At 51.9% G+C, this 57,074-nt stretch carries 56 protein-coding genes; 36 read left to right on the forward strand and 20 right to left on the reverse strand.

Annotation, left to right across the window (positions count from 1 at the left end; genetic code table 11):
• Window positions 1-96 precede the first annotated feature (96 nt).
• The 3 genes from BZK40_RS00005 to BZK40_RS00015 all read left to right on the forward strand — a co-directional run bounded on the left by BZK40_RS00005 (window position 97) and on the right by BZK40_RS00015 (window position 1,733).
• Window positions 97-339, forward strand: a complete 243-nt coding sequence (locus BZK40_RS00005) for a hypothetical protein (protein ID WP_071444724.1) — start codon at window positions 97-99, stop codon at window positions 337-339.
• A 10-nt stretch (window positions 340-349) separates the two neighbouring features.
• Window positions 350-700 carry a hypothetical protein gene (locus BZK40_RS00010; protein ID WP_079933904.1) on the forward strand — a complete coding sequence of 117 codons (351 nt, stop codon included), beginning with the start codon at window positions 350-352 and terminating at the stop codon, window positions 698-700.
• A 178-nt stretch (window positions 701-878) separates the two neighbouring features.
• Window positions 879-1,733, forward strand: coding sequence for an aldo/keto reductase (locus BZK40_RS00015; protein ID WP_079933905.1), 855 nt, complete (start codon window positions 879-881; stop codon window positions 1,731-1,733).
• Window positions 1,734-2,387: 654 nt separating this feature from the next.
• Here the strand turns inward: BZK40_RS00015 and BZK40_RS00020 are convergent.
• Both BZK40_RS00020 and gapA read right to left on the reverse strand, forming a co-directional pair.
• Complete coding sequence (locus BZK40_RS00020; protein ID WP_079933906.1) at window positions 2,388-3,272, reverse strand: D-hexose-6-phosphate mutarotase; 885 nt, start codon at window positions 3,270-3,272, stop codon at window positions 2,388-2,390.
• Window positions 3,273-3,344: 72 nt separating this feature from the next.
• Window positions 3,345-4,340: a glyceraldehyde-3-phosphate dehydrogenase gene (gene gapA, locus BZK40_RS00025; RefSeq protein ID WP_003030697.1), complete on the reverse strand. Its 996-nt coding sequence runs from the start codon at window positions 4,338-4,340 to the stop codon at window positions 3,345-3,347.
• Window positions 4,341-4,681: 341 nt separating this feature from the next.
• Between gapA and msrB the strand changes: the two genes are divergently transcribed.
• Together msrB and BZK40_RS00035 are read left to right on the forward strand one after the other, a co-directional pair.
• Window positions 4,682-5,095: a peptide-methionine (R)-S-oxide reductase MsrB gene (msrB, locus tag BZK40_RS00030; RefSeq protein WP_003832475.1), complete on the forward strand. Its 414-nt coding sequence runs from the start codon at window positions 4,682-4,684 to the stop codon at window positions 5,093-5,095.
• 42 nt (window positions 5,096-5,137) lie between these two features.
• Window positions 5,138-5,413 carry a YeaC family protein gene (locus BZK40_RS00035; protein ID WP_003030693.1) on the forward strand — a complete coding sequence of 92 codons (276 nt, stop codon included), beginning with the start codon at window positions 5,138-5,140 and terminating at the stop codon, window positions 5,411-5,413.
• Between the two features lie 45 nt (window positions 5,414-5,458).
• Here the strand turns inward: BZK40_RS00035 and yajD are convergent, their stop codons facing one another.
• Window positions 5,459-5,803, reverse strand: a complete 345-nt coding sequence (gene yajD, locus BZK40_RS00040; RefSeq protein ID WP_003832478.1) for an HNH nuclease YajD — start codon at window positions 5,801-5,803, stop codon at window positions 5,459-5,461.
• Between the two features lie 94 nt (window positions 5,804-5,897).
• The gene (gene chiD, locus BZK40_RS00045; RefSeq protein WP_079933907.1) at window positions 5,898-7,151 is read right to left on the reverse strand and encodes a chitinase ChiD; all 1,254 of its coding nucleotides are present in this window, start codon (window positions 7,149-7,151) and stop codon (window positions 5,898-5,900) included.
• 296 nt (window positions 7,152-7,447) lie between these two features.
• Between chiD and BZK40_RS00050 the strand changes: the two genes are divergently transcribed.
• From BZK40_RS00050 to BZK40_RS00085, 8 genes are all read left to right on the forward strand, one after another.
• On the forward strand, window positions 7,448-8,524 hold the full coding sequence (locus tag BZK40_RS00050) for a zinc-binding dehydrogenase (RefSeq protein WP_048214366.1): 1,077 nt from the start codon (window positions 7,448-7,450) through the stop codon (window positions 8,522-8,524).
• A 27-nt stretch (window positions 8,525-8,551) separates the two neighbouring features.
• On the forward strand, window positions 8,552-9,931 hold the full coding sequence (locus BZK40_RS00055; RefSeq protein ID WP_048226802.1) for an MFS transporter: 1,380 nt from the start codon (window positions 8,552-8,554) through the stop codon (window positions 9,929-9,931).
• Between the two features lie 18 nt (window positions 9,932-9,949).
• The gene (locus BZK40_RS00060) at window positions 9,950-10,993 is read left to right on the forward strand and encodes an NAD(P)-dependent alcohol dehydrogenase (RefSeq protein ID WP_079933908.1); all 1,044 of its coding nucleotides are present in this window, start codon (window positions 9,950-9,952) and stop codon (window positions 10,991-10,993) included.
• Window positions 10,994-11,017: 24 nt separating this feature from the next.
• On the forward strand, window positions 11,018-11,854 hold the full coding sequence (locus tag BZK40_RS00065; RefSeq protein ID WP_079933909.1) for a ketose-bisphosphate aldolase: 837 nt from the start codon (window positions 11,018-11,020) through the stop codon (window positions 11,852-11,854).
• Between the two features lie 4 nt (window positions 11,855-11,858).
• Entirely contained in the window at window positions 11,859-12,806 is a 948-nt protein-coding gene (locus BZK40_RS00070; RefSeq protein WP_079933910.1) for a carbohydrate kinase family protein, read from the forward strand.
• Window positions 12,807-12,815: 9 nt separating this feature from the next.
• The gene (gene ydjG, locus BZK40_RS00075; RefSeq protein WP_079933911.1) at window positions 12,816-13,799 is read left to right on the forward strand and encodes an NADH-dependent methylglyoxal reductase; all 984 of its coding nucleotides are present in this window, start codon (window positions 12,816-12,818) and stop codon (window positions 13,797-13,799) included.
• A 136-nt stretch (window positions 13,800-13,935) separates the two neighbouring features.
• Window positions 13,936-14,694 carry a DeoR/GlpR family DNA-binding transcription regulator gene (locus tag BZK40_RS00080; protein ID WP_032943120.1) on the forward strand — a complete coding sequence of 253 codons (759 nt, stop codon included), beginning with the start codon at window positions 13,936-13,938 and terminating at the stop codon, window positions 14,692-14,694.
• A 140-nt stretch (window positions 14,695-14,834) separates the two neighbouring features.
• A complete protein-coding gene (locus BZK40_RS00085; RefSeq protein WP_079933912.1) occupies window positions 14,835-16,193 on the forward strand; it encodes an MFS transporter in 1,359 nt (452 codons plus the stop codon).
• 37 nt (window positions 16,194-16,230) lie between these two features.
• On the opposite strand, the gene pncA is transcribed toward BZK40_RS00085, so the two are convergent.
• A complete protein-coding gene (pncA, locus tag BZK40_RS00090; protein ID WP_079933913.1) occupies window positions 16,231-16,869 on the reverse strand; it encodes a bifunctional nicotinamidase/pyrazinamidase in 639 nt (212 codons plus the stop codon).
• Window positions 16,870-16,883: 14 nt separating this feature from the next.
• On the reverse strand, window positions 16,884-17,900 hold the full coding sequence (gene ansA, locus BZK40_RS00095) for an asparaginase (protein ID WP_003832492.1): 1,017 nt from the start codon (window positions 17,898-17,900) through the stop codon (window positions 16,884-16,886).
• Between the two features lie 201 nt (window positions 17,901-18,101).
• On the opposite strand from ansA, the gene BZK40_RS00100 reads away from it, so the two are divergent.
• Window positions 18,102-19,022: a DMT family transporter gene (locus BZK40_RS00100; protein ID WP_079933914.1), complete on the forward strand. Its 921-nt coding sequence runs from the start codon at window positions 18,102-18,104 to the stop codon at window positions 19,020-19,022.
• A 12-nt stretch (window positions 19,023-19,034) separates the two neighbouring features.
• Window positions 19,035-20,102 (forward strand): GlxA family transcriptional regulator, encoded by a 1,068-nt coding sequence (locus BZK40_RS00105; protein WP_079933915.1) that lies wholly within the window; start codon window positions 19,035-19,037, stop codon window positions 20,100-20,102.
• A gap of 34 nt (window positions 20,103-20,136) precedes the next feature.
• Here the strand turns inward: BZK40_RS00105 and sppA are convergent, their stop codons facing one another.
• The gene (sppA, locus tag BZK40_RS00110; RefSeq protein WP_008784539.1) at window positions 20,137-21,993 is read right to left on the reverse strand and encodes a signal peptide peptidase SppA; all 1,857 of its coding nucleotides are present in this window, start codon (window positions 21,991-21,993) and stop codon (window positions 20,137-20,139) included.
• Between the two features lie 175 nt (window positions 21,994-22,168).
• Between sppA and BZK40_RS00120 the strand changes: the two genes are divergently transcribed.
• From BZK40_RS00120 to BZK40_RS00135, 3 genes are all read left to right on the forward strand, one after another.
• Window positions 22,169-22,720 (forward strand): NAD(P)H nitroreductase, encoded by a 552-nt coding sequence (locus BZK40_RS00120; protein ID WP_008784540.1) that lies wholly within the window; start codon window positions 22,169-22,171, stop codon window positions 22,718-22,720.
• A 116-nt stretch (window positions 22,721-22,836) separates the two neighbouring features.
• Window positions 22,837-23,880: a selenide, water dikinase SelD gene (gene selD / locus BZK40_RS00130; protein WP_003832497.1), complete on the forward strand. Its 1,044-nt coding sequence runs from the start codon at window positions 22,837-22,839 to the stop codon at window positions 23,878-23,880.
• Between the two features lie 4 nt (window positions 23,881-23,884).
• Entirely contained in the window at window positions 23,885-25,831 is a 1,947-nt protein-coding gene (locus tag BZK40_RS00135) for a DNA topoisomerase III (RefSeq protein WP_079933916.1), read from the forward strand.
• A gap of 88 nt (window positions 25,832-25,919) precedes the next feature.
• Here BZK40_RS00135 and gdhA read toward each other — a convergent pair whose 3' ends face one another.
• Window positions 25,920-27,263, reverse strand: coding sequence for an NADP-specific glutamate dehydrogenase (gene gdhA / locus BZK40_RS00140; protein ID WP_003832501.1), 1,344 nt, complete (start codon window positions 27,261-27,263; stop codon window positions 25,920-25,922).
• 252 nt (window positions 27,264-27,515) lie between these two features.
• Between gdhA and BZK40_RS00145 the strand changes: the two genes are divergently transcribed.
• Complete coding sequence (locus BZK40_RS00145) at window positions 27,516-27,776, forward strand: YnjH family protein (RefSeq protein ID WP_170974251.1); 261 nt, start codon at window positions 27,516-27,518, stop codon at window positions 27,774-27,776.
• On the opposite strand, the gene BZK40_RS00150 is transcribed toward BZK40_RS00145, so the two are convergent.
• Window positions 27,736-28,149 (reverse strand): pyrimidine (deoxy)nucleoside triphosphate diphosphatase, encoded by a 414-nt coding sequence (locus BZK40_RS00150; RefSeq protein WP_032944405.1) that lies wholly within the window; start codon window positions 28,147-28,149, stop codon window positions 27,736-27,738. The genes BZK40_RS00145 and BZK40_RS00150 overlap by 41 nt on opposite strands.
• Window positions 28,150-28,228: 79 nt before the next feature.
• Between BZK40_RS00150 and BZK40_RS00155 the strand changes: the two genes are divergently transcribed.
• Complete coding sequence (locus BZK40_RS00155; RefSeq protein WP_020996450.1) at window positions 28,229-28,798, forward strand: carboxymuconolactone decarboxylase family protein; 570 nt, start codon at window positions 28,229-28,231, stop codon at window positions 28,796-28,798.
• Entirely contained in the window at window positions 28,791-29,414 is a 624-nt protein-coding gene (locus BZK40_RS00160) for a CDP-alcohol phosphatidyltransferase family protein (RefSeq protein WP_060682316.1), read from the forward strand. Before BZK40_RS00155 ends, BZK40_RS00160 begins: the two co-directional genes overlap by 8 nt.
• A 100-nt stretch (window positions 29,415-29,514) precedes the next feature.
• Here BZK40_RS00160 and BZK40_RS00165 read toward each other — a convergent pair whose 3' ends face one another.
• The 7 genes from BZK40_RS00165 to xthA all read right to left on the reverse strand — a co-directional run bounded on the left by BZK40_RS00165 (window position 29,515) and on the right by xthA (window position 36,646).
• Window positions 29,515-30,822, reverse strand: a complete 1,308-nt coding sequence (locus tag BZK40_RS00165) for a sulfurtransferase (RefSeq protein WP_079933917.1) — start codon at window positions 30,820-30,822, stop codon at window positions 29,515-29,517.
• A gap of 88 nt (window positions 30,823-30,910) precedes the next feature.
• Window positions 30,911-31,543: an ATP-binding cassette domain-containing protein gene (locus BZK40_RS00170; RefSeq protein WP_048235520.1), complete on the reverse strand. Its 633-nt coding sequence runs from the start codon at window positions 31,541-31,543 to the stop codon at window positions 30,911-30,913.
• On the reverse strand, window positions 31,543-33,078 hold the full coding sequence (locus tag BZK40_RS00175) for an ABC transporter permease family protein (protein WP_060682313.1): 1,536 nt from the start codon (window positions 33,076-33,078) through the stop codon (window positions 31,543-31,545). The genes BZK40_RS00170 and BZK40_RS00175 overlap by 1 nt, the downstream gene beginning before the upstream one ends.
• Window positions 33,051-34,220, reverse strand: a complete 1,170-nt coding sequence (locus BZK40_RS00180; RefSeq protein ID WP_079933918.1) for an ABC transporter substrate-binding protein — start codon at window positions 34,218-34,220, stop codon at window positions 33,051-33,053. The genes BZK40_RS00175 and BZK40_RS00180 overlap by 28 nt, the downstream gene beginning before the upstream one ends.
• A 32-nt stretch (window positions 34,221-34,252) precedes the next feature.
• The gene (locus BZK40_RS00185; RefSeq protein WP_079933919.1) at window positions 34,253-34,963 is read right to left on the reverse strand and encodes a TVP38/TMEM64 family protein; all 711 of its coding nucleotides are present in this window, start codon (window positions 34,961-34,963) and stop codon (window positions 34,253-34,255) included.
• Window positions 34,960-35,616 carry a TVP38/TMEM64 family protein gene (locus tag BZK40_RS00190; protein WP_170974252.1) on the reverse strand — a complete coding sequence of 219 codons (657 nt, stop codon included), beginning with the start codon at window positions 35,614-35,616 and terminating at the stop codon, window positions 34,960-34,962. The genes BZK40_RS00185 and BZK40_RS00190 overlap by 4 nt, the downstream gene beginning before the upstream one ends.
• A 223-nt stretch (window positions 35,617-35,839) precedes the next feature.
• Window positions 35,840-36,646 (reverse strand): exodeoxyribonuclease III, encoded by an 807-nt coding sequence (xthA, locus tag BZK40_RS00200; protein WP_003030642.1) that lies wholly within the window; start codon window positions 36,644-36,646, stop codon window positions 35,840-35,842.
• Window positions 36,647-37,090: 444 nt separating this feature from the next.
• On the opposite strand from xthA, the gene astC reads away from it, so the two are divergent.
• The 7 genes from astC (at window position 37,091) to ves (ending at window position 44,879) form a co-directional block, all read left to right on the forward strand.
• Window positions 37,091-38,311 (forward strand): succinylornithine/acetylornithine transaminase, encoded by a 1,221-nt coding sequence (gene astC / locus BZK40_RS00215; RefSeq protein ID WP_048214345.1) that lies wholly within the window; start codon window positions 37,091-37,093, stop codon window positions 38,309-38,311.
• Entirely contained in the window at window positions 38,308-39,342 is a 1,035-nt protein-coding gene (gene astA, locus BZK40_RS00220) for an arginine N-succinyltransferase (protein ID WP_060682309.1), read from the forward strand. The genes astC and astA overlap by 4 nt, the downstream gene beginning before the upstream one ends.
• On the forward strand, window positions 39,339-40,817 hold the full coding sequence (gene astD / locus BZK40_RS00225) for a succinylglutamate-semialdehyde dehydrogenase (RefSeq protein WP_079933920.1): 1,479 nt from the start codon (window positions 39,339-39,341) through the stop codon (window positions 40,815-40,817). The genes astA and astD overlap by 4 nt, the downstream gene beginning before the upstream one ends.
• Window positions 40,814-42,157, forward strand: a complete 1,344-nt coding sequence (astB, locus tag BZK40_RS00230) for an N-succinylarginine dihydrolase (RefSeq protein WP_079933921.1) — start codon at window positions 40,814-40,816, stop codon at window positions 42,155-42,157. The genes astD and astB overlap by 4 nt, the downstream gene beginning before the upstream one ends.
• Window positions 42,150-43,115 carry a succinylglutamate desuccinylase gene (gene astE / locus BZK40_RS00235; protein ID WP_079933922.1) on the forward strand — a complete coding sequence of 322 codons (966 nt, stop codon included), beginning with the start codon at window positions 42,150-42,152 and terminating at the stop codon, window positions 43,113-43,115. The genes astB and astE overlap by 8 nt, the downstream gene beginning before the upstream one ends.
• Before the next feature lie 349 nt (window positions 43,116-43,464).
• Window positions 43,465-43,950 (forward strand): ATP-independent periplasmic protein-refolding chaperone Spy, encoded by a 486-nt coding sequence (gene spy, locus BZK40_RS00240; RefSeq protein ID WP_079933923.1) that lies wholly within the window; start codon window positions 43,465-43,467, stop codon window positions 43,948-43,950.
• A gap of 353 nt (window positions 43,951-44,303) precedes the next feature.
• On the forward strand, window positions 44,304-44,879 hold the full coding sequence (ves, locus tag BZK40_RS00245) for an environmental stress-induced protein Ves (RefSeq protein ID WP_079933924.1): 576 nt from the start codon (window positions 44,304-44,306) through the stop codon (window positions 44,877-44,879).
• On the opposite strand, the gene cho is transcribed toward ves, so the two are convergent.
• Both cho and nadE read right to left on the reverse strand, forming a co-directional pair.
• The gene (gene cho, locus BZK40_RS00250) at window positions 44,839-45,726 is read right to left on the reverse strand and encodes an excinuclease Cho (protein WP_079933925.1); all 888 of its coding nucleotides are present in this window, start codon (window positions 45,724-45,726) and stop codon (window positions 44,839-44,841) included. The genes ves and cho overlap by 41 nt on opposite strands.
• 131 nt (window positions 45,727-45,857) lie before the next feature.
• The gene (nadE, locus tag BZK40_RS00255; RefSeq protein WP_032943150.1) at window positions 45,858-46,688 is read right to left on the reverse strand and encodes an NAD(+) synthase; all 831 of its coding nucleotides are present in this window, start codon (window positions 46,686-46,688) and stop codon (window positions 45,858-45,860) included.
• A 210-nt stretch (window positions 46,689-46,898) separates the two neighbouring features.
• Between nadE and osmE the strand changes: the two genes are divergently transcribed.
• From osmE to chbG, 7 genes are all read left to right on the forward strand, one after another.
• A complete protein-coding gene (gene osmE, locus BZK40_RS00260; protein WP_003030621.1) occupies window positions 46,899-47,240 on the forward strand; it encodes an osmotically-inducible lipoprotein OsmE in 342 nt (113 codons plus the stop codon).
• 298 nt (window positions 47,241-47,538) lie between these two features.
• Complete coding sequence (chbB, locus tag BZK40_RS00270; protein WP_003832547.1) at window positions 47,539-47,859, forward strand: PTS N,N'-diacetylchitobiose transporter subunit IIB; 321 nt, start codon at window positions 47,539-47,541, stop codon at window positions 47,857-47,859.
• An 87-nt stretch (window positions 47,860-47,946) separates the two neighbouring features.
• Window positions 47,947-49,305 carry a PTS N,N'-diacetylchitobiose transporter subunit IIC gene (gene chbC, locus BZK40_RS00275; protein WP_006684840.1) on the forward strand — a complete coding sequence of 453 codons (1,359 nt, stop codon included), beginning with the start codon at window positions 47,947-47,949 and terminating at the stop codon, window positions 49,303-49,305.
• A gap of 54 nt (window positions 49,306-49,359) precedes the next feature.
• Complete coding sequence (gene chbA / locus BZK40_RS00280) at window positions 49,360-49,707, forward strand: PTS N,N'-diacetylchitobiose transporter subunit IIA (RefSeq protein ID WP_003832549.1); 348 nt, start codon at window positions 49,360-49,362, stop codon at window positions 49,705-49,707.
• A 10-nt stretch (window positions 49,708-49,717) separates the two neighbouring features.
• Window positions 49,718-50,560 (forward strand): transcriptional regulator ChbR, encoded by an 843-nt coding sequence (chbR, locus tag BZK40_RS00285; RefSeq protein ID WP_085951046.1) that lies wholly within the window; start codon window positions 49,718-49,720, stop codon window positions 50,558-50,560.
• A gap of 124 nt (window positions 50,561-50,684) precedes the next feature.
• Entirely contained in the window at window positions 50,685-52,040 is a 1,356-nt protein-coding gene (locus BZK40_RS00290; RefSeq protein WP_032943151.1) for a 6-phospho-beta-glucosidase, read from the forward strand.
• 12 nt (window positions 52,041-52,052) lie between these two features.
• Window positions 52,053-52,811 (forward strand): chitin disaccharide deacetylase, encoded by a 759-nt coding sequence (gene chbG / locus BZK40_RS00295; RefSeq protein WP_057066961.1) that lies wholly within the window; start codon window positions 52,053-52,055, stop codon window positions 52,809-52,811.
• Window positions 52,812-52,847: 36 nt separating this feature from the next.
• Here the strand turns inward: chbG and katE are convergent, their stop codons facing one another.
• Window positions 52,848-55,106, reverse strand: a complete 2,259-nt coding sequence (katE, locus tag BZK40_RS00300) for a catalase HPII (RefSeq protein WP_079933926.1) — start codon at window positions 55,104-55,106, stop codon at window positions 52,848-52,850.
• A 192-nt stretch (window positions 55,107-55,298) separates the two neighbouring features.
• Here katE and cedA point away from each other — a divergent pair, with 192 nt between their 5' ends.
• Window positions 55,299-55,562: a cell division activator CedA gene (cedA, locus tag BZK40_RS00305; RefSeq protein WP_071992542.1), complete on the forward strand. Its 264-nt coding sequence runs from the start codon at window positions 55,299-55,301 to the stop codon at window positions 55,560-55,562.
• 63 nt (window positions 55,563-55,625) lie between these two features.
• On the opposite strand, the gene tcyP is transcribed toward cedA, so the two are convergent.
• Window positions 55,626-57,017 carry a cystine/sulfocysteine:cation symporter gene (tcyP, locus tag BZK40_RS00310; protein WP_006684833.1) on the reverse strand — a complete coding sequence of 464 codons (1,392 nt, stop codon included), beginning with the start codon at window positions 57,015-57,017 and terminating at the stop codon, window positions 55,626-55,628.
• Between the last annotated feature and the right edge of the window lie 57 nt (window positions 57,018-57,074).

The following is a 57,074-nucleotide window of genomic DNA, read 5'->3' on the forward strand; positions in this document are numbered from 1 at the left end:
GATATTAATTAAACTTTAAAGTATCGACAGCAACTCTTCATGGCATTAAATATAATTCGTCATGTGGGTTTTTTGAGAATAAACCTGGTATATATAATGAAAAAGTTAATCATGATAGCTGTGATGGGCGGGATTCTGGCTGGTTGTTCCACCGAGGCTTCACGCATGAATGCTTGCGAAAGCAAGGGTGTGAGCCGTGATGCCTGTTATGTTGCGGAGCAAAACCGTCAGGCGACAATCAATGCTGCCGCTGAAAAACAGGCTATGGAAAACGCGCAAAACTTGTATGGCACAAATGATACAAATTCCAGTCACCACCACAAACACGATAAATATTAAGGTTTAACTAATGAAGAAATTAATTATTATCGCTGCGTTGGTGGCTTTCTCTGCTGCGCCTGCGTATGCCATCAGTGAGGCTTATCGTCAACAGTTACAGCATGAACATAAAACCATGGTCAGTGACACGAATGCCCCGGTACACGCCAGTAAAATCACGCCCGTGCATGCGAATAAACTTGGAGTGGACTTTAAACGTGGTGCTGATGGCATTGCTTATATTAATGGCAAACCTGCGGCAAATGATGAGAATAGTGCAGAAGCTCAGTCTTATAGCGCAGGTTTGATTTCCGTTATCGTCTATAAAAACGGAAAAATCAACGCTATGAAAGAGGGGAAATATTTAGGTCGGTTGAAATAACCACTTCGTAGATAAGATTTTTTATTTTTCGGCCCGGGAACATCTGCTGTTCCCGGGCTTTTTATTTCGCTCGCCTTAACGATCGGTTTCCAATCCATGATGGTGCAATTTGTGCACCCTAACAGGACACATGCACGTTGTTTTGCTTTACTGTGGTGCATTAACACAGGAGGGTGCGATGACAGCGAAACAGGTGACGTTTACAAACCAGGTATCGCTTCCTGCTATTGGGCAGGGAACATGGTACATGGGCGAGGATCCAAGCCGACGCCGGGATGAAGTGTCTGCGCTGCAGGCCGGACTGGATCTCGGCCTGCGATTGATTGATACCGCAGAAATGTACGCTGATGGTGCAGCGGAAGAGGTGGTGGGTGAAGCATTAACGGGACGGCGTGATAGCGCTTTTTTAGTCTCGAAAGTTTACCCATGGAATGCCGGTGGACAGAAAGCCATTGCCGCCTGCGAAGCTAGTCTGCGTCGACTGAAAACTGATTATCTGGATCTCTATTTGCTGCACTGGATGGGCGATTTTTCATTTGCAGAGACCATCGATGCCATGGAAACACTGATTGCGCAGGGGAAAATCCGCCGTTGGGGCGTCTCAAATCTCGATTATGATGATATGCAGGCGTTATGGCAGGTACCCGGTGGACGAGAGTGTGCGACTAACCAGGTGCTTTATCATTTAGCCTCGCGCGGGATTGAATATGATTTACTGCCGCGGTGCCAGCAGCAGCAGATGCCGGTCATGGCTTACAGTCCGTTGGCCCAGGCGGGACGACTGCGTGGCGATTTGCTTTCTAACTCTGTGGTGAGTGACATCGCGCGCGCGCACAATGTTAGCGCTGCGCAGATTTTGCTGGCGTGGGTGATTCGTCAGTCGGGTGTAATAGCCATCCCGAAAGCCGCAAGCGTAGCGCATGTCGAACAAAATGCCGCCGCGCTGGAGATAACGCTCTCTGTAGATGAGTTGAAGCAGTTAGATAAGGCGTATCCGGCGCCCAAAGGTAAAACCGCGCTGGATATGGCCTGATTTGCCAAATGCCGATGTTCCCGCAGCTTATCAGGCCTACGGCTGTATGTAGTTTGTAGGCCGGATGAGGCATTAGCCGCATCCGGCACGGTGCGCGGAACTGCCTGATGCGCTGTGCTTATCAGGCCTACGGCGGCGTGTAGTTTGTAGGCCGGATAAGGCGTTGGCAGCATCCAGGCACGGTGCGCGGAACTGCCTGATGGCGCTGTGCTTATCAGGCCTGCGGCTGCGTGTAGTTTGTAGGCCGGATAAGGCGTCAGCCGCATCCGGCACGGTGCGCGGAACTGCCTGATGCGCTGAGCTTATCAGGCCTGCGGCTGCGTGTAGTTTGTAGGCCGGATAAGGCGTCAGCCGCATCCGGCATGGTGCGCGGAACTGCCTGATGCGCTGAGCTTATCAGGCCTACGGCTGTATGTAGTTTGTCGGCCGGATAAGGCGTTAGCCGCATCCGGCATGGTGCGTGGAACTGCCTGAGGGCGCTGTGCTTATCAGACCTACGGCTGCGTGTAGTTTGTCGGCCGGATAAGGCGTCAGCCGCATCCGGCACGGTGCGCAGAACTGCCTGACGCGCTGTGCTTATCAGATCTGCGGCTGCGTGTAGTTTGTAGGCCGGATAAGGCGTTAGCCGCATCCGGCATGGTGCGCAGAGCTGTGTTAGCGTTTAGCTACACGAATAGTTTGCGCGAGGCGAGATGGTTTTTCTTCTGTGGTTTTCTGCGGAGCGGTCGCGTAAGCCGTTTCTACACAAACAAACGTTTTGTAGCCATCATCCGGCATGTCGCCCATGCTGACGGACAGCGCCGGGCCAGGATTCCAGCCCACGACATTCAGATGGTGGTGGTGGACAACATCTATATTGCGATTCAACGCATCATCATGAATCACGCTGCACGCTTCCGGATTCAGATAAACGCGATCGGTGCGGTCCGGGAAGGTCTGGATACCATCAGCCAGCACATCTTCTTTAGCATCATTCACTTTATCGATCAGGCGATCGCCAAGACCACTGACTTTCACTGCCGCAATATCACCAACGTTGAAATAGGTATGCAGTGCCGAGGTGGTTTCAAACTCACCATGAGCTTCCAGCTCCATTTCACAGGTGGCTCCCACTTTGAAGCGGGCAAGCAGGCAAAACTCGTGTGGCCAAAGCTGACGCGTTTCAGTGTTGCTCTGCAGTTCAAACGTCAGCACCACGCCATTGTCGTCTTCGTTGTGCGCTTTCAGCGTCCATGGCAGGTTGCGGGCAAAACCATGCGAAGGCAGGCCCTGCTTAGCAGCCGGACCAAACCACGGCCAGCAAATTGGTACGCCGCCACGCAGCGCTACGCCGGTTTTAAACGGGGTATTATTACTTAACCACAGGACTTCCTCTTCACCATTTGGTTTCCAGGAAAGAAGATGTGCGCCCTGCAGCGCGAAAGAAGCTTTAACCTGTGGGTGATCGACAACAAGAACCTCAAGCTCATCAAGCTGACGGCGGGAGAGGACAGGGGTAATTTGTTCGATTACCGGAAGTGCAAAAATTTTATTAATCATTACGCAATCCTTTCTTCAGGCAAAAAAAAGAGCGACCTGAGTCGCTCTTACAGATTACTGTTTCATCTCAACTTATTTGGAGATGTGAGCAATCAGGTCCAGAACTTTGTTGGAGTAGCCGGTTTCGTTGTCGTACCAGGATACCAGTTTCACGAAGTTGTCGTTCAGTGCGATACCAGCTTTAGCATCGAACACGGAAGTGCAAACTTCACCGTTGAAATCGGTAGATACTACGTCGTCTTCGGTGTAACCCAGAACGCCTTTCATCGGGCCTTCGGAAGCAGCTTTGATTGCTTTCTTAATTTCTTCGTAAGAAGCAGCTTTTTCCAGACGAACGGTCAGGTCAACAACGGATACGTTCGGGGTAGGAACGCGGAACGCCATACCAGTCAGTTTGCCGTTCAGTTCTGGCAGTACTTTACCTACAGCTTTAGCTGCACCGGTAGAGGACGGGATGATGTTCTGGGATGCGCCGCGGCCGCCGCGCCAGTCTTTGTGAGACGGGCCATCAACGGTTTTCTGAGTAGCGGTGGTCGCGTGAACAGTAGTCATCAGACCTTCGATGATGCCGAAGTTGTCGTTGATAACTTTAGCCAGCGGAGCCAGGCAGTTAGTGGTGCAGGAAGCGTTAGAAACGATGTCCTGACCTTCGTATTTGTCAAAGTTAGCGCCTTTAACAAACATCGGAGTGTTATCTTTGGACGGACCAGTCAGAACCACTTTTTTCGCGCCAGCAGTGATGTGCTTACGAGCGGTTTCATCTGTCAGGAACAGGCCAGTAGCTTCAGCTACTACGTCAACACCAACTTCGTCCCATTTCAGGTTAGCCGGATCACGTTCAGCGGTAACACGGATTTTTTTACCGTTTACGATCAGATGACCGTCTTTCACTTCAACGGTACCGTTGAAACGGCCGTGAGTGGAGTCATATTTCAGCATGTAAGCCATGTAGTCAGCGTCTAACAGGTCGTTGATTGCAACGATCTCGATGTCAGAGCGTTCTTGAGCAGCACGGAAAACAATGCGACCGATACGGCCAAAACCGTTGATACCTACTTTGATAGTCATATATTCCACCAGCTATTTGTTAGTGAATAAAAGGTTGCCTGTAAAATTACAAAAACCTTACGCAGCGTCAAGCGGAATCGTGTCAATCATTGCGACAAATCAATCTGCTGCCTAAGCTTTGCGCAACTGACTCGCCTCACTCTTCCTTTGGGCTTGAAACCACATGGGGTCGGCGGCCCGAATTTTAAAGGGCAATCAAGATAAAAACGTGATTCTGATCACGAATTGCAGGCTGCCATTTCGCAAGGATCAAGTTTAGAACAAAAGTTCGCACTCCGGTGTTAATGTTTTGTTAGAATCTGTCTCGCGATGTGAGTTTAGATAAAGCGAGATGTGAGCAAATGGCTAATCAACCTTCTCCAGAAGAACTGAAAAAAAATTTAACCGAAATGCAGTTCTACGTAACGCAGAATCACGGGACAGAACCGCCATTTACCGGACGTTTGCTGCATAACAAACGTGACGGCATCTACCACTGTTTGATCTGCGACAATCCGCTATTTCGTTCCGAGACAAAATATGACTCAGGCTGCGGCTGGCCCAGCTTTTACGAGCCTGTCAGCGATGAGGCTATCCGTTACATAAAAGATACGTCACACGGCATGCAGCGCATTGAAATCCGCTGCGGAAACTGTGATGCACACCTGGGACACGTCTTCCCGGATGGTCCGAAACCTACCGGTGAACGGTACTGCGTTAACTCAGCGTCTTTGAACTTCACCGATGGTGAAAACGGTGAGCAAACTAAGGGTTGAAGAAACGATTCAGCAAATTATTCTACGGAGAGTGGTTTTAACATGAATCTTGATGAGATGATCAACAGCATGACGCCGGAAGTTTATCAGCGCTTATCGACTGCCGTTGAACTCGGAAAATGGCCGGATGGCGTAGCGCTAACGGCAGAACAAAAAGAGAATAGCTTACAGCTGGTGATGTTATGGCAGGCGCGAAACAATATTGACGCGCAGCATATGACGATTGATACCAACGGTGAGATGGTGATGAAGAGCAAGCAGCAGTTGAAGGTTGAGTTTGGTATTACTCCAGAACCGATTGCGACGTTTAAATCCTGATTACCCAGGCCCGGCAGACATCGATGTCGGGCCCGTCAGTTGATATTATTTCTTGTTCATCATCGCCTTCAGATCGGCGAACGGGTTGTATTTCGCTTCGCCCACGGCCTTTTGCGCATCTTCTCCTGCAACCACCGTTGAACCATACTGGTCCGCTTCCGTATATTTGGAATGCTCGTGATCGTGGCAGTACAGGCACAACATTTCCCAGTTGCTACCATCTTCCGGGTTATTCGAGTGATCGTGATCGATATGGTGTACCGTCAACTCGCGCAAATTTGAATACACGAACTCACGGGAACAGCGTCCGCAGACCCAGGGAAAGAGTTTAAGCGCCTTTTCCCGGTAACCGACTTCCAGACGGGCGTAATTTTTAGGGATAAAAGCCATAAAAGCGCATGCCTCCAGTAGAAAATGAAGAGCTGCGCCAAAAGCTGGCGCAGCAGAATGCGCTAATCATAACCTATTGTGTCAGGCGTTGGGATCAGTGTTTGATGCCTAACGAATCGGCTAACTGCTTCGCCAACTGATTATTGTCATCTGCGCCGTACTCCCAGAACATGGCGCCTGCCAACCCTTTGCTTTTGATGTAGTCGGCTTTGATCGCCACCGAACGCGGGTTTTCATAGGAGAGGGCAAAGAGTTTTTTTCCATCCGCAGACTGTACCGACAGCCACGGCACTTTCGCTTCATCATCCCAATGTTGACTAAAGCGTTTTTGCGGATCGTTGATCAACTTCGCCACGATATCGTTGTACTTCACGTAGGTGTCTTTGCTCAGGTCGACGCCCAGTGATTTGAACAACTCAATTTGAGCTGACTCGAAATAGGGCTGGGTAGCCGGGTTTTTCTGCGCGTCAGGTTTGCTCCAGTCAATACCTGGCTCAACGGCGCGTTTTGGTACACGTCCATAAAAGCCAATGCCCAGATTCATTTGACTCGGTTTCAGACCGGCTGCGAGATAGTTATTGACCACAAAATCGGCGCTGTACTTATCCGCCGCGGCGACCGTTGGCCATTGCGTCGAATCGTACAGGTTCGAGTTGAAATATTGGGTGCCGTAAGCCATGTCATAGGTCATCAGGTTGATGTAGTCGAGCGATGGTGCAATGGCTTTTACATCCACCCAGCTTTTCGGACTTTCCGCATTCGCGCCCACGGCGATGGTCAGCAGTTTTTTATGCCCCAATGCGGCACGCAGCCCTGTTAACAGCGCGGTGAAGTTAGCGCGGTCAGCCGGTTGGCTTTCAACCAGTCCCCAGGCGCCGTTAACCGGATATTCCCAGTCGAGATCGATGCCATCCAGACCATATTTCGCAATTATCTCCTGCGCAGACTGAATAAACACTGCGCGTGTTTCCTTCGTTGCTGCCGCGCCAGAGAATCCACGCGCTCCCCAGCCGCCGACGGAAAGCAAAACTTTCAGGTTTGGATTTTGTTTACGCAGCTGTGGAATTTTCAGCAAATCATCCTGCACTTTCTGTGAAAGCCAAATCTGATGCAGTTTGCTGGCGTCTTTTAAGGCGTCATTGGTCTCGTCTTTTTCGTTGTTGTAGACAAGGCCAAACGAATAGTTGAGATGGGTTATCTGGCGAACATCCAGTTTATTGATGTCGCCACCGGGACCGGCAGTGACGTCGCCGCCACCATTAAAGTAGCCAACTGACATCAGTGAACTGGCGGAAACAACGCTGGCGCAGAGCAGGGGTAATGCTGCCAACAAAGGCAATAGTTTCATCGGTGTTCCTCTTTGACATTTAAACAAGCAAACACGCCACGGAAATGGCGTGGCGAAAAAAACAGCACCCGCAGGTTAACAGTTTCATAACAGGAAAAATGCGAAGGGGTTCACGCCATTTTAGCGAAGCGGCAGCCACGTTCACTTGGGTTTCACTTCATCTTTGCATTTATTTGTGATCTTGGTTGTGAAATACAGATCAAAATCTGTGTTTTAAAGATTTGGTGTTGACCTCAAAAATTATATGGATAAGTATGATGGTCACTGATGCAAAACTAAACACAAAGGAAAATTCCATGAAAGCACTGGCGAGATTTGGCAAGGCCTTTGGCGGCTACAAGATGATTGATGTTCCGGAACCGGTATGTGGTCCGGATGACGTTGTGATTGAAATTAAGGCTGCTGCTATCTGCGGTGCTGACATGAAACACTACAATGTCGACAGTGGATCTGAGCAGTTTAATTCGATTCGTGGTCATGAATTTGCGGGTCAAATTGTGCAGGTTGGCGACAAGGTTAAGGACTGGAAGGTGGGACAGCGAGTTGTGTCTGACAACAGCGGGCACGTTTGCGGCGTTTGTCCGGCCTGTGAACAGGGCGATTTTCTTTGTTGTACAGAAAAGGTGAATTTAGGTCTGGACAACAATACTTGGGGCGGTGGGTTTTCTAAATATTGTCTGGTCCCTGGGGAAATCCTCAAAATTCACCGCCATGCTCTGTGGGAAATCCCGGCAGGGGTAGATTATGAAGAGGCGGCTGTACTGGATCCTATCTGCAATGCCTACAAATCTATCGCTCAGCAATCCAAATTTCTTCCTGGCCAGGATGTGGTGGTCTTTGGTACCGGTCCGTTAGGACTCTTTTCTGTTCAAATGGCGCGCATTATGGGGGCCGTTAATATTGTGATGGTCGGGCTGGAAGAGGATGTTGCCGTACGCTTCCCGATCGCCAAAGAGCTGGGCGCGACAGCTGTCGTTAACGGTTCGACCGAAGATGTGGTTGCACGCTGCCAGGAAATCTGCGGTAAAGACAATCTGGGGCTGGTCATCGAATGCTCTGGTGCCAATATCGCCCTTAAACAATCAATCGAAATGCTGCGCCCGAATGGTGAAGTCGTTCGCGTCGGTATGGGCTTTAAACCTCTCGATTTCTCCATCAACGACATCACCGCGTGGAATAAAAGCATCATTGGCCATATGGCCTACGATTCCACATCCTGGCGCAACGCTATACGCCTGCTGGCCAGCGGCGCGATCAAAGTTAAACCGATGATTACTCACCGTATCGGCTTGTCGCAATGGCGCGAAGGGTTTGACGCCATGGTCGATAAAACCGCGATTAAGGTCATTATGACCTATGACTTTGATGAATAATCCCATTTATTAAAGGAAGGTTCCCGGATGGAACAGATAGCAAAACCGCACTGCGGCGCCAGGCTGGACAGGCTGCCTGACTGTCGCTGGCACTCATCGATGTTTGCCATGGTCGCCTTTGGATTACTGGTCTGCTGGAGTAATGCCGTCGGCGGATTAATTCTCGCGCAGTTAAAAGAACTTGGCTGGACCGATAATTCCACCACCGCCACGTTTTCCGCCATTACGACGGCGGGAATGTTTCTCGGCGCGCTCGGCGGCGGAATCATAGGCGATAAAATCGGGCGTAAAAATGCGTTTATCCTGTATGAAGCGATTCATATTATTGCCATGGTCATTGGGGCATTCTCACCGAATATGACCTTCCTGATCGCCTGCCGTTTTGTCATGGGGGTTGGATTAGGCGCGCTGCTGGTGACTCTGTTTGCCGGGTTCACCGAATATATGCCCGGCAGGAATCGCGGCACCTGGTCAAGCCGGGTCTCGTTTATCGGTAACTGGTCTTATCCGCTCTGTTCGCTGATCGCGATGGGATTGACGCCGTTAATCAGCGCCGAATGGAACTGGCGCGTGCAGTTGCTGATCCCGGCCGTACTGTCGCTGGTGGCGACCGTCATTGCCTGGCGTAGTTTCCCGGAGTCGCCCCGCTGGCTGGAATCCCGCGGACGCTACGCCGAAGCTGAAAAGGTGATGCGGGCCATTGAAGAAGGGGTTGTTCAGCAGACCGGCAAGCCGCTGCCGCCTGTGGTAATTGAAGATGACGGCAAAGCCCCGCGCACGGTTCCTTATTCGGCCTTATTAACGGGTGTGTTACTGAAGCGCGTTATTTTAGGTTCCTTTGTCCTGATTGCCATGAACGTTGTGCAGTACACCTTAATTAACTGGCTGCCGACCATATTTATGACTCAGGGGATTAACCTGAAAGACTCGATTGTCTTAAATACCATGAGCATGTTCGGTGCGCCGTTTGGGATTTTTATCGCCATGCTGGTGATGGATAAAATTCACAGAAAGACCATGGGGGTGGGCTTATTAGTATTAATCGCCGTGCTGGGATATATCTATTCACTGCAAACCAGCATGCTGCTGATTACGCTAATTGGTTTCTTCCTGATTACTTTTGTCTATATGTACGTTTGCTACGCCTCGGCAGTCTATGTTCCGGAAATATGGCCGACCGAAGCAAAACTTCGCGGTTCTGGTCTGGCGAATGCGGTAGGGCGTATCAGCGGTATCGCCGCGCCTTATGCGGTCGCGGTATTGCTTAACGGTTATGGCGTAACGGGGGTGTTTGTCCTGCTGGGTGCGGTCTCCATTATTGTCGCTGTCGCCATTGCTACCATCGGAATTGAAACCAAAGGCGTCTCTGTCGAAAGTCTCGGTATTGATGCAGTTACCAGCAAATAATATTGATGGGGAAATAAAATGAAAAATTCAAAAGCGATATTAAAAACACCGGGCACGATGAAAATTATTGCCGCCGATATCCCGGTACCCAAAGAGCATGAAGTACTGATCAAAATTGAATACGTAGGTATTTGCGGTTCAGATGTTCACGGTTTCGAATCAGGTCCCTTTATTCCGCCAAAAGACCCAAACCAGGAAATTGGCCTCGGACATGAATGTGCCGGTACGGTGGTGGCGGTAGGAAATCGCGTCAGTAAATTTAAACCGGGCGACCGGGTGAACATTGAACCCGGCGTGCCGTGCGGTCACTGCCGCTACTGTCTGGAGGGCAAATACAACATCTGTCCTGATGTCGACTTTATGGCCACGCAGCCTAATTATCGCGGCGCGCTAACCCACTATCTGTGCCATCCGGAGAGCTTCACTTACAAGCTGCCCGATAACATGGGCACCATGGAAGGCGCGCTGGTAGAGCCTGCGGCGGTAGGGATGCATGCCGCAATGCTGGCAGACGTTAAACCGGGCAAGAAAATCGTCATTCTGGGGGCGGGCTGTATTGGTTTAATGACCCTGCAAGCCTGTAAATGTTTGGGGGCTACCGACATCGCCGTTGTTGATGTTCTGGAAAAACGTCTGGCCATGGCCGAGCAGCTTGGTGCGACGACGGTGATCAACGGAGCGAAAGAGGACACCGTTGCCCGCTGTCAGCAGTTCTCCGGCGATATGGGAGCTGACATTGTTTTTGAAACTGCCGGCTCGGCGATCACCGTTAAGCAGGCTCCGTACCTGGTGATGCGCGGCGGGAAAATCATGATCGTTGGGACGGTTCCCGGTGATTCGGCGATTAATTTCCTCAAAATTAACCGTGAAGTCTCCATTCAGACCGTTTTCCGCTACGCCAACCGCTATCCGGTCACTATTGAAGCCATTTCCTCCGGGCGTTTCGATGTCAAGTCGATGGTGACGCATATTTATGATTATGAAGATGTTCAGCGCGCGTTTGATGAGTCAGTTAACAACAAATGCGAAATTATCAAAGGTGTTATTAAAGTTAACCATTAATTTATTGAAAAGGGAGAGACAACCATGCTGGCAGATATTAAATATTGGGAAAATGATGCCCAGAATAAACATTATGCGATTGCCCACTTTAACGTGTGGAATGCGGAAATGTTAATGGGGGTGATGGATGCGGCGGAAGAGTCTAAATCGCCGGTAATTATTTCATTCGGCACCGGCTTTGTGGGTAATACATCGTTTGAAGATTTTTCGCATATGATGGTTTCGATGGCGAAAAAAGCCTCAGTGCCGGTTATTACCCATTGGGACCACGGGCGCAGTATGGAAATTATCCATAACGCCTGGACTCACGGCATGAATTCACTAATGCGCGATGCCTCCGCTTTTGATTTCGAAGAGAATATTCGCCTGACTAAAGAGGCGGTGGACTTCTTCCATCCGTTGGGTATTCCGGTTGAGGCGGAGCTGGGCCACGTGGGGAATGAAACGGTTTATGAAGAAGCGCTGGCGGGCTATCACTATACCGACCCGAGCCAGGCGGCGGAATTTGTCGAGCGTACCGGCTGCGATTCTCTGGCGGTGGCGATTGGTAACCAGCACGGCGTTTATACCTCTGAGCCGAAACTGAATTTCGATGTGGTCAAACGCGTGCGCGAGGCGGTATCCGTTCCGCTGGTGCTGCACGGCGCGTCCGGCATTAGCGATGCGGATATCAAAAAAGCCATTTCATTAGGTATTTCGAAAATCAATATTCATACCGAACTGTGCCAGGCGGCAATGGCGGCGGTGCAGGAGAACCAGAATCAGCCGTTCCTGCACGTTGAGCGTGAAGTTCGCAAAGCGGTAAAAGAGCGCGCGCTGGAGAAAATCAAACTGTTTGACTCTGACGGTAAAGCGGAATGACAATATGGATAATATCGAGGTTATTTGTTTAGGGGCGGCAATTGTTGATATTCCCTTGCAACCAGTGAGTAAAAATATCTTTGATGTTGACTCTTATCCATTAGAACGAATAGCAATGACCACGGGAGGTGACGCTATTAATGAGGCGACGATTATTTCTCGCCTTGGCCATCGCACGGCGTTAATGAGTCGGATAGGTAATGATGCAGCCGGTTATTTTATTGTCGACCACTGCCATCGGGAGAATATTGATATTAAAAGCCTGAAGCAGGATGCTGATATTGATACTTCCATTAACGTAGGTTTAGTCACCGCTGATGGTGAACGCACCTTTGTGACTAACCGTAACGGCAGTTTATGGAAACTGAATATAAACGATGTTGATTTTGACCGATTCTCGCAGGCAAAGCTGCTGTCGCTGGCGAGTATTTTTAATAGTCCGCTGCTTGATGGCCAGGCGTTAACGGATATTTTCACTCAGGCCAAAGTGCATGGATTAATTATCTGCGCCGACATGATTAAACCACGGCTTAACGAAACGCTGGACGACATCCGTGAAGCGCTGAGCTACGTGGATTATCTGTTTCCCAATTTTGAAGAGGCAAAACTGCTCACCGGGAAAGATACGCTGGATGAGATTGCCGACAGTTTCCTGAATTGTGGTGTGAAAACCGTCGTGATTAAGACCGGCAAAAGAGGCTGCTTTATCAAACGTGTCGATATGAAAATGGTAGTCCCGGCCGTGTCGGGGATTACCGCCATCGACACCATCGGCGCGGGGGATAACTTTGCTTCAGGATTTATCTCCGCGCTGCTTGAAGGTAAGCCGCTTCGCGACTGCGCGCTGTTTGCTAATGCAACGGCGGCAATATCGGTACTGAGCGTGGGTGCGACGACGGGTGTGAAGAATAGAAAGCTGGTTGAACAACTTCTTGACGAATACGAAGGGTAATAGCGGCAGATGAAAATGATTCCTTTAGGCAGTACGGATATTACGCTTTCCCGCATGGGATTAGGTACATGGGCCATTGGCGGCGGTCCGGCATGGAATGGCGATCTCGATTTGCAGATTTGTATTGATACCATTGTTGAGGCGCATCGCTGCGGTATTAATCTGATTGATACCGCGCCAGGATACAACTTTGGCAACAGTGAAGTGATAGTCGGTCAGGCGCTGAAAAAGTTACCGCGCAGCGAGGTAGTGGTTGAAACTAAATGCGGCATCGTCTGGGAGCGAACAGGCAGCCTGTTTAACAAAGTGGGCGATCGCCAGCTGTATAAAAACCTCACGCCTGAGTCGATTCGTGAGGAGGTTGATGCCAGCCTGCAAAGATTGAGTATCGACAGTATTGATATTTATATGACCCACTGGCAGTCGGTTGAACCCTGTTTTACGCCGATTGCGGAAACCGTAGACACGCTGAACACACTGAAAAAAGAGGGAAAAATCCGTTCGATTGGTGCGGCGAACGTCGATGCCGGGCATATAAGGGAGTATCTCAAACACGGTGTGCTGGATATCATCCAGGCCAAGTACAGCATTCTTGACCGGGCGCTGGAAGCTGATCTGCTGCCGCTATGCCAGCAGAATGGCATCATCGTGCAGGTATATTCACCGCTTGAGCAGGGGTTGTTGACTGGTACTATCGCCCGAGATCATGTTCCTGGCGGCGCACGGGCTAACAAGGTTTGGTTTCAGCGGGAAAATATGCTGCGGGTGATTGATATGCTAGAGCAGTGGCAGCCACTGTGTGAAAAATACCGCTGCACAATCCCCGCATTAGCTCTGGCGTGGATTTTAAAGCAAAGCGATTTGATCACCTTACTGAGTGGTGCAACCGCACCTGAACAGGTTCGCGAGAACGTCGAGGCGTTAACCATTCCCCTGACAGATGATGATTCATTATTGATGAGGCGAATGGCGGAAGCGTTGGATATAAATTAAGTCGGATAGAATTGACCTCTGTTTCTGCGTAAAAAAGTATTGAAATCTGTGATTCAGACATGTTCTTTTGAAAATAAACATAGCCTGTGAGATACTAGGGTCTTATTATTACTTTGCAGGAAACAGAGGTGTCATCGTGGCGGCAAAAGACAGGATTCAAGCCATTAAGCAAATGGTGGCTAACGATAAGAAAGTGGCGGTATCTAATTTAAGTTCAATCTTTCAGGTGACTGAGGAAACGATTCGCCGCGATCTTGAAAAACTGGAAGATGAAGGTTTTTTGACCCGAACATATGGCGGTGCAGTGCTCAATACCACCGCGTTGTCCGACAATATTCATTTTTATAAGCGTGCAAAATCTTTCTTCGAAGAAAAGCAGATTATTGCCCGTAATGCATTACCGTTTATTAAAAATAAGACCACAATGGCTGCCGACTCCAGCAGTACCGCGATGGAATTATTAAAGCTGTTGAAGGAAAGAAACGATCTGACGTTGCTTACCAATTCGGCTGAAGCATTTCATGAGTTGGCGCAGTCAGAAATTAACGTGGTTTCTACCGGCGGTGAGTTGAATAAGAATACGCTGTCGCTGCAGGGAAGAATCACCAAGGAGATTATCAGCCGTTATCATGTTGATATCATGGTGATGAGCTGCAAAGGTTTGGATATGCAGAGTGGGGCGCTTGATTCTAATGAAGCGGAAGCGGAAATCAAAAAAACCATGATCCGCCAGGCGACTGAGGTGGCCCTGTTAGTTGATCACTCAAAGTTTGACCGTAAAGCTTTCGTTCAGCTCGTGGACTTTAGCCATATTAATTACCTAATAACCAATAAGGCACCGGGTGCAGAGTGGATTGCATTTTGCAAAGAGAATAATATTCAACTCGTTTATTAGCTATAACGAGGGTTGTGTCGATATTATTTTAAGTTTGCACCTGGTAAATGCCATAAGAATCTAATGATGATGGATGGCGCGGCAAAATTTTTCTGCCGCGATCGCCATACTTTCTATTTAGCTGAATTTGAGGCATCCAGATGGAACAATGTGACCCTATCGGCGCAAGATTAGATCGCTTACCTTTATCTCGATTTCATTTTCGTATTTTTGGAATTATTAGTTTTAGTTTGTTAATAACTGGTTTTCTCAGCTATTCCGGGAATGTGGTATTAGCAAAACTAGTCAGCACAGGCTGGTCAAACAATTATCTCAATGCCGCGTTTACCTCAGCGCTGATGTTCGGTTACTTTATCGGTTCGCTAGCCGGTGGCTTTATTGGTGATTATCTCGGTCGACGCAAAGCGTTCCGCGTCAATTTGTTAATCGTCGGGGCCTCAGCCTGCGCTGCAACGTTTGTGCCCAACATGTACTGGCTTATTTTCTTCCGCTGTCTGATGGGGATTGGAATGGGGGCGCTAATTATGGTGGGCTATGCCTCATTTACAGAATTCATTCCACCCGCGGTTCGTGGGAAATGGTCTGCCCGTCTGTCATTTGTCGGCAACTGGGCACCAATGCTATCTGCGGCAATTGGCGTCGTGATTATTGCACTTTTAAGCTGGCGGGTGATGTTTCTGCTCGGCGGCATGGCAATGCTGTTGGCTTGGTATCTGTCGGGAAAATACTATATTGAATCCCCGCGTTGGCTGGCTGGCAAAGGGCAGAGAAGCGAAGCTGAAAAACATCTTATGCAGGTGGAATCGCAAATTGAGAAAGAAAAAAACATCACTTTACCATCCTGCCGGAACGAATGCTCGTCGGCGGAATTAAGCACGATAAGTGGTTCATTTTGGCTCTTGTTTAAGGGGCCAATGTTGCGCTGTACACTGGTGGCGATCACGGTGCTTATTGCAATGAATATTTCGCTCTATACCATTACGGTATGGATCCCGACGATATTTGTTAATTCGGGAATCGATGTAACGAAATCCATATTTATGACCGCGATAATTATGATTGGCGCGCCGGTTGGGATATTTATTGCCGCGTTAATTATCGATCGCTTTCCTCGGCGATTGTTTGGCTCATTCTTGTTGATTATTATCGCCTTGCTTGGGTATTTCTATTCGCTTCAAACTGAAGAGTGGGCAATTCTGAGCTACGGGCTGGTGATGATTTTTTTTCTGTATATGTATGTCTGCTTTGCCTCTGCAGTTTATGTCCCGGAACTATGGCCCACGCATCTTAGATTGAGAGGATCGGGTTTTGTGAATGCGGTGGGGAGGATTGTCGCTGTGTTTACGCCTTATGGCGTCGCTATTTTGTTGACCCGCTATGGATCGGTTACGGTCTTTATCGTGCTAGGAGTAATGTTGGTGCTATGCGCGCTGATTCTTTTTTGTTTTGGCATCGAAACACGCAAAGTATCGCTGGAAGAGATTTCAGCACTGGCCTGAGATAACGCGCCGACAGGAGTGACCCTGTCGGCATCGCTTACGGCTGGGTTTCCAGCCAGTCGTCCAACGTATACAGCGTTGCGCCCGCAGCTGCCATTTCCATAAAGGCGTTTGCACTGTCCTGGGGGTGAATATTAACGCCACGGCAGCCGTCGGTTATAACGCTGACGGTGTAGCCAAGATCGAGCGCATCCAGAACGGTGAATTTAACGCAATAGTCGGTAGCCAGGCCCATGATGATGAGCTCGGCAATGCGGTGTTCGAGTAGCCATGCATTTAGCGCGGTTGCCTGACGACGACCATTATCAAAAAACGCACTGTAGCTGTCGACCAGCGGGTTCTCACCTTTAGTGAACGTTTGAGTTATCGCACGCTGGTTCAGCAGCGGATGCAGGGCAGCACCTTCGCTGTTTTGTACGCAATGATCGGGCCAGAACGTCTGCGCCAGGCCATCGAGTTGTCCCAGGCTGTAGGGCTCGACCTGATGCTGGCTGGCAAAACTACCGTGATTTTCCGGGTGCCAGTCCAGACTGGCAACGACCGTGTCGCCGCGTATGGCACACCAGTCAATCAGGCGGTTGGCGATATCGATCGTGCTGTCACCTTGTGGGACCGCGAGGGCACCACCGGCACAAAAGTCATTTTGTAAATCGACCAACATTAAGGCTCGGGCCATGGGCATAGACTCCTTTAATCGTCGGGCGTGAGCTCACCACGCAGATTTTGCGTCATTGCTTCACGAATTGTCTGCGTATCCAGTCCCTGACTCAGCAAATAGTGCAGTTTGGTGAGAGTGGCTTCGACGGTCATATCCGCGCCGCCAATCACGCCAGCATGCGCCAGCGCATTCCCTGTCGCGTAGCCCCCCATGTTCACCTTGCCGGACATACACTGCGTAAGGTTCACCACCACAATGCCACGCGAGCTCGCATCTTCAAGTTCTTTCAGGAACTCTTTATTCTGCGGCGCATTGCCCACGCCGTAGGAGCGCAAAATTAATGCTTTTACCGGCTGGCGCAGGAAGTTGCGTACTACATCAGCGGAGATCCCTGGATAAATGGTGACCACGCCAATCGGTTGTGGAGTGATAGGATGGACAATCAACTCACCTGTGCCGTGAGGTGCGGGCGGTGTTCCCAGCCGACGAATGTGGATCCCGGCTTCCAGCAGTGGTGCAAGGTTGGGTGAGGCAAACGCGTCAAAACCATCAGCATGCGCTTTAGTGGTCCGGTTACCGCGAAACAGTCGGTTGTTGAAAAACAGGGTCACTTCATTGATCGGATAATTTGCTGCAACGTACAACGCATTCAGCAAATTGATTTGTCCGTCAGAACGTAGCTCTGCTAATGGGATTTGTGACCCTGTCACAATGACTGGCTTGCCCAGATTCTCCAGCATAAATGAGAGCGCCGAAGCCGTAAACGCCATGGTGTCAGTGCCGTGCAGAATGACAAAACCATCGTAATCGTCGTAGTGCGCTTTAATGTCTTCAGCAATATGCTGCCAGTCTTCTGGCGTCATGTCTGAGGAATCCATCAGCGGGACGTATTCGTGGATGGTGAAGTCTGGCATCTCTGGGCGGTGGAATTCAGGCATCAGTGCCAGCTGACGCTGGAGATGACCGGAAACAGGAATATAACCCTGTTCTGAGCGCTGCATACCAATGGTACCGCCGGTATAGGCAACGTAAATCGATTTCTTTTGCATGGGCGTCACAGGTTAAGTTGTGCATAAACAGGCGCAGTATAAAGTCCCCCCCGAAAAAATACAGTGCAAATGACGCATACCTGCCATCCGATCAATATGTCATTTATGTTCAGTGCCTTGTCCCGTTTGTTCAGTGTGGTTTTGCACCCTCGGCCCTACAGTAGCAGCCTTCTATGGTGTGTGTTGTTGTCGAGTGCAGAAATGATCAGAAAGAGAATTGATAATGCGGCTATTTTGCTGATGGTGGTGATTTGCGGTGTCTGGGGCAGTCAGCAGGTGGCAATTAAAGCGGCTGCTGATGATATGTCACCTTTTTTGCAGGTCGGTTTGCGTTCCGCAATCGCCGCGCTGTTTATTGGAGTGCTGTTTCAGCGACGAGATAATATTTTTGGCCTTCTGCGTGACCGTAATATCGCCAAAATGGGCGCAATCGTTGGATTACTGTTTGCGCTTGAATTTGTGCTGGTTTCCATAGGGATCACGCTGACGACGGCCTCCCATATGGCGCTTTATCTGTATACTGCGCCTTTGTTTTCGGCCATTGGATTACATTTTCTTTTACCTGAAGAGCGACTGAGTCGTCTGCAATGGTGTGGGCTTGCGATCGCCTTTTTGGGCATCGCCATCGCCGTTACGATGGTTCCTCAAAATGGCAATACACAATGGAGCCTGACGGGCGATCTGTGCGGGCTTTTCGCCGGTATGGCGTGGGGGGCGTCCAGTGTGGCGATCCGCTGTAGCCGACTCGCCACTATTCCCTCGTCCTGCACACTGTTTTATCAACTGGCGACTACCGCGCTGATTTTATTGCTTATCGGACTGATGCTGGGAGAAACGACGGTACAACTGACGACTGTGTTGGTGATGAGTCTGACTTTTCAGACGGTGATTGTCGCCTTTTTAAGTTACCTGATCTGGTTTACCCTGCTGCGTTATTATCATGTCGCATCTTTGGGAACCCTGATTTTAATGACGCCAGCGATGGGAATCATTGCCGGGGTACTCTTTCTTGGTGAATCCCTGCAGCCCGCGTTTATCGCAGGCGCTCTCTTGATATTGATTGGATTGCTTTGTGTTTCATTACCCCCCAGCGCGAATTTACGCCGCCTTTCACGTTTATAACGGGAGCCTGAAGTGAAGAAAGACCTGAGAATTTTTCAGCCAGGCGAGTGGGCGGATGGAGACATCATTACGGCTATCGATGCGAGTCAGACAGAGACACCGCGCAGACCACAGTTGAATGTCGGCATTCTTCTGTGGCCGGAATTTCCTCTGCTGGCGCTGGCGGGGCTAACCGATGCGTTACGTCATGCGGCGGATATGGGGGATGATAGCCAGAAAATTCGCTGCTCCTGGCGTCTGATGAGCGCTACACCAGACCGACCAGTTCTAAGCAGTTCAGGAATGGCGATGATGCCGGATAGCGCATTCGTTGCACCGGAACAATTTGATTATGTGGTGGTGATTGGCGGCTTGCTGCGCAGTATGGCGAAAGCCGATCGGGCCGCGCGACGTTACCTGCATCTTGCGCATCAGCTCAACGTTCCGCTGGTAGGTATCTGCACGGGCAGCTTTGTTCTGGCGCAAGAAGGTTTCCTCAATGGGCTGATGGCGGCGATTCATCCCTGGCATCTGAATGATTTTAAAACGCAATTTCCTCAGCTGGCTGCCCGTAGCGGGGTCGATTTTGTTGAGGAAAAAGGGATTCTGACATGTCCGGGGGGCATTTCGACGATAGGGCTGGCAACAGAGCTTATTCGCCGCCACTGTGGTCCCGACAGGGCGACAAAAGCCATCTTCCAGATGTCCGTCCCCAACCGCATAGACAGCACGTCAGTGGCGGTCTCCAGAGCGATAGGTTTTACCCACGTGAGCGACAGTCGGTTACGCAAAGCGGTCTTTTTAATTGAGCAAGGACTGGTAAAGCCCATTTCGACCCGCTGGCTGGCCGCTGAAGTCAACCTGAGTCCGCGACAGCTTACCCGGTTGTTTAACGCCGAGTTCGCCCAGTCGCCGGGAGAGTTTATCCGACGTGCGCGTTTGCGTTATGCCCACTGGCTGCTAATGAATTCTGGAGAGAGCGTCACGGAGATTGCGCTGCGTCTGGGATTTAGCGACTGTGCGCACTTTATTCGTTTGTTTAGTCGGGAGTTTGGCTGTACGCCTGGAGATTGTCGCAGTACGCGACATCAGAATGCGTAAAAAATGCTGCCCCGACAGGGGCAGCATTGGCAGGTTAGCGAACGTTGGCGCAGGTCAGGCAAAACGCATAGCGGTTTTGCGGATCGTTAAACGCTGCCAGCTTATCGCTCTCCGCTTTAACCGTACTCGCCGCAGAAGCGAGCGGCGCCGGGAGCATCGCCTGGATAGCTTCAGGCAGCATGGCACGAACGGAACCGGACATGCTATCCATCACCATATCAACGAATGTCGGTTCGTCCTGATAATACTCAATGTGCCATTGCTTCAGTTTGGCCAGCTCAGCCGCTTTCGCCACGGCGTCATCAAAATCACCCAGACTGTCTACCAGACCGTTGGCTTTCGCATCCTGGCCGGTCCAGACGTGGCCCTGCGCGATTTTGTCAATCTGCTCAGGCGTTGTCTTACGCGCATCTGCGACCAGCGTGATAAAGCGCTTATAGCCGTTCTCGATGCTCAGTTGCATCATTTGCTGCACTTCAGGTGGTAACGCTTTGGTGATGGAGATATCCGCCAGTGGGGATGTCGCCACGCCGTCGGTGTGTACACCAATGGAATCCAGACTGTTTTCCACAGTGTTGATCACGCCAAAGATCCCGATTGAACCGGTCAGCGTGCTGGGGTTCGCCACAATGTAGCTTGCTGGGGTGGAGATCCAGTACCCGCCGGATGCCGCCATGCCCCCCATGGACACGACAACCGGCTTGCCTGCCGCTTTTGCCGCAGCCAGCTCAGCGCGAATGACTTCGGAAGCGCTGACGCTGCCGCCAGGGCTGTTCACGCGCAGCACAATTGCTTTCACTTTCGGATCAAGACGCGCTTCGCGGATCTGCGCGGCAGTCGTGTCACCGCCCACATTCCCAGGGGTTTCTTCACCGTCCATAATTGCGCCATTCGCGAAGACGACGCCAATGCTGTCCCCAGTATCCGCTGGCGTTTTCAGCGAGTAATCGTAATAGCTGACGGCGCGATAATTTTTATCCGCTTTGCTCCAGCCAAACTGTTTGGTCAGCATTTTTTCGACTTCGGCGCTGGAGGCCAGTGCATCCACCAGTTTGTTGTCGAGCGCATATTTCGCGGTATCACCATCGACTTTTGTCAAACCGTCCAGCATGGCCTGTGCGCCCGGGAACACCTGCTGAGCAGGGATCTGGCGGTTGGCTGCGACCGTGTCGAGATAGTTCTGCCACAGCTCGCCGATCCAGCGGCTGTCGGCCTCGCGAGCGGCAGGAGACATATCATCACGAATGAACGGTTCTACGGCAGACTTATAAGTCCCGACACGGAACACGTGCGTGGAAACTTTCAGCTTGTCGAGCAGGGACTTGTAGTACAAACCGTTGGTGGCAAAGCCGTGCAGATCAACGGAACCCTGCGGAGAGAGATAAATTTTATTGGCGAAACTGGCGAGGTAGTACTGCCCCTGGCTGAAGTTATCGCCCACGGCAAAGACCGGTTTGCCGCTGTCGCGGAATTCCCGCAGCGCTTTACCGATATACTGCATGGAAGGCTGGTCGGCCCCGGCAAAATTTTTCAGATCCATCACAATGCCGGTGATGTTGCGATCATCTTTTGCCTGGCGAATAGTATTCACGATATCGAACAGGGAGTTTTCCTGCAGACGATCGGAACTGGCGCCAAACAGCTGACGACCAATAACGCTTAAGCGACTGGTGCTCGAAGGCTTATCGACAATCACCCCCGAGATATCCAGCAGCAGTGCGCCTCGCTCAGCGTGTTCACTGGTATTGCTGCTGCTGACCTGCATCCAGATGCCCACGCCCACCAGCACCAAGAAGATGAAGAACAGGTTAAGCACAAATTCACGGACGAAATTCAGTAATCGCCATGTCCATTTAAAAAATCCGGCAATAAATCGCCACAGGGTTCGCATGTATTCTCCCTACCGATTAACAACACGCCATCCCGAAATTCCGGAGAAAGGCGATAAGATGAGGCTATCGTAATGACCCGACAGGCACTTGTCAGCAGGAATCACCGCCTGTGCTGTAACAAAATCCGCTCACGTGTTAATTTTGTGAACAAATCTCATTGTTGGAGTTAAGCAAATGGATGCACTCGAATTACTGATTACCCGTCGTAGCGCCTCTCGTCTCGTCGAGCCGGCCCCGACAGGAGAGCAACTGCAAAACATTCTGCGGGCGGGTATGCGCGCGCCAGACCACAAAACGCTGCAACCGTGGCAATTCTTTGTCATTGAGGGTGAAGGGCGTGAGCGTTTTAGCGCAGTGCTTGAAAAAGGGGCGATTGCCGCAGGCAGTGACGAGAAAGCTCAGGAAAAAGCGCGCAGCGCGCCGTTTCGCGCGCCGCTGATTATTACCGTGGTGGCGAAATGTGAAGAAAACGACAAGGTTCCTCTGTGGGAACAAGAAATGTCTGCCGGTTGTGCGGTAATGGCTATGCAGATGGCCGCAATTGCCCAGGGCTTTGGCGGTATCTGGCGCAGTGGTGCATTAACCGAAAGTGCGGTCGTTCGCGAAGCATTCGACTGTCGCCCGCAAGATAAAATCGTCGGTTTTCTCTATCTGGGCACACCGCAGCTAAAAGCATCCACGACGATTAACCTTGCCGATCCGAGCGCATTCGTCCGTTATTTCTGATATCAACGGCAAAACTGTCTGGATTCTGAGCAAAGACACCCGAATTCAGACAGTCACTCTTACCACATCAAGGAATGAGCGCTACCATATCCGGATTGCAATGACAGGAGATGTCCATGAGCGAGCAAGCTATTCGTTTAACGCAATACAGCCACGGAGCCGGTTGCGGTTGTAAAATTTCCCCAAAAGTGCTGGAAACCATCCTGCACAGCGAGCAGGCGAAGTTTGTTGATCCGAACTTACTGGTGGGTAATGAAACCCGCGACGACGCGGCCGTATACGATCTGGGAAACGGCACCAGCGTTATCAGCACCACCGATTTCTTTATGCCGATTGTCGATAATCCGTTTGATTTTGGACGCATCGCCGCGACTAACGCCATCAGCGATATTTTCGCCATGGGCGGCAAACCGATTATGGCAATTGCTATTCTGGGCTGGCCGCTGGATAAACTGGCACCGGAAATCGCCCGCGAAGTCACCGAAGGCGGACGCTTTGCCTGCCGTCAGGCGGGTATTGCGCTGGCGGGCGGCCACTCTATTGATGCCCCAGAGCCTATCTTCGGCCTTGCGGTAACCGGCGTTGTGCCGACCGAACGCGTGAAGAAAAACAGTACCGCTGAGGCAGGGTGTAAGTTGTTCCTGACCAAGCCTCTGGGTATTGGCGTTCTGACAACTGCAGAGAAAAAATCACTGCTGAAGGAAGAACATAAAGGACTGGCGACAGAAGTGATGTGCCGGATGAACATTGCCGGTGCGGCATTCGCCGATATTGACGGCGTGAAAGCCATGACCGATGTTACCGGTTTTGGTCTGCTGGGGCATCTGAGTGAGATGTGCCAGGGCGCAGGCGTTCAGGCACAGATCGTCTACCAGGATATTCCTAAGCTGCCTGGCGTTGAAGAATACATCGCGCAGGGCGCGGTGCCGGGTGGTACCCAACGTAACTTTGCCAGCTACGGACACCTGATGGGTGAAATGCCGCAATCGGTACGCGATCTGCTGTGCGATCCGCAAACTTCAGGTGGTCTACTGCTGGCGGTAACGCCGGAAGCTGAAGCCGAAGTGAAAGCGGCAGCGGCGCAGTTCGGTATCGATCTCACCGCCATTGGTGAGTTAGTGGAAGCTCGTGGCGGTCGCGCCATGGTTGAGATTCGTTAACTCGATGCGGTTGTTTATTGCCGAAAAACCAAGTCTGGCGCGTGCTATCGCCGATGTGCTGCCGAAGCCGCATCGCAAAGGCGATGGTTTTATTGAATGCGGAAATGGACAAGTGGTGACCTGGTGTATTGGTCACCTGCTTGAACAGGCGCAGCCGGATGCCTACGACAGTCGTTATGCTCGCTGGAGTCTCGTCGATCTGCCGATTGTCCCTGAAAAGTGGCAACTGCAACCGCGTCCCTCGGTGACCAAACAGCTCAACGTCATTAAGCGCTTTTTGCATGAAGCCAGCGAAGTTATTCACGCCGGTGACCCCGATCGTGAAGGGCAACTGCTGGTGGATGAAGTGCTGGATTATCTGCAACTGGCACCTGAAAAGCGCCAGAAGGTGCAGCGTTGCCTGATTAACGACCTCAACCCGCAGGCCGTTGAGCGGGCTATTGAGCGGTTGCGCGCCAACAGTGAGTTTATCCCGCTGTGCGTGTCGGCACTGGCGCGAGCGCGTGCGGACTGGTTGTACGGTATCAATATGACGCGCGCTTACACCATTCTTGGACGTAACGCGGGCTATCAGGGCGTACTTTCGGTCGGGCGCGTACAAACGCCGGTGCTTGGGCTGGTTGTTCGTCGCGATGAAGAGATAGAGAACTTCGTCGCCAAAGACTTCTTCGAAGTGAAAGCGCATATCGTAACGCCCGCCGATGAGCGGTTTACCGCTATCTGGCAGCCGAGCGAAGCGTGTGAGCCGTATCAGGATGAAGAAGGGCGCTTGCTGAACCGCACGCTGGCTGAACACGTGGTGAACCGCATTAACGGTCAACCGGCGATAGTCACCAGCTATAACGATAAACGGGAATCAGAATCCGCGCCGTTGCCGTTCTCGCTGTCTGCGTTGCAGATTGAAGCGGCGAAGCGCTTCGGTTTAAGTGCGCAAAACGTTCTGGATATCTGCCAGAAGCTGTATGAAACCCATAAGTTGATTACCTATCCGCGTTCGGATAGCCGTTATCTGCCGGAAGAACACTTTGCCGGACGTCACGCGGTACTGAACGCGATTAGCGTCCATGCGCCGGATCTGCTCCCGCAGCCGGCGGTCAATCCCGATACGCGAAATCGCTGTTGGGACGACAAAAAAGTGGATGCGCACCACGCCATCATTCCTACCGCGCGCAGTTCGTCCATCAATCTGAATGACAACGAAGCGAAAATTTACAACCTGATTGCCCGTCAGTATCTGATGCAATTTTGCGCAGATGCGGTATTCAGGAAGTGCGTTATTGAGCTGGATATCGCCAAAGGCAAGTTTGTCGCTAAAGCCCGTTTTCTGGCGGAAGCCGGATGGCGCACGCTGCTCGGCAACAAAGAGCGCGACGAAGATAATGACGGGACGCCGCTGCCGGTGGTGGCAAAAGATGACGAACTGCTGTGCGAAAAAGGCGAAGTAGTTGAACGTCAGACCCAGCCCCCGCGGCACTTTACTGATGCAACTCTGCTGTCAGCAATGACCGGGATTGCGCGATTCGTGCAGGATAAAGGTCTGAAAAAGATCCTGCGCGCAACGGATGGTTTAGGTACGGAAGCGACGCGCGCCGGAATTATCGAGCTGCTGTTTAAGCGCGGGTTCCTGGTGAAAAAAGGACGTTATATCCATTCGACTGACGCGGGAAAAGCGCTGTTCCACTCGCTGCCAGAAATGGCGACGCGCCCGGACATGACAGCGCACTGGGAATCTATCCTGACCCAAATCAGCGAAAAGCAGTGTCGCTATCAGGATTTCATGCAGCCGCTGGTGGGAACGCTGTATCAGCTTATCGATCAGGCGCGCAGCACACCGGTACGACGCTTTCGTGGAATTGCTGCACCTGGCGGTAGTGGTAGCGATAAGAAAAAAAGCGCGCCGCGTAAACGTCCGGCGAAAAAAAGCCCGCCATCTGAAGAGGCGGGCCTGTAAGTTTGTAAGCCTGATAAGCATAGCGCATCAGGCTTAGCCGGATGCGGCACCCGTGCCTAATCCGGCCTACTGGCCTGCAGAGACAATATTAAATCACGCCCTGACCCAGCATCGCGTCGGCAACCTTCACGAAGCCCGCGATGTTGGCGCCACGTACGTAGTTGGTCTGCTTGCTTTCGCCGCCGTATTCAACGCAGGCATGGTGAATATCCAGCATGATGTGGTGCAGGCGCGCATCCACTTTCTCCGCTTTCCAGCCCAGACGAGCGGCGTTTTGCGCCATTTCCAGACCGGATGTCGCTACGCCACCGGCGTTGGCGGCTTTACCCGGTGCGAACAGTACGCCCGCTTCGAGGAACAGATCGGTGGCCTCGATAGTGGTTGGCATGTTTGCCCCTTCGGCGACAGCTTTCACGCCGTTGGCGATCAGTACGCGCGCTGCATCGACATCCAGTTCATTCTGAGTGGCGCACGGCAGGGCGATATCGACCGGAACCGACCACGGCTGTTTGCCTTCCAGATAGGTCAGGCCAAACTCACGGGCGTAATCCGCCACGCGACCGTCACGGCTGTCTTTGATCGCGCACAGACGCGCCAGTTTTTCTTTAGTAAATCCGCTTTCGTCAACTACGGTACCGCTGGAATCGGAGGCGGTAACTACTCGCGCGCCAAACTCCATGGCTTTCTCTATGGCGAATTGCGCTACGTTGCCGGAGCCAGAAACCGCCACGCGCATGCCTTCAAAGCCCAGACCATGGCGTTTGAGCATTGCTTCGGTGAAGTACACCAGACCGTAGCCGGTGGCTTCCGGGCGGATCAGGCTGCCGCCAAAAGAGAGACCTTTACCGGTAAAGACGCAGGCGCTGTTGTTGGACAGTTTTTTCATCATCCCGGCCATAAAGCCGACTTCACGACCACCCACGCCGATATCGCCCGCCGGGACGTCGGTATCAGGACCTAAATGGCGGAACAGTTCGGTCATCAGTGCCTGGCAGAAACGCATGATTTCGCCTTCGCTTTTACCTTTCGGATCGAAATCGCTCCCGCCTTTACCACCGCCCATTGGCAGCGTGGTGAGGGCGTTCTTAAAGGTCTGCTCGAAACCCAGGAATTTCAGGATCGACAGGTTCACGGAAGGGTGGAAACGCATACCGCCTTTGTACGGGCCAATGGCAGAGCTAAACTGTACGCGCCACGCGCGGTTGACCTGCACCTGATTGCGATCGTCCAGCCAAACTACGCGGAACTGGATCACGCGCTCCGGTTCAACCAGACGTTCCAGCAACGACATCTGACGATAACGCGGGTTCTGCTCAAGAAAGGGCCACAGCGTCGTCATTACCTCACGAACGGCTTGCGCGAACTCGGTTTGATTCGGGTCGCGCTTTTGCACATGGTTGAGAAATGACTCCAGAGAACATGTCTGATCCATAGATATAAGAACCTCTTATGTATTGATATGGTTATATTTTTGATATTTATGTTATGTGTTGTGCAGTTTTTGACTATACCATCAGCAGTGTGACGTGACGCAAGAAAAAATTAACCCCGCTAAGTAAATTAATATTGCGCCGTGGGTCATAACCAAAAACGATGATGGAAGGGACTAAAGTTTCTGCCGATCTATACCGTTATACTGAGCATAAATGTCAGTTAAAAAGGAAAGACAATGCGCCGTTTAATCATGGCAGGAGCGTTGGTACTGGTGTCCAGCGCGACGCTGGCAAATCAGCTTTATCGCCCGGATGTGCAGGTGAATGTACCGCCGGAAGTGTTCAGTTCCAGCGGTCAGCGGGCTCAGCCCTGTAGCCAGTGCTGTATTTATCAGGATCAAAACTACTCTGAAGGGGCGGTGATTAAAGCCGATGGCGTTCTGTTGCAGTGCCAGCGCGATGATAAAACGATCAGCACGAATCCGCTGGTCTGGCGGCGTGTAAAAGGATAAACGCCTCTAACAGCGGGATATCGGCGGGTGCCAGCGGATAACGCAGCGCCTCTTCGGGTGAGCACCAGACGATATCCTGATGTTCATGCGCTCTAAGTTCCCCTTGATACGAAGGCACATGCCAGGCATGCAGGTGAATCAATCGGCCTGAAACCTCGCGTTGATGACTGGCAATGTAGCGCCCCACGACTGCCTCAATACCCAACTCTTCACGCAGTTCGCGGATCAGCGCCTCGGGCTGACTTTCGCCCAGCTCAACCTTACCGCCGGCAAACTCCCACATGCCTGACTGATCCGCATGCAGCGGACGCTGAGCCAGTAAAATTTTGCCATCACGTTCAATGATAGCGGCGACCACGTCGAGGGTTTTCATCATATTCATCAAGATCTAACAGCAGAAAATGACATACTATCGTTATCTTTGTTTTATCTAAAGTATTCAGGAGCCACCGTTGAACGAACCTCAGTCGTGGGTAAAGCCGTTAACGCGTATCCCTTCCAGTTTAAAACCGCTCGTTGCCACGCAGAAAAAACATTATGGCGATGTGCTGCATCCCACGCGCTGGTGGGGGCGGATGCCGTTTCTGTTCTGGCTGGTGGCGCTGTTTGTCGGGTTTCTGGAGCGTAAAAAGGCGCGCTTAACGCCGGTGATGCGTGCGCTGTTGATGACCCGCGTTTCTCAGGTCTGCCACTGCGCTTTCTGTGTTGATGCGAATAGTTTACGGCTGGCAGAACGCTGTGGCGCGCTGGATAAAGTCATGCAGGTTGCCACCTGGCAAGATTCGACGCTGTTTAGCGCTGAAGAACGCGTAGCGCTGGCCTATGCCGATGCGGTTACCGCAACGCCTCCACAGGTTGACGATGCGCTGAAAGTGCAGATGAAGCAGCATTTTACCGATGATGCCATTACGGAAATGACCGCGCTGATTGCGTTTCAAAATCTCTCGGCGCGTTTTAATGCCGCTCTCGATATTCCCTCGCAGGGACTGTGCGACAGTTTTAAAGGACGCCCGCATGCTTGACCGCCATCTTCATCCACGATTAAAACCGCTGTTGCATCGGTGCGTAGGTATTATTGATAAACCGGCGATTACCCCGGACGGACTTACGCTGGTCGGATTTGCCATTGGCGTGCTGGCGTTGCCATTTCTGGCGTTAGGCTGGTATCTGGCGGCGCTGGTGGCCATTGTGCTCAATCGGTTGTTTGACGGGCTGGATGGGGCGCTGGCGCGGCGCAGAGGACTAACCGACGCGGGCGGATTTCTCGATATTTCGCTCGATTTTTTGTTTTACGCCCTTGTGCCGTTTGGTTTTATTCTTGCCGCTCCGGCGCAAAATGCGCTGGCAGGCAGTTGGCTGTTGTTCGCGTTTATTGGCACCGGTAGCAGCTTTCTGGCCTTCGCCGCACTGGCAGCGAAACATCAGATTGATAACCCCGGTTACGCGCATAAATCGTTTTATTATCTTGGCGGGCTGACCGAAGGAACTGAGACAATTTTGCTGTTTGTGTTGGGGTGTCTGTTCCCGGACTATTTTGCCGTGCTGGCGTGGGTCTTTGGCGCGCTGTGCTGGATGACAACGTTCACCCGGATCTGGAGCGGATATCTGACGCTGAAAACCGTTCAGCGTCAGGCGTAAGGTAATGCGTTGCCGGATGCGCTTCGCTTATCCGGCCTACAACGATGATATATCCAGGCTGGGTAAAGCGTTCTCGCCGCATCCGGCAATAATGCCAGTCTTACTTGCTGGCGTCCGGACCCCGTTCACCGCTGGCGACCGGGTTTTTCGGATTGCTGCTCCACTCGTACCAGCCACCATCGTAAACAGAGACGTTTTTCCAGCCCATCGCGCGGGCATACATAAACGTTTCTGAAGCACGCCAGCCGGTACCGCAATAGAAAGAGACCTGTTGATTCGGCAGGATATTCCATTGCTTCCACATGGCGGCGATGTCATCCGCGCTGCGCATGGTGCCATCCGGGTTATGGAAATCTTCCATGTGGGTGGAGTCGCTGCCCGCGTGGCCCCAACGCGCGCCTGCGATCTCACCTTTTGGCTTAATGTAGCTGTAACCGCTGGTGGTACCGACAAATTCCGGCCATGAACGAATGCTCACCAAAGATGCATCCTGGCGATGCAGCAGACCGCGCGCCTGTTCCATATCCAGCATAAGCTGCGGCTGGGCAGGGATTTTCGCGCCGAAATCAGGCTCTGGTTTCACCGTTGGCGGAGTGCCGCGTTCGACCGGTAAACCTGAGTCGGACCAGGTTTGCCAGCCGCCGTCGAGCAGACGAACATCTTTCACGCCTGCGTACAGCATAATTTGCGCCACGCGCGCGGCGGCATAAACATCGCGGCCATATAAAATCACCGTGGTGTCGTGGCGGATACCGTGTTTCGCCAGCATCGCTTTAAGCTGCTCATCGGAAACTTTATTCCACAGCGGTTCGCTTTCAACTTCATTGGTATCAATGTAGCCCGCGCCGGGGATGTGGCTGAGCAGATACAACTTCGGCGCGCCCCAGGCGGCTTCAATCACTTTCCAGTCACCCGCCGGTTTGGCAGTCACGTCTTTACCCTGCTGAAGATTGTGCAGCCACTGTGGGTAGACCAACTGTTCGAAGTGCGGCAGACGTTGCAGACGCGCAGGATCTGTCAGCGCATCGCTGAGGGTTGAAATCTGGTTAAAGCCAACTTTTTGCAGACGGGATTTAACGGCCTGCATGTCGTTCTCGCTACCATACAGCGCCACCGGAGCGTCGGTCTTAAGTTGATGTGACTTAACCCAGGCGCTGAGTTGTTCATCATTCATCTTGTCGAGCCAGGCGGCAGACAGGTTCAGTGCGGAAGGTTCGTGTCCTGAAGGACCATTGAGCGATTGTGGCCAGCCGTTGTAAAAAGCGCTCTGACGGGTATCGATCGCCGCGCCTTGCTTTTGCTGTAACTGGTTGAGGGTGAGCGTCTGTGCTGTTTCAGCAGCCCAGGAAGAAGCGCAAGCGAGCCCTAAAGCCAGTGCCAGCGCGGTCATTTGAGAAACACGTTTCATCGAATAGCCCGACGTTGAAAAAAAGAAGACGACATTCTGTGCCGCCAGTTACGTAAAAACCTTGCGTTAACGCAGCATATCGCCACATTCACGCCCAGTTTTCCATCTGAAATACGCGGCCTGCAGGCGGCACGTCCTGCGCGTCATGTGTCACCTGTACCACAGGGATCCCCAATTTACGCACCTCGGTGAAGACCCATTGGCGAAAGTTATCGCGTAGCGACGCATCCAGCCTGCTAAAGGGTTCATCAAGTAACAGCGCCTGGGGCTGCGCCAGCAGTGCGCGGAGCAGGGCGACCCGCGAACGCTGCCCACCGGAGAGCGAAGCCGGATCGCGTGAATAAAATCCTGCCAGGTCCGCGCGTGCGAGGGCACTTTCTACCTCATGACGCCTGGCAGGACCTTGCAGTCTGGCGGGTAAGGCTAGCAGTAAATTCTGCCCAACGCTGAAATGGTCAAACAGCAGCGCATCCTGGAACAAAATGCCAATCTGGCGCTGCGCGGTAGGTAACGTATCGATGCGTCGTTCATTAAGCCACAGTTCGCCTGAGGCCTGGAACTGGGGAGACAACGCCCCGATCATCCATGAAAACAGCGAAGATTTCCCGCTGCCGGAAGGTCCCATAATTGTGACGATGTCACTTTTGTTAACCTGAAAATTAACGTCTTTCACCAGCGCTTTCACGCCCTGGTACAACGAAGCGCCTCGTACAGTAAGCATTAGCGGAGTCCTTGTCGAAAGCGGCCGATCCACGCGGTGAGAAAGGCTGCAAGTGCGAAAACGAGCAGTGGTAAAAGCAGCTGCCACAACGCCTGTGTTGCCAGAATCGCACTGCTACCGCCGCTGCTTAATGCCACCGCTTCGGTGGTTAACGTGGGATAGCGTCCGGCACCTAGCCACAGCGTTGGCATATACTGGGCGATACTAACCGAGAAGCCAACCGCGAAGGCAATCAATGCCGGGCGTGCCAGCTGTGGGCATTTCACCAGCCAGAATATCCGCCACCGCGTCCAGCCCAGGGTTTGCGCAATCAAAATTAATCGTGGGTCAATGCGCTGCCACGCCGGTTTAAGCACAAATAGCATCCAGGGCATCACCCACAGCAGGTGGCCCCAGATAATGGTAGTCATCAGTCCATCTTGTTCGGCATATAACGCCAGCAGATATTGTCCGGTTACCAGCGGTAGCGCAGGCAAAATGAGCGGTAGCCAGACCCAGCGGTGTCCGGTTTGTGGACCCCATTCCAGCCAGGCAAAAAGTATCAGAAGCGCCAGCACGCTGGAAAGGAGCCCCAGTTGCAGGCTGTTGCTGAGCGCCTCGCTGTTTAGCGAGGAATAGCTGGCGATAAGCGCCAGCACCAGCGCGCATACCACACCGCTGACGGGCAAAATCTGTACCAGCGGGCGTACGATTGTCATAGATGAAAAATGCTGGCGTTCACCGTTTACTGCCGGAATAGTATGTCGCCAGGTACGCCAGAGCAGATAACCCACCAGCGCGATAACAAGGAGTAACAGCACCAGCAACAGACTGGCAAGTGCGCCTTTCGCCTGCTGTTCGACGTCGCCCTGACTGAGCCACTGCCAGCTCAATACGGCAAGCGTTGGCGGATTGCCGGGGCCAAGAACGATTGCCACATCAACAACGGAGAGTGACCAGGCAACAATCGCCAGCATAGCTTTACCTAATGCCGGGCCGATAGCGGGCAGAACCAGCCAGTTCAGGCATTGCAGTCGGCTGTAACCCAGCGAATCCAATACGATAACCTGCTGAGAAAGTTGTTTTTCACTCAGCAGGGCCGAGAGAATCCATAACAAAAAAGCGCTCTCTTTCACCGCCAGCGTTACGCCAAGTCCAATGCCGTAGCGGTCCGGCTGTGGGCTGAGGAGCGGGAGCCATTGCCAAAGTATGCCGCCTTCAGCAAAAACCAACAGCACGCTCGTGGCGAAGGCAACGTGCGGAATTGCCAGCAGCCACGGAAGACGCGTATACAGACGTACCCAGCCTGCGCCGGGCCACAAGGCGAGGATCGCCAGCAGCGCGATAATCAGCGCGCCCCCAGCCGCGAGGCCGACGGAAACCAGCGTTGCCAGTAACGCCTGCGGGAGTTGAGGATCGGCAAAGAGCGCCAGCCAGTGTGTGGTACTAAGCGCCGGTGTTATCAGAGACCATGCCGCTGGCGCCAACGGCAGATAAACTGCCGCCATGATGGCCCAGAGTAGCAGAATTAATGCGTACCGTAGCGGCGTAGCCATTCTTGTTCCAGAGCGTTTACCCAGGCTGCATGCGGTTCTGGCAACACGGCAGGGAGCCCCTGTGGGATCCGCGCCAGCAGCGCATCACGCTGTTCGTCAGGCAATTTTTGTGGATCAAGCACCGAAGGATCTCCCCAGATAGCCGGGTCAGCTTTGCGCAGTTGTGCTTCAGGAGAAAGCAGGAAGTTTGCCACGACTTTTGCTCCGGCACTGGCGTGGGCATTCGCCGGAATGGCAACAAAGTGCACGTTGCCGAGCATGCCCTGTGAGAAACCAAAACTGTAGCTGCTTTTAGGCAATTCGCCGCTCGCCACTTTTTGCTGCGCGTGGGCAGGGTTAAAGGTCAATGATAAACGCAGGGTACCGCTATTGAGCAGTGAATCCATTCGTGCTGGCGTGGGCGGAAAATCTTTGCCTTCACGCCAAAGTACAGGATGCAAGGTATCAAGATACTGCCACAATGGCGCGGTAACTTCGGCGAATGTCGCCGCATCTGGCGCAACTTTCAATGCCTGTGGTTTGGTGGTGAGCGAAATTAGCAACTGTTCAAGGAAAGCCGTTCCGGTAAAGTCTGGCGGGCGTGGATAGGTCACCGTGCCAGGGTGCGCCTGCGCAAATTCAAGAAGTGCCTGCGGAGATAACGGCGGCTGCGCGGTGAGATCGCGCCGGGCAATAAAGGTGAGTTGGGCACCGCCCCACGGTGATTCAGCCCCCTCTGTTGGAACGGAGAAATCTTCGGTCACCGGTTTTTGTGTATCAACATAGCGCCAGTTAGGCAGCGTTTGCGCCCACTGGGTTTGCAGCAGCCCGGCTTCTTTTAGCGTACGGAAGTTTTCGCCGTTAACCCACAGTAAATCGACAGAGCCGCCGGTTTTTCGCCCGGATGCCGCTTCCGTCTGGATGCGTTTTACGGCATCGGCGGCGTCTGCCAGGCGCACGATTTTCAGGTTAATGTCGTAGTGCGTTTTCATCTCGCCGCTAACCCAGTCGAGATACTGGTTAACTGCATTGTCGCCACCCCAGGCGTTGAACCACACCGTTTGACCACGGGCGTCATTTTTGATTTGTTGCCAGCTGGCGTCCTGGGCAAACGTCGCCAGCGGACAGAGCAACAAACTCAGACACAATAAGCAGTAACGCATAATATCTCCATGGCTAAAAATGGGGGAAGGTCTCAGCTTTTTTTCCGTTGGCGCTCAAGATAAAGGCTTCTCGCCACCGATATCACCACGCTTAGGGCAAACAGGACAAACAGACCCGTCACAAACCAAAATGTGCCGCCGGTTAACAGGCTTCCCGCCCATGAGTAGATGATAGTGGCGGGTAACTGTCCGATGCCTGTGGCGATGAAAAAATGACGAAAACGAATTGAGGTCAGGCCTGCCGCGTAGCTTACCGGGTCGAACGGCACAAAAGGTAACAGGCGGCAGACCAGAATAGTGTGCTTACCATAGCGCTCGAAAAAAGCGTCCATATTGTTCAGCACCGTTTTTCCAGTCAGCTTTTCTACCGCACCGCGACCTAAAATGCGGGCAATAAAAAAGCACAGCGCCGCACCTGCCATTGCGCTGCTCCAGGATAGTACGCCGCCCCAAAATGCGCCAAACAGCGAGGCATTGGCAAACGTGATCACAAACGCAGGAAGCGGTGCAACGATGGCCTGTAAGATCATCAGGAAGAACGACACCACCGCCGCCTGGGTTCCATAAGAACGAATAAAGTTCTCAAGAGCATGCTGATCGAGTGTGGTAAATGCTGCCAGGCTGCTGTGGAGAAAATCACTCACGCCAGGTATCCATGCCCATGCCATTAGCCCGAGCAGTAGCAGAGCAATCAAACCCGCTCGGTAATAGCGAGCCAGCCGCGCTTTATTCCGTTTTATCATTTACCCGTACACTCATGGTTGGCTGACGGATCGATATGCTTATATCGGGCCCAGGCTTTGGCTGCCTGAACGAGGGCGAATAACGCCAGCCCTGCCACGCTGAGCTTACCGATGAATACCAGGGTAATGCCTTCGCTGGCGAGTTCATGCGACATCAGCGTATAGATAAAGATGCCGGGTAAGGTGGTAAGTGCCGATATTACGGTAAATGACCAGAACGGAATGGCCGTCAGCCCATAGGCGTAATTTTGAATATTATAGGGGAACAGCGGCACGAGCCGGGTCAGGATTAGAAAGTCTACTCCGCTATGGGCAATGCCTTTTTCGATAGCCTGAAACGTCGCCGTGTGCCCAACGTATTTCAGTAGTAGATCCCGTCCAAGCCAGCGAGCCAGCAAAAACGACAGCGCCGAGGCCACGGTTGCTGCCACTAACGAGATAAGCGTCCCAGCCACGGGGCCAAACAGCACACCGCCGACGATCACCAGGATGCTGCCTGGGATCAGACACAGCGCAGCAACAATAAACAGCAGGATATAAAGCGTATAGCCGAACATACCGCTTTGGCGGATGACGTCTTGTAAATGATGGAAATTGGTTATCAGGTCGGTCAGACCATAATGATGGAAAACTCCCGCCAGAACGCAGAACAGGACCGCGACAATCAGCAGCCGGTATTCTGCTTTATGCGAACTTCTTTTTCATGGGGGTTCTCCTGTAAAACCGAGTGCAATGGAGCATTTTCGTCAGCGAAAAGCGCGCGCGAAGATATAATAAATTCCCGGCCGTAACAATGTATTACCGTCACTTTATTGATTTTGCACAGAATAAACAGACTCTCCAGGCCGGGCCTGGAGAGTAAAAAGACGCAGAAGGTCAGACGCGGAATTTAGCCCATACAGGCGCATGGTCGGACGGTTTTTCCATGCTGCGAATTTCATAGTCGATGCCGGTTTCTTCGCAGCGTTCCGCCAACGGGTTGCTCGCCAGCAGCAGGTCGATACGCAGGCCACGGTTATCGTCAAAGCCTTTTGAGCGATAGTCGAACCACGAGAACTGGTCATTCTTTTCAGGATTTGCGTGACGGTAAGTATCCACCAGACCCCAGCCCAGCAGGCGTTCCATCCACTCACGCTCCTCCGGCAGGAAGGAACATTTACCGGTACGCAGCCAGCGTTTACGGTTTTCTTCGCCAATGCCGATATCGAGATCGGTTGGGCTGATATTCATATCGCCCATAATCAATACCGGATTGTCGCGCTTCAGTTCAGTCTCCAGATAGTTTTGCAGGTTCTGATAAAACGCGGCTTTGGCCGGGAATTTGGTTTCATGGTCACGGCTTTCGCCCTGCGGGAAATAGCCGTTGATCACCGTGATGCTGCCCAGAGGGGACGGAATTTCTGCCATGATGATCCGACGCTGCGCTTCTTCGTCATCGCCCGGGAAGCCACGACGTACCGCAATTGGCGTTTCTTTCGTTAACAGCGCCACGCCGTAATGACCTTTCTGGCCGTGATAAAAGACGTTGTAACCGAGCTTTGCTACCTCTTCGAGAGGGAACATATCGTCGTGGACTTTTGTCTCCTGTAAGCCAATAACATCCGGTTGGTGTTTTTCGACAATGGCTGCCAGTTGATGGGGACGGGCACGCAGGCCGTTGATATTAAAAGAGACAAATTTCATAGTCGCTGCCACTTTGCAAGATGAATAGTGCAAGGATGGTAGCAGAATTTCTGCAGTCTGACTGCTTCTTGTCACCTGATTCCAACAATGATTGCTAATGGTGTTAACGATGGAGCAAAAACTGCACCGTTTTGGCGCGAAGCGCGTCGGAATGGGGCAATAATTTCCGAAAAATTTCGTATACGATCACAATTCCAGAATTATATTTGGCGACTGAATAAAACTGCGTTTTTTCCTCTGTTTAGTCGCCTGATGTGCAAACATATTCACTTTATATGCACATGTAGTGAATATCGCTACGTTGTAACCTGTTGATATTCCGTCATCGACCTCCGTTTATGCACTTTTTTCGCTGGCTGGCACGAACCCTGCAATCTACATTTACACCGCAAACACTATATTTATTAACATATAAATAACCTTTTATTTACCGTTGAGGTCGCTATGTCTCTGTCAATTACGCGTGAAAATTTTGATGAATGGATGATGCCCGTATACGCTCCGGCCCCTTTTATTCCGGTGCGGGGTGAAGGTTCACGTCTGTGGGATCAGCAGGGTAAAGAGTATATCGATTTCGCGGGAGGCATTGCGGTTAACGCGCTGGGTCACGCCCACCCGGCATTGCGCGAGGCATTAAACGACCAGGCGAGCAAATTTTGGCATACGGGAAATGGCTACACCAACGAGCCGGTACTGCGTCTGGCGAAAAAGCTGATTGACGCCACCTTCGCCGAGCGCATTTTCTTCTGTAACTCCGGTGCAGAAGCCAACGAAGCGGCACTAAAACTGGCGCGTAAATATGCCCACGATCGTTTTGGCAGCCAGAAGAGCGGGATTGTAGCGTTTAAAAATGCTTTCCATGGCCGCACGCTGTTTACCGTCAGCGCCGGAGGACAGCCTGCCTATTCACAGGATTTCGCGCCGCTGCCGCCGGATATCCGTCATGCCGTATACAACGATCTCGATTCTGCCAGCCAACTGATTGATGACACCACCTGTGCGGTTATCGTGGAGCCTGTGCAGGGTGAAGGCGGTGTGGTACCGGCAACAAAAGCCTTTTTACAGGGGCTACGTGAGTTATGCGATCGCCATAATGCGCTGCTGATTTTTGATGAAGTTCAGACCGGCGTTGGCCGTACCGGGGAGCTGTATGCCTATATGCACTACGGCGTGACGCCGGATCTGCTGACGACAGCAAAAGCGCTGGGCGGTGGTTTCCCCATCGGCGCACTGCTGGCGACAGAGCGTTGCGCCAGCGTGATGACGGTTGGTACACACGGTACAACGTACGGCGGAAACCCGCTGGCGACGGCGGTGGCCGGTAAATTGCTGGAAATTGTGAATACACCGGAAGTGCTCAACGGAGTAAAACAGCGCCACGACTGGTTTGTGGAGCGTATAAACGCCATTAACGAACGTTTTGGACTGTTTAGTGAAATTCGTGGACTCGGACTGCTGATCGGCTGCGTGCTGAACGCGGAATTTGCCGGGAAAGCGAAACTCATCTCGCAAGAAGCGGCTGTTGCCGGGGTGATGGTACTGATCGCTGGCGCTAACGTGGTGCGTTTTGCGCCAGCGCTCAACGTCAGCGAAGAAGAAGTCGCTACCGGACTGGATCGCTTTGCGCTGGCCTGCGAACGCATTAAAGCAGGAGGTTCATCATGATGGTGATTCGTCCCATTGAACGCGCGGATATCACCGCGTTGATGCAGCTTGCCAGTAAGACCGGCGGCGGGTTGACCTCGCTACCGGCGAATGAAGCTACGCTGATGGCGCGTATCGAACGTTCACTCCAAACCTGGCGCGGTGAGTTGCCAAAAAGTGAGCAGGGATATGTGTTTGTGCTTGAAGACAGTACCAGCGGAACCGTGGCCGGGATTTGCGCCATTGAGGTAGCGGTAGGGCTTAACGATCCCTGGTACAACTACCGGGTTGGTACCCTGGTCCACGCCTCGAAAGAGCTGAATGTCTATAACGCGCTGCCGACGCTGTTTCTGAGTAACGATCACACAGGTAGCAGCGAGCTTTGCACTCTGTTTCTCGATCCGGACTGGCGAAAAGAAGGCAACGGCTATTTGCTGTCAAAATCGCGCTTTATGTTTATGGCGGCCTTTCGCGACCGATTTAATGAGAAAGTCGTGGCCGAAATGCGCGGCGTGATTGATGAGCACGGTTACTCGCCGTTCTGGCAAAGCCTCGGTAAACGCTTTTTCTCAATGGAGTTCAGCCGGGCGGATTTTCTCTGCGGAACAGGACAGAAAGCCTTTATTGCTGAACTGATGCCCAAGCATCCTATTTATACCCATTTTCTGTCTGATGAAGCGCAAGGCGTGATTGGTCAGGTACATCCGCAAACGGCCCCAGCGCGGGCGGTGCTGGAGAAAGAGGGATTTCGCTACCGCAACTATGTCGATATTTTCGACGGTGGGCCAACGCTGGAATGCGATATCGACCGGGTTCGGGCTATTCGTAAAAGCAGGCTGGTGGAAGTGGCGGAAGGTCAGCCAGCAACCGGTGATTATCCGGCCTGTCTGGTTGCCAATGAAAACTATCAAAACTTCCGCGTCATGCTGGTTCGCGCAGACCCGGATACCCAACGTCTGGTACTGACGGCGGCGCAACTGGATGCCCTGAAATGCCACGCGGGCGACCATGTACGTTTTGTACGTCTTTGTGCAGAGGAGAAAACAGCATGACACTATGGATAAACGGTGACTGGGTGACGGGGCTGGGCGAGCGTCGGGTGAAAACCAACCCGGTAAGCGGTGATGTGCTGTGGCACGGTAATGATGCAGATGCAATGCAGGTGACGCAAGCGTGCCAGGCCGCACGAGCAGCCTTTGCCGGTTGGGCTAAACAGCCTTTCAGCGCACGCCAGACTATTGTTGAAAAGTTTGCTTTATTGCTGGAAAGCAATAAAGCCGAGCTAACTCAGATTATCGCCAAGGAAACCGGAAAACCTCATTGGGAAGCCGCGACTGAACTGACGGCGATGATCAATAAAATCGCCATCTCCGTCAAAGCTTATCATGCCCGTACCGGTGAGCAGCACAGTGAACTACCGGATGGTGCGGCAACGTTGCGCCATCGCCCACACGGCGTGCTGGCGGTTTTTGGTCCGTATAACTTCCCCGGTCATTTACCCAATGGTCATATTGTTCCGGCATTGCTGGCAGGCAATACGTTGATTTTCAAACCCAGCGAGTTGACGCCGTGGACCGGTGAAGCAGTAACAAAACTGTGGGAGCAGGCGGGGTTGCCGCCGGGCGTGCTGAATCTGGTGCAGGGCGGACGTGAAACGGGACAGGCGCTGAGTGCGCTGGAAGACCTTGATGGCCTGCTGTTTACCGGCAGTGCGAATACCGGTTATCAGCTGCATAAGCAGTTATCCGGCCAGCCGGAAAAAATCCTTGCCCTGGAGATGGGGGGCAACAACCCGCTGATTATTGAGAATCCGGAAGATATTGATGCCGCAGTGCATCTGACCATTCAGTCCGCATTTGTCACCGCCGGACAGCGCTGTACCTGTGCCCGCCGCCTGCTCGTAAAAAAAGGCGCGCAGGGTGATGCGTTCCTGAAGCGTCTGGTGGAGGTTAGTCAGCGTTTAATGCCCGGCAACTGGGATGCACAACCGCAGCCATTTATGGGTGGACTGATTTCCGAACAGGCCGCGCAGCACGTCTATGATGCCTGGCAGCGTCTGGCGTCGTTGGGAGGCCGTACGCTGTTAGCGCCACGTCTGGTAAATGCCGGAACGTCACTGCTGACCCCTGGAATCATCGAACTGACCGGGGCGGGGAACGTACCTGATGAAGAGGTTTTCGGTCCGCTGCTCGGCGTCTGGCGTTATGACAGCTTTGATGATGCGATTCGTATGGCGAACAACACCCGCTTTGGATTGTCATGTGGGTTAGTTTCGCCCGATCGCGGCCAGTTTGAACAGCTACTGTTGGAGGCGCGGGCAGGGATCGTCAACTGGAATAAGCCGTTAACCGGCGCTGCGAGTACCGCACCGTTTGGCGGTGTAGGCGCTTCCGGGAACCATCGCTCCAGCGCGTGGTATGCCGCAGATTATTGCGCCTGGCCGATGGCAAGTCTGGAATCCCCGGCCTTAACGCTGCCAACGGCGCTTAGCCCCGGACTGGATTTTTCTCGCGAGGATAAGCTATGAAAGCCCGTGAGGTAAATTTTGATGGTCTGGTGGGACTGACTCACCACTATGCTGGATTGTCATTTGGTAATGAGGCCTCAACCAAACATCGATTTCAGGTGTCGAACCCGCGTCTGGCGGCAAAGCAAGGTCTGCTAAAGATGAAAGCACTGGCGGATGCAGGATTTCCTCAGGCGGTGATCCCGCCCCACGAGCGGCCTTATATTCCGGTTCTGCGTCAGTTGGGTTTTAGCGGCAGTGACGAACAGGTGCTGGATAAAGTGGCGCGTCAGGCGCCTCACTGGCTCTCCAGTGCCAGCTCCGCATCGCCTATGTGGGTAGCGAATGCGGCAACGGTTTGCCCTTCGGCAGACTCGCTGGACGGGAAAGTTCATCTGACGGTGGCGAATCTGAATAATAAGTTCCACCGTTCACTGGAAGCGCCTACTACCGAAGCATTGTTACGGGCGATTTTCCGTGATGAGAATAGCTTTGCGGTCCACGGCGCGTTGCCCCAGGTTGCGCTTTTCGGTGATGAAGGGGCGGCAAACCATAACCGGCTGGGTGGAGATTACGGTGACCCCGGCGTACAGCTGTTTGTTTACGGTCGTGAAGAAGGCAATGCATCCCAACCGAAGCGCTATCCGGCAAGGCAATCCCGTGAGGCCAGCGAAGCGGCCGCGCGACTGAATCAGGTCAACCCACATCAGCGCATTTTTGCCCAGCAAAACCCGGACGTTATCGATCTTGGCGTGTTCCATAACGATGTGATTGCGGTATCGAATCGCCAGGTGCTGTTTTGTCATCAGCAGGCGTTTGTCAGACAGCAGGCATTGTTAGAGCAGTTGCGCAGTCAGGTGGCAGGTTTTACCCCGCTGGAAGTCCCGACAGCGGAAGTGTCGGTGCAGGATGCCGTGACCACTTATCTGTTTAACAGTCAGTTGCTGAGTCGTAGTGACGGTTCGATGATGCTGGTCCTGCCGCAGGAGTGTCGGGAGCATGCTGGCGTGTGGCGGTATTTGAACCGGCTTCTCGAGGAAGACAATCCGATCGATGACCTGCGGGTATTCGATCTGCGTGAAAGTATGTCCAACGGCGGTGGTCCGGCATGCTTGCGCCTGAGAGTGGTGCTCACTCCGCAGGAACAGCAGGCGGTGAATCCGGCGGTTATCATGAGCGACACGCTGTTTAACACGTTGAATAACTGGGTTGACCGTTACTATCGCGATCGTCTTACCGCTGCCGACCTTGCCGACCCACAGCTGTTGCGCGAGGGGCGTGAAGCGCTGGATACGCTGACGCAATTGCTCAACCTCGGCTCAGTGTATCCTTTCCAGCAGGAGGGGATGCGCCATGGATAACTTTCTGGCGATCACGCTCGCAGGCGCCACTCCAGAGAAAACGCAAGGAACCACTCATGGTTTTGACTGGCAGTGGATCGGTCACGGAATTCTGGAACTGACGCCGCTTGCACCCGTTGAACATTCACTGGTGCTGTCTGCGGGGATCCATGGCAATGAAACCGCGCCGGTAGAGATACTCGATTCATTGCTTTCCAGTCTGTTTAGCGGCGAGCTGACACTGACATGGCGGCTGCTGGTGATTCTGGGAAACCCGCAGGCGCTGGCTGCGGGAAAACGATATTGTCATAGCGACCTGAATCGTATGTTTGGCGGCCGGTGGCAGATTTTTACCGCGAGTGAAGAAACGCACCGAGCCCACGAGCTTGAGCTGTGTCTTGAAGATTTTTATTCGCGCGCAAAGGAGCCTGTGCGCTGGCATTTGGATCTGCACACCGCGATCCGCGGTTCACAGCATCTACGCTTTGGCGTATTGCCACAACGCAACGTTGCCTGGGACGAGGATTTTCTTGAATGGCTGGGAGATGCGGGACTGGAAGCGCTGGTTTTCCATCAGACGCCTGGCGGCACGTTCACCCATTTTAGCGGGGAACATTTTGGTGCGTTGGCCTGTACGTTGGAACTGGGTAAAGCGCTGCCGTTCGGGCAAAACGATCTTACCCAGTTTGCACAAACGGCAGACGCACTGGAGAAACTGCTGAGGGGTGAGCGGGTGTCGGCGAGAGAAATATCCCCGCTGCGTTATCGCGTGGTGTCGCAAATCACGCGTCGTAGCGACGATTTCATTCTCCACATGGATAACCAGACGCTAAACTTTACCCCCTTTAAAGAAGGCACCTTGCTGGCGCAGGACGGAGATGAACGTTTTATCGTCACCCATGATGTTGAATATGTTCTCTTTCCCAACCCTAACGTGGCCTGTGGTTTACGTGCCGGATTGATGCTCGAAAAGTTGTGATCAATATATTCGCCCTGCAGGTTTATCCTTTAGGGCTTATTTTTGCGTGCTGTTTTTATTTATTACGGATTATTCCTGGTGAATTGCTTTCTTAATAATCAGGGTTCAGGTATAGTTCTCCATAATTTTTTCAAAATCATCCGGTTGTAATTTTTTATTGCAACTCTGCGCAATTTATTCTTTTTTTCTTCATAATTGATGAAAGTTTGTTTTTTACACTTTCACTGTTTTACCGTTGCTCTGATTAATTGACGCTTAAGCCGGTAAAGTTAATCTCGTCAACACGACATCACATTGCATAAGAGTCGCATGAGTGTCGTAAAAATAACTGAAAGAAAGGATAAAAATTATGCGTAAACTGACTGCTCTGGTTGTTGCCTCTACTCTGGCGCTGGGTGCTGCGAACCTGGCTCATGCTGCTGACACTACAACAGCTGCACCAGCGGATGCCAAACCGATGATGCACCACAACGGCAAGTTCGCCCCGCATCACGACATGATGTTCAAAGACCTGAACCTGACCGACGCGCAGAAACAGCAGATTCGCGAAATCATGAAAGGCCAGCACGATCAGATGAAACGTCCGCCGCTGGAAGAACGCCGTGCAATGCACGATATCATCGCCAGCGATAGCTTCGATAAAGCGAAAGCCGAAGCGCAGATTGCGAAGATGGAAGAACAGCGCAAAGCCAACATGCTGGCGCATATGGAAACCCAGAACAAAATTTACAACATTCTGACCCCGGAACAGAAAAAGCAGTTTAATGCCAATTTTGAGAAGCGTCTGACAGAACGTGCAGCGCAGAAAGGTAAAATGCCGGAAGCTGCCGAGTAATCGATCAGCGTCTACACTAAATCATTCACACTGTGTCGCGCTGATTGCCGCACAGTGTGAAACCAAACTCAAGACCGCCGCTCTTGTCCACAACACGTATAACGATGTGGGCAGGATCGGCGGTTTTTTCATTTCTGCCTATTGCACCGGACGCACGACACGCTATTCTCCTGAAGCCCGCGAAAATTCTACCTGGATCAGCGCGTTATTCTTTTTTGCAAAATGCCGGGTTCATCGCTAAGGCAAATCAACTCTGCTGCCGATAACAATAATCTGCAGGGTGAACATAATAATGATGATTTATGGCTGTCTGTTTACGGCAGGCTGCCATGCTGCTCCTTTCTGGAGGGATGATGGAATACTTTGATATCCGCAAAATGCCGGTTAACCTCTGGCGGAATGGTGCGGGAGAAACGCGTGAGATTTGCTGTTTTCCGCCAGCAACACGAGATTTTCACTGGCGGGCGAGTATCGCCTCCATTGCAGCAAACGGTGAGTTTTCTCTTTTTCCCGGCGTAGAACGTGTGATTACTCTGCTGGAAGGTGGAGAAGTGACCCTGGAAGAAACGAACATCTTTACGCATACCCTGAAACAGCATCAGCCTTTTACCTTTGCCGGTGACAAGGTGGTAAAAGCAAAGCTGACGGAAGGGCAGATGTCGATGGATTTTAATATCATGACCCGACGAGATGTCTGCCAGGCGAAAGTCAGGGTGGCCGATCGCACCTTTACGACCTTTGGTTCACGCGGCGGCGTGGTGTTTGTTATCAGTGGTGCATGGCAACTGGGCGATAAACTGCTGACGGCCGACCAGGGTGCGAGCTGGCATGACGGCAAACACACATTACGACTGCTGGAGCGCGAGGGAAAATTGCTGTTCAGCGAGATTAACTGGATGCCGGGGCATTCTCCGGACACAGTTCAATAATGTCATATTGACCAGACAGAACAGGCCGGCAGAGAATTTTGTAACCATCATGGTCAAAGCCTGCCGGCATACGCGCCAGGGTAGCCGCTTCATCCAGCGTTGAAACGACTCCCAGCCACAGCCAGTTGTTGATGATATGGTACTGTGTCATTTCAGCGCCGGTTTCCTGCAGTGCAATAGCATTGCTCCATGGCCAGCAAATCACTCTCACTCTTTCCAGCGCCGCTAACAGACGCAAATGATGCGCTTCATGACTCTCTTTCCCGCAGCACGCTCCGGCGCAGCGTTTAAGCGCGGAGCGAAAACAGGCGCGCCCGCGGCTCAGGGGTTCCAGCCCCAACAGGCCGTAGCACAGCTGTTGTTCATCCGCGAGGCTTTGCAACGCTTGTAGCGCTGCGCGACGATTGGCAAACAGGCCAAACAGATTGGGTGCATGGGAGAAATCAATATCTCGTGCGTAGACAATCTGAACAGTTCGGTCGGTAAGCTGCAAGGCGCAAAGCTGACGATTGCGCCGCAGTCGTTTATTAAACAACGGCTGTTGTTCTTTGATCAACCGCGCTTCCAGCAGCAGGGCACCAATTTCTCCCGCCGTACAAATCCAGCTAATGCGTTTGGCCTGACGCAGCATTGCCGCTTCGTCTGCGGTACGCAGGTGTGCCAGCACGCGGCTGCGAATATTGACGCTTTTACCAATGTAGAGCGGCATAGTGTCGCTTTCACTGTGAAACAGATAGACGCCTGGTGCGGTGGGAAGCGCACTCAAAAATGGACGCAGGTGTTCAGGATATTCATAGATTGCCGCTGCCTCAAATGTCAGGCGTGGGGCTGATTGACGCCGTACCACTTCTCACTCCGGATGCTGGTTATTCATCCAGTGTAGCAGTTTGAAACCGATTAAAAAAGCGGCATCAGACAAGGAAGAGTGGCCGGACAGCGGTGATCCCAGTGCTATCCGGCAATATGTGACTAAAAAAATTACGCTTTTTTCCAGAAGTCATCAAACACCGTAATCGGTGTGCGACGTTTGTGTTCGGTCTTCAGATACCAGCCTTCAATTTTTTTCGCGATGTCGGCAGCCAGCGTTTTTCCTTCCAGATAATCGTCGATGTTGTCATAGGTGACGCCTAATGCGGCTTCATCCGGCAGAGAAGGGCGATCGTCTTCGAGGTCGGCGGTTGGCGCTTTCTTATATAAATGTTCCGGGCAACCCAGCGCGGCAAGCAGCTGCTTACCCTGACGCTTGTTCAGGCGGAAAATAGGGTTAATGTCAGTACCGCCATCGCCGTATTTGGTGAAAAATCCGGTGATGGCTTCTGCTGCATGATCGGTACCCACGACAACACCGCTGGTCATTCCGGCGATACTGTACTGGGCCTTCATACGTTCACGGGCTTTTTCATTGCCACGGACAAAATCGCTCAGTTCAATACCCGCTTCACGCAGGGCCTGTTCACTGGCCAGTACCGCACCCTTAATATTTACTGTGAGCACGCGGTCAGGTTGGATAAAGGCGATGGCATCCTGACAGTCCTGTTCATCAGCCTGAACGCCATACGGCAGACGTACGGCAATAAACTGCAGCGCGTCATTCCCCGTTTCTTCGCGAAGCTCGGAAATAGCCATCTGGCAAAGTTTTCCCGCGAGCGTTGAGTCCTGTCCGCCGCTTATCCCTAATACCAGTGATTTCAGAAAAGGGTAGGTTTGCAGGTAGGATTTCAAGAAATCCACGCTGCGGCGAATTTCCTCTTCTGCATTAATTTGCGGTTTTGCGCCAAGCGCCTGGATTATCTCTTGCTGCAGAGTCATTTAACCCCCTCCGAAAAATGAAATGATCAAAAAAATGATGTGTTAAAGCTAACGCGTTGGGACCCAAACGACAAGGGATGCAGGCCTGATCTAACATCATTTTGTTTTAATAGAATTTTCCGAAACGACCTAAGTATCATCTGATTGCTTGAAAAATGTGTTGTTGTGCTCCAGGCTTATATAACACGCTGAAATACAAGAGGACGGAATATGAACAAGAACCTAACAGGAATTCTAAGCGCAGCGGCTGTTTTGACTATGCTGGCAGGGTGTACGGCCTACGATCGCACCAAAGACCAATTTGTTCAGCCCGTGGTGAAAGATGTGAAGAAAGGGATGAGCAGGGCGCAGGTGGCGCAGATTGCCGGTAAACCTTCTTCTGAAGTCAGCATGATTCATGCGCGAGGGACATGCCAGACCTACATCCTGGGTCAACGAGATGGTAAAGCTGAAACCTATTTTGTTGCTTTAGACGACACCGGACATGTGATTAACTCCGGTTACCAGACCTGCGCAGAGTACGACACTGACCCGCAGGCGGCGAAGAAGTAACAACTGCTTATTGCCTGAGCATTCAGAAGAACCGGCCATCGTGCCGGTTTTTTTGTGCCGAACGATCTTATTTATTGCTGCGAATTATTTGCCCGAAATGTGAGGGGGGTCATAACGACAGGTCAAGGAGAGACAATTTAGTTGGTCAAGGAAATACCATCCACCGGTGCAATCCCGTATACTCATTTCAGCCACCTAAAAAAGTAATTTAGCTGACGCAAGTTACCCAGAGCATGGATGCAGGTTATGGCTTGCGGAGTGTCTGGTTGACAGATAATCGCACATGAGGATCGTTTTAATGGAAAAGAAACACATTTATCTGTTTTGTTCTGCGGGCATGTCGACTTCATTGTTGGTTTCGAAGATGCGTGCTCAGGCCGAAAAATACGAAGTACCGGTTATTATTGAAGCATTTCCTGAAACGCTGGCCGGAGAAAAAGGTCCTGTCGCCGATGTCGTGTTATTAGGTCCACAAATTGCTTATATGTTGCCCGAAATTCAGCGTTTGTTACCCAACAAGCCTGTGGAAGTGATTGACTCGCTGCTGTATGGCAAAGTCGATGGTTTAGGCGTGCTTAAGGCTGCTGTTGCAGCAATTAAAAAAGCCGCAGCAAATTAATTATTTTATTTTAATTTTTCCCGTCAAAGAGTTATTTCATTAACATTCACCGCAATTTTTAATTGCGGTATTTAAGGGTATTTTTCTATGAGTAACGCTATTGCTTCACTTGAAAAGGTACTCCTTCCTTTTGCTGTAAAAATTGGAAAGCAGCCACACGTTAATGCAATCAAGAACGGCTTTATTCGTTTAATGCCGTTAACCCTCGCAGGGGCCATGTTTGTATTAATCAATAACGTTTTCCTGAGCTTTGGGGAGGGGTCGTTTTTTTATTCAATGGGCATTCGACTTGATGCTTCAACTATTGAAACTTTGAATAGCTTGAAAGGCATTGGTGGAAACGTCTATAACGGTACGCTGGGTATCATGTCATTGATGGCACCGTTCTTTATCGGCATGGCGCTGGCAGAAGAACGTAAAGTCGACTCACTGGCTGCCGGGCTGTTATCCGTCGCCGCGTTTATGACCGTAACGCCTTATAGCGTGGGTGAAGCCTATGCCGTTGGCGCGAACTGGCTCGGCGGTGCCAATATTATTTCCGGTATTATTATCGGCCTGGTGGTCGCGGAAATGTTCACTTTTGTGGTCCATCGTAATTGGGTCATTAAATTACCTGATAGCGTACCGACATCCGTATCGCGCTCTTTCTCTGCGCTGATTCCTGGCTTCCTTATCCTCTCCATTATGGGGATCATCGCCTGGGCACTGAACACCTGGGGTACCAACTTCCATCAGATCATTATGGATTCCATTTCAACTCCGCTGGCGTCGTTGGGCAGCGTGGTGGGCTGGGCTTACGTGATTTTTGTTCCGCTGCTGTGGTTCTTCGGTATTCACGGTTCACTGGCGCTGACTGCACTGGACAGCGGTATCATGACGCCATGGGCGCTGGAAAACATCTCTATCTACCAACAGTTTGGTTCCGTAGATGCCGCGCTGGAAGCCGGTAAGACGTTCCACGTCTGGGCGAAACCGATGCTCGACTCCTATATTTTCCTTGGGGGTAGCGGGGCAACGCTGGGTCTGATTATCGCTATCTTCCTGGCATCGCGTCGTCCTGACTATCGTCAGGTTGCTAAGCTGGCACTGCCATCAGGTCTGTTCCAGATTAACGAACCTATCCTGTTCGGTCTGCCGATCATCATGAACCCGGTGATGTTTATCCCGTTCATTCTGGTGCAACCGATTCTGGCGGCGATTACGCTGGCAGCTTACTACTCAGGCATTATTCCACCGATTACCAACATTGCACCGTGGACTATGCCAACCGGTTTGGGCGCGTTCTTTAACACCAACGGTAGCGTCGCTGCTCTGCTGGTCGCGCTGTTCAACCTCGGTATCGCAACGCTGGTTTACCTGCCGTTCGTGGTGGTAGCCAACAAAGCGCAGAACGTTATTGACCAAGAAGAAAGCGAAGAAGATATCGCTAACGCATTAAAATTCTAAATTTAATCCGGCATGGCTTTACGGTCATGCCGGACTGAACCAGAGGAAAAAAGTATGTTGGATATCGAGAACATCGTCGACACGCAGTCAGAAGCAGAAGAACTTGAAGAAGTGGTGATGGGCCTCATCATCAACTCCGGTCAGGCGCGTAGCCTGGCGTACGGCGCACTCAAAATGGCCAAGCAGGGTGATTTCGAGTCAGCTAAGACCATGATGGACCAGTCTCGTCTGGCGCTGAACGAAGCGCACCTCGTGCAAACGAAATTGATTGAAGGCGATCAGGGCGAAGGTAAAATGAAAGTTAGCCTGGTGCTGGTCCACGCACAGGACCACCTGATGACATCAATGCTGGCGCGTGAGCTGGTGACTGAACTGATTGAGCTTCACGAAAAGCTGAAATAGCGAGGAGTGCATAATGCAGCTACAGATTAACGCACCGGAAATCAAAACCGTTTATGAACAGCAGCTGTTTAATGGCAAAAATTTCCATGTGTTCATCTATAACAAAACTGAGAGCATCAGCGGGCTGCATCAGCATGACTACTATGAGTTTACCCTGGTTTTAACCGGGCGCTATTATCAGGAAATCAACGGTAAACGCGTACTGCTAGAACGTGGAGACTTTGTCTTTATCCCGTTGGGATCGCACCACCAGAGTTTTTATGATTTTGGTGCGACAAGGATCCTTAACGTTGGCATCAGTAAACGTTTTTTTGAACAGCACTATCACCCGCTTCTGCCATTTTGTTTCGTTGCATCGCAGGTCTACCGGGCGAATAACTCGTTTCTTACCTACATTGAAACGGTTATTGCATCACTTAACTTTCGTGAGAGCGGGCTGGATGAATTTGTAGAAGTGGTCACCTTCTATATTATTAATCGGTTACGCCATCATCGCGAAGAGCAGGTGCTGGATGATATTCCGCAGTGGCTCAAAACCACCGTCGAGACCATGCACGACAAACGGCAGTTTAGCGAGAATGCGCTGGAAAATATGGTACATCTGTCCGCGAAATCCCAGGAGTATCTGACCCGCGCAACCCAGCGTTATTACAGCAAAACGCCGATGCAGATCATTAATGAAATTCGCATTAATTTTGCTAAAAAACAGCTGGAAATGACTAACTATTCTGTAACGGATATTGCTTATGAGTCTGGTTACAGTAGTCCAAGTTTGTTTATTAAAACGTTTAAAAAACTGACGTCGTTTACACCGAATAGCTACCGTAAGAAATTAACTGAATTTAATCAGTAGATATTATTTGCCAATAACCCATTTTTTATAGCTTGCCCAAAATAGCGTCGGGACAGCCACGCTATACCTGACAAACGGGTTGAGCATAATACACGTCAGTGTTTTTACACTGAAGGGAGAAAGTATGAGCCAGAAATTAAAAGTCGTCACTATCGGTGGCGGGAGCAGCTACACCCCTGAATTACTTGAAGGCTTTATTAAGCGCTATCATGAATTACCGGTTTCTGAGTTGTGGCTGGTTGATGTCGACGGTGGAAAAGAGAAGCTGGACATTATTTTTGACCTTTGCCAGCGCATGATCGACAAAGCCGGCGTACCGATGAAGTTGTTTAAAACGCTGGACCGCCGTGAAGCACTGAAAGATGCTGATTTCGTTACCACCCAACTGCGCGTAGGGCAACTGAAAGCCCGTGAAAAGGATGAACGCATTCCGCTGAGCCACGGTTATCTGGGACAGGAAACCAACGGTGCTGGCGGGCTGTTCAAAGGTCTGCGTACCATTCCGGTTATCTTTGACATTATTAAAGATGTGGAAGAACTGTGCCCGAATGCCTGGGTGATTAACTTTACTAACCCGGCAGGGATGGTGACTGAAGCGGTCTATCGCCACACGAATTTCAAGAAATTCATCGGCGTGTGTAATATTCCTGTCGGCATGAAAATGTTCATTAGCGATGTGCTGGCGCTGAAAGAGAGCGATGACTTATCCATCGATCTGTTCGGTCTGAACCACATGGTCTTTATTAAAGACGTGCTGGTGAACGGTACATCACGCTTTGATGAACTGCTGGACGGCGTGGCTTCTGGACAACTGAAAGCTTCCACCGTGAAGAACATTTTCGACCTGCCGTTCAGCGAAGGGTTGATTCGTTCGCTGAAGCTGCTGCCGTGCTCGTATTTGCTGTACTACTTTAAGCCAAAAGAGATGCTGGCGATCGAAATGGGCGAGTACTATAAGGGCGGCGCACGTGCCCAGGTAGTACAAAAAGTAGAAAAACAACTGTTTGATCTCTACAAAAATCCTGAGCTAAACGTTAAGCCGAAAGAGCTGGAGCAGCGCGGTGGCGCGTATTACTCCGATGCGGCCTGTGAAGTGATCAACGCCATCTACAACGACAAACAGACCGAGCACTACGTCAACATTCCACATCATGGACATGTTGATAACATTCCTGCGGACTGGGCAGTTGAGATGACCTGCACGCTCGGACGTAACGGTGCTACGCCGCACCCACGTATTACCCATTTTGATGAGAAAGTGCTTGGCCTTATCTACACCATTAAAGGCTTTGAGGTTGCGGCGAGCAATGCGGCATTGAGCGGCGAGCTGAATGATGTGCTGCTGGCGTTAAACCTGAGTCCGCTGGTGCATTCTGACAGCGATGCCGAGATTCTGGCGCGTGAGCTAATCCTGGCGCATGAAAAGTGGTTGCCAAACTTCGCCGGGTGCATTGAGAAACTCAAAAGCGAACAACACTAACTGAGGTCGGCTATGGAACGCGTACTGATTGTGAATGCGGATGATTTTGGCCTGAGTAAAGGACAAAACTACGGCATTGTTGAAGCCTGTCGTAATGGCGTTGTCACCTCAACAACAGCACTGGTTAACGGTGCGGCGATTGACCATGCGGTACAGCTGAGTCGCGACATACCTGCACTTGCCGTCGGGATGCATTTTGTTCTGACGCTGGGTAGGCCGTTGACGGCAATGCCGGGCCTTACTCGTGACGGATTACTGGGGAAATGGATCTGGCAGATGGCAGAGGAGGACACTTTGCCGCTGGATGAAATTTCTCAGGAACTGGCCGCGCAGTATCAGCGTTTTATTGACCTGTTCGGGCGGGAGCCGACGCATCTGGATAGCCATCACCATGTGCATATGTTCCCGCAAATTTTCCCTATCGTAGCCGGGTTTGCTGCCCAGAAGGGGATTGCATTGCGTATCGATCGTCAGACCGTGTTCCAGGCGTCTGATTTTCCGGAAACATTACGTACCTCCCAGGGATTCAGCAGCGAGTTTTACGGCGAAGCGATTTCCGAGGCTCTGTTTTTACAGACGCTGGATGCGTCAGCCGACCGGGGAGAGTCTTCGCTGGAAGTGATGTGTCATCCGGCCTTTATCGATGACATTATTCGTCAAAGTGCCTACTGTTACCCCCGCTTAACTGAGCTCGACGTGCTGACGTCTTCGTCACTGAAATATGCAATTGCGGAGCGCGGTTATCGTCTTGGCAGTTTTCTGAACGTGTAATTCCTGAGTTTGCGGCGCTTAATGCGCCGCATTTTTTTAGGCGGGAATCTTTTCTATTTTTCCGGCACGTGACCAGACGCGGTGCGCGGTCATCAGCGTCAGCAGGGTATCCATAAACTGTGCGTCTGCACTGTCCGCTTCTACCACGCCTTCTTCTCCTTCATTTTTGATATTCAACGTTGCTTTAAACTGACGAGCATCGCCGGCCAGGGCGATAGGTTTTAAGTGCTTATACGCTTCGAGTAAATAATATCGGGCATCACCGTTCTTAATGATGTCCGCGAGATTACCGCATGGAACGATAACCGCATCGACCGTCAGGGATGGCGAACCCGCAAAAGTACCGGCGATCGTCAGAGCAGATCCATCATCGGCAACTACCTTACCCATTCGGGAATAGAGCAATTTGGCATGAACGCCTTTGGCCTGTAGGGCTTGCATGATGGCGAGCAGGTCGCTCGATTTCACCTGGTCATTAAGTAGGATGGCGACCACGCGGCCCTTAATCTCACCTTGCGTACCTGCATATAAACTGAGTGACGGTGCATTTGTCAAACCGTTGACGTTGGGCGGTGGCGCAATGCTGGCCTGTTCCTTGGTTAGCTTAAAACCGAGATTATCGGCAACCGCCTCGGCGAGGGCAGTATCAATATGAGCTAACTGTTCGACCACTCTTTCCCGAATATAGGGGCGCGTAACCTTACTGAGTTCGAAACTGAATCCGCCGATAATATGCTGCTGTTCAATTGGCGTCTGACTTAGCCAGAACAGGCGAGGGTGCGCATAGTATTCGCCAAAAGAGGGGCTACGTTCGCGGATTTTGTTTCCTTCAATCCGTTCCTGATACGACTCAAATCCACCGCGTTTTGGCCCCGGCGGCGTTTCACGCGGCCAGTTATCATTGATGGAATTCGGTTCATAGTTGGCTGGATTGGTATCGATGTCCATACGATGCATGCCGTCACGCTGGAAATTATGGTACGGACAGGTCGGGCGATTAATCGGGATTTCATGGAAATTGGGCCCGCCCAGGCGACTAATTTGGGTATCGGTATAGGAGAACAAGCGACCCTGCAGCAGGGGATCGTTAGTAAAATCGATGCCAGGGACGATATGTCCGGGATGAAAAGCGACTTGTTCATTTTCGGCGAAGAAATTATCAGGATTGCGGTTCAGCACCATTTTACCGACGCGTTGCACCGGAACCAGCTCTTCCGGGATCAGCTTGGTCGGATCGAGCAGGTCAAAATCGAACTTAAATTCATCTTCTTCGGGAATCAGCTGTAGTCCCAGTTCATATTCCGGATAATCGCCCGCTTCGATAGCTTCCCACAGATCGCGGCGATGAAAGTCGGGATCCCGACCAGTAAGTTTTTGCGCTTCATCCCATACCAGCGAGGCTTTACCTGCCAGCGGTTTCCAGTGGAAACGCACAAAGGTGGCTTTTCCTTGCGCATTAATCAACCGAAATGTGTGAATGCCGAAGCCTTCCATCGTGCGATAGCTGCGCGGAATACCCCGATCGGACATTGCCCATATGACGTTGTGCAACGTTTCAGGCTGTAATGAGACATAATCCCAGAAGGTGTCATGGGCGCTTTGGCCCTGCGGGATAGCCCAATGCGGCTCCGGTTTAACCGCATGGACGAAATCCGGGAATTTATGGGCATCCTGAATAAAGAAGATGGGAGTATTGTTTCCCACCAGGTCGAAAATGCCCTCTTCAGTGTAAAACTTGGTCGCAAATCCCCGTATATCTCTGACCGTATCCGCAGAGCCTGCGCCGCCCTGAACGGTAGAGAATCGGACAAAAACCGGGGTGATTTTATTTTCATCACTTAGAAAGTCCGCTTTCGTCGTCGCACTCAGGTTGGCATAGGACTGAAAGTAACCATGAGCGGCAGAACCTCGGGCATGTACGATCCGCTCCGGGATGCGTTCATGATCAAAATGGGTAATCTTTTCCCGCAGGATAAAGTCTTCCAGCAGGGTTGGCCCGCGATTACCTGCGCGCAGAGAGTTTTGATCGTCTGCGATTCGCACGCCCTGATTAGTTGTCAGAGCAAAATCTTCGCTTCCTTTACGAAAACTGTCCAGTGCATTGAGTTTGTCACTTTTGATATCCGGCGCTTTTAAACTGCCGGACGTAGTGGGCTGCATACCTGGCGGCGTGGGTTCAGGTGTTGACCGATGTGAACCGTCTGTGGGTGCCAGTGAGTCAAGTCCTGGCTGGGATTCGCTGGCATCATGAACCGGCGCTGAGTGATGGAGTGGATGCTTATCATTCTGTGACATTAAACTCGTCTCCTGGTTTCATTGCTGAAAGGGTCGTTGTTGCTGTCAAAAGCTTTAACTATAGACCACTCACTCAGTGGCGCAGGTACAGGCCGATGACGTAAAGCGCGATGAACCAGGCAAACAGCGCACGCAAGGCAGGACGCAAGGCGGCAAAATCGGCTAAGATAGCGGTTTTCTGATTTTTAGAATTTGTCTTTAGTGAAGCAACTGATTATGAAACCTCTTCGCCAACAAAATCGTCCGGTTATCAGCTATGTTCCTCGCGTGGAGCCCGCGCCACCAGAGCATGCGATTAAAATGGATGCGTTTCGTGACGTATGGATACTACGCGGAAAATATGTCGCTTTTGTCTTAATGGGGGAGGCGTTTCAACGTTCGCCTGCATTTACGGTCCCGGAATCAGCACAGCGCTGGGCTAATCAGATTCGCCAGGAAAATGAACTAAGCGATTAATGGATATAAAAAAACCGCAGGAGCATGACACTCCGGCGGTTTTTTGTTTTTTAGCTGACAGACTTAGCGATGCGCCAGTTCGGCGTTATCGTCGCTGTCCAGAATCGTTTTATCAGTCTGCTTGAGCCATTGGCTGGTCAGCGTACCGGCAGTCATGGAACCGCTTACGTTCAGCGCGGTACGCCCCATATCGATCAGCGGCTCAACGGAGATCAGCAGCGCAACCAGCGTGACCGGCAGACCCATAGCGGGCAGGACGATCAGAGCGGCAAATGTTGCACCGCCACCCACACCCGCAACCCCTGCGGAGCTCACGGTCACGATACCAACCAGCGTGGCAATCCACATTGGGTCCAGTGGGTTGATACCGACGGTCGGTGCAACCATTACTGCCAGCATTGCCGGGTACAGGCCCGCACAACCGTTCTGACCAATCGTGGCACCAAACGAGGCGGCAAATGAGGCGATGGATTCAGGCACGCCCAGACGACGGGTCTGCGCTTCAACGTTCAGCGGAATTGAGGCTGCGCTGGAACGGCTGGTGAAGGCGAACGTCAGCACTGGCCATACCTTGCGGAAGTATTTTAACGGGCTAACGCCGTTCACACCCAGTAGGATCCCGTGTACCACGAACATAATGCCCAGACCGAGATAAGAGGCCACGACGAAGCTACCCAGCTTGATGATGTCCTGCAGGTTGGAACCTGCAACCACTTTGGTCATCAGCGCCAGAACACCGTACGGCGTCAACTGCATCACCAGACGAACCAGTTTCATCACCCAGCTTTGCAAGGTATCGATAGCGACCAGAACGCGCTCGCCTTTTGGGGCATCATCTTTCAGCAGTTTCAGTGCGGCTACACCCAGGAATGCGGCGAAGATAACCACGCTGATAATCGACGTCGGGTTCGCGCCAGTCAGATCGGCAAACGGGTTTTTCGGAATAAACGACAGCACCAGTTGCGGAACGCTGAGGTCAGCCACTTTGCCAACATAGTTGGTTTCAATCGCGTTCAGACGGGCGGTTTCGGCACCACCTTGCACCAGACCTTCGGCGGTCAGGCCGAACAGGTTGGTCACCAGAACCCCTACCAGCGCGGCAATCAGCGTGGTAAACAGCAGCGTTCCGATGGTCAGGAAGCTGATTTTACCTAACTGAGAGGCGTTGTGCAGACGTGCAACGGCGCTGAGAATAGACGCAAATACCAGCGGCATAACAATCATTTGCAGCAACTGGACATAACCGTTGCCGACAATGTTGAACCACTGTACTGAATCTTTAAGAACCTGGCTGTCGGAGCCATAAATGGTGTGCAGCGCGAGGCCGAACACGACACCCATGACCAGACCGACCAGTACTTTTTTGGCCAGACTCCACTGTTTGTGACGGGCTTGCGCCAGCACGAACAGCAGCACTACGAACACGATAATGTTCGCGATTAATGGAAAGTTCATCCCCGTTCTCCTGATCTTATTATGCGTATCACCGTTTAAAGGTGATTCTGTTGGCGC

It is taken from the genome of Citrobacter portucalensis, assembly GCF_002042885.1.
GTDB classification, from domain to species: Bacteria; Pseudomonadota; Gammaproteobacteria; order Enterobacterales; family Enterobacteriaceae; genus Citrobacter; species Citrobacter portucalensis.

What these genes read in the sequence shown, in the direction of transcription:
- BZK40_RS00005 (WP_071444724.1), top strand. Translation starts at nt 97, where the DNA reads ATGAAAAAGTTAATCATGATAGCTGTGATGGGCGGGATTCTGGCTGGT.
- BZK40_RS00010 (WP_079933904.1), top strand. Translation starts at nt 350, where the DNA reads ATGAAGAAATTAATTATTATCGCTGCGTTGGTGGCTTTCTCTGCTGCG.
- BZK40_RS00015 (WP_079933905.1), top strand. Translation starts at nt 879, where the DNA reads ATGACAGCGAAACAGGTGACGTTTACAAACCAGGTATCGCTTCCTGCT.
- BZK40_RS00020 (WP_079933906.1), bottom strand. Translation starts at nt 3,272, where the DNA reads ATGATTAATAAAATTTTTGCACTTCCGGTAATCGAACAAATTACCCCT.
- gapA (WP_003030697.1), bottom strand. Translation starts at nt 4,340, where the DNA reads ATGACTATCAAAGTAGGTATCAACGGTTTTGGCCGTATCGGTCGCATT.
- msrB (WP_003832475.1), top strand. Translation starts at nt 4,682, where the DNA reads ATGGCTAATCAACCTTCTCCAGAAGAACTGAAAAAAAATTTAACCGAA.
- BZK40_RS00035 (WP_003030693.1), top strand. Translation starts at nt 5,138, where the DNA reads ATGAATCTTGATGAGATGATCAACAGCATGACGCCGGAAGTTTATCAG.
- yajD (WP_003832478.1), bottom strand. Translation starts at nt 5,803, where the DNA reads ATGGCTTTTATCCCTAAAAATTACGCCCGTCTGGAAGTCGGTTACCGG.
- chiD (WP_079933907.1), bottom strand. Translation starts at nt 7,151, where the DNA reads ATGAAACTATTGCCTTTGTTGGCAGCATTACCCCTGCTCTGCGCCAGC.
- BZK40_RS00050 (WP_048214366.1), top strand. Translation starts at nt 7,448, where the DNA reads ATGAAAGCACTGGCGAGATTTGGCAAGGCCTTTGGCGGCTACAAGATG.
- BZK40_RS00055 (WP_048226802.1), top strand. Translation starts at nt 8,552, where the DNA reads ATGGAACAGATAGCAAAACCGCACTGCGGCGCCAGGCTGGACAGGCTG.
- BZK40_RS00060 (WP_079933908.1), top strand. Translation starts at nt 9,950, where the DNA reads ATGAAAAATTCAAAAGCGATATTAAAAACACCGGGCACGATGAAAATT.
- BZK40_RS00065 (WP_079933909.1), top strand. Translation starts at nt 11,018, where the DNA reads ATGCTGGCAGATATTAAATATTGGGAAAATGATGCCCAGAATAAACAT.
- BZK40_RS00070 (WP_079933910.1), top strand. Translation starts at nt 11,859, where the DNA reads ATGGATAATATCGAGGTTATTTGTTTAGGGGCGGCAATTGTTGATATT.
- ydjG (WP_079933911.1), top strand. Translation starts at nt 12,816, where the DNA reads ATGAAAATGATTCCTTTAGGCAGTACGGATATTACGCTTTCCCGCATG.
- BZK40_RS00085 (WP_079933912.1), top strand. Translation starts at nt 14,835, where the DNA reads ATGGAACAATGTGACCCTATCGGCGCAAGATTAGATCGCTTACCTTTA.
- pncA (WP_079933913.1), bottom strand. Translation starts at nt 16,869, where the DNA reads ATGGCCCGAGCCTTAATGTTGGTCGATTTACAAAATGACTTTTGTGCC.
- ansA (WP_003832492.1), bottom strand. Translation starts at nt 17,900, where the DNA reads ATGCAAAAGAAATCGATTTACGTTGCCTATACCGGCGGTACCATTGGT.
- BZK40_RS00100 (WP_079933914.1), top strand. Translation starts at nt 18,102, where the DNA reads ATGATCAGAAAGAGAATTGATAATGCGGCTATTTTGCTGATGGTGGTG.
- sppA (WP_008784539.1), bottom strand. Translation starts at nt 21,993, where the DNA reads ATGCGAACCCTGTGGCGATTTATTGCCGGATTTTTTAAATGGACATGG.
- BZK40_RS00120 (WP_008784540.1), top strand. Translation starts at nt 22,169, where the DNA reads ATGGATGCACTCGAATTACTGATTACCCGTCGTAGCGCCTCTCGTCTC.
- selD (WP_003832497.1), top strand. Translation starts at nt 22,837, where the DNA reads ATGAGCGAGCAAGCTATTCGTTTAACGCAATACAGCCACGGAGCCGGT.
- BZK40_RS00135 (WP_079933916.1), top strand. Translation starts at nt 23,885, where the DNA reads ATGCGGTTGTTTATTGCCGAAAAACCAAGTCTGGCGCGTGCTATCGCC.
- gdhA (WP_003832501.1), bottom strand. Translation starts at nt 27,263, where the DNA reads ATGGATCAGACATGTTCTCTGGAGTCATTTCTCAACCATGTGCAAAAG.
- BZK40_RS00145 (WP_170974251.1), top strand. Translation starts at nt 27,516, where the DNA reads ATGGCAGGAGCGTTGGTACTGGTGTCCAGCGCGACGCTGGCAAATCAG.
- BZK40_RS00150 (WP_032944405.1), bottom strand. Translation starts at nt 28,149, where the DNA reads ATGAAAACCCTCGACGTGGTCGCCGCTATCATTGAACGTGATGGCAAA.
- BZK40_RS00160 (WP_060682316.1), top strand. Translation starts at nt 28,791, where the DNA reads ATGCTTGACCGCCATCTTCATCCACGATTAAAACCGCTGTTGCATCGG.
- BZK40_RS00165 (WP_079933917.1), bottom strand. Translation starts at nt 30,822, where the DNA reads ATGAAACGTGTTTCTCAAATGACCGCGCTGGCACTGGCTTTAGGGCTC.
- BZK40_RS00170 (WP_048235520.1), bottom strand. Translation starts at nt 31,543, where the DNA reads ATGCTTACTGTACGAGGCGCTTCGTTGTACCAGGGCGTGAAAGCGCTG.
- BZK40_RS00175 (WP_060682313.1), bottom strand. Translation starts at nt 33,078, where the DNA reads ATGGCTACGCCGCTACGGTACGCATTAATTCTGCTACTCTGGGCCATC.
- BZK40_RS00180 (WP_079933918.1), bottom strand. Translation starts at nt 34,220, where the DNA reads ATGCGTTACTGCTTATTGTGTCTGAGTTTGTTGCTCTGTCCGCTGGCG.
- BZK40_RS00185 (WP_079933919.1), bottom strand. Translation starts at nt 34,963, where the DNA reads ATGATAAAACGGAATAAAGCGCGGCTGGCTCGCTATTACCGAGCGGGT.
- xthA (WP_003030642.1), bottom strand. Translation starts at nt 36,646, where the DNA reads ATGAAATTTGTCTCTTTTAATATCAACGGCCTGCGTGCCCGTCCCCAT.
- astC (WP_048214345.1), top strand. Translation starts at nt 37,091, where the DNA reads ATGTCTCTGTCAATTACGCGTGAAAATTTTGATGAATGGATGATGCCC.
- astA (WP_060682309.1), top strand. Translation starts at nt 38,308, where the DNA reads ATGATGGTGATTCGTCCCATTGAACGCGCGGATATCACCGCGTTGATG.
- astD (WP_079933920.1), top strand. Translation starts at nt 39,339, where the DNA reads ATGACACTATGGATAAACGGTGACTGGGTGACGGGGCTGGGCGAGCGT.
- astB (WP_079933921.1), top strand. Translation starts at nt 40,814, where the DNA reads ATGAAAGCCCGTGAGGTAAATTTTGATGGTCTGGTGGGACTGACTCAC.
- astE (WP_079933922.1), top strand. Translation starts at nt 42,150, where the DNA reads ATGGATAACTTTCTGGCGATCACGCTCGCAGGCGCCACTCCAGAGAAA.
- spy (WP_079933923.1), top strand. Translation starts at nt 43,465, where the DNA reads ATGCGTAAACTGACTGCTCTGGTTGTTGCCTCTACTCTGGCGCTGGGT.
- ves (WP_079933924.1), top strand. Translation starts at nt 44,304, where the DNA reads ATGGAATACTTTGATATCCGCAAAATGCCGGTTAACCTCTGGCGGAAT.
- nadE (WP_032943150.1), bottom strand. Translation starts at nt 46,688, where the DNA reads ATGACTCTGCAGCAAGAGATAATCCAGGCGCTTGGCGCAAAACCGCAA.
- osmE (WP_003030621.1), top strand. Translation starts at nt 46,899, where the DNA reads ATGAACAAGAACCTAACAGGAATTCTAAGCGCAGCGGCTGTTTTGACT.
- chbB (WP_003832547.1), top strand. Translation starts at nt 47,539, where the DNA reads ATGGAAAAGAAACACATTTATCTGTTTTGTTCTGCGGGCATGTCGACT.
- chbC (WP_006684840.1), top strand. Translation starts at nt 47,947, where the DNA reads ATGAGTAACGCTATTGCTTCACTTGAAAAGGTACTCCTTCCTTTTGCT.
- chbA (WP_003832549.1), top strand. Translation starts at nt 49,360, where the DNA reads ATGTTGGATATCGAGAACATCGTCGACACGCAGTCAGAAGCAGAAGAA.
- BZK40_RS00290 (WP_032943151.1), top strand. Translation starts at nt 50,685, where the DNA reads ATGAGCCAGAAATTAAAAGTCGTCACTATCGGTGGCGGGAGCAGCTAC.
- chbG (WP_057066961.1), top strand. Translation starts at nt 52,053, where the DNA reads ATGGAACGCGTACTGATTGTGAATGCGGATGATTTTGGCCTGAGTAAA.
- katE (WP_079933926.1), bottom strand. Translation starts at nt 55,106, where the DNA reads ATGTCACAGAATGATAAGCATCCACTCCATCACTCAGCGCCGGTTCAT.
- tcyP (WP_006684833.1), bottom strand. Translation starts at nt 57,017, where the DNA reads ATGAACTTTCCATTAATCGCGAACATTATCGTGTTCGTAGTGCTGCTG.